Here is a 54,505-nt window from a genome sequence, read left to right as displayed (position 1 = left end):
TCGCTGTTCGGCGGTCGCTTCCGCCTCGTTCTCTCCTTCGTCGGCGCGCTTATCATCCAGGCGATGAATACCGGCATCCTGCTCTCCGGCTTCAAGCCGGAATTCAACCTGATCGTGAAGGCCTTCGTGATCCTGGTTCTGCTGCTGATGCAATCGGGCGCCAGCGGCGCCCTCCTCGATCGGCTGGCGCTGATCCGCAGCCGCCCGCGGCTGGCGCCGGAGGGCAAGGAGGTTTCATGAACCGCCGCCACCTGCCACTGCTCGTCACCATCCTGGTCTTCGTGCTGGTCTATGCGCTCTGCGCCGCGCAATACCCGAAGATGCTCAGCTTCCGCGTCGTCGGCAATCTGCTGACCGACAACGCCTTTCTGGGCATCGCCGCCGTCGGCATGACCTTCGTCATCATCTCCGGCGGGATCGATCTATCGGTCGGCGCCGTCATCGCCTTCACCACCGTCTTCCTCGCCGTGGCCCTAGATTCCTGGGGCCTGGCACCGGGTCTTGCCTTCCCCCTGATCGTCGCCATCGCCCTGCTGTTCGGGGCCGGCATGGGCGCCGTGATTCATTATTTGAAGACGCCACCCTTCATCGTGACACTGGCCGGCATGTTCCTGGCGCGCGGGGCCTGCTTCCTGCTGACCACCGATTCGGTGCCTGTGACGCATCCGCTCTATGGCACACTGACCGGGTTCTATTTCCGGCTGCCGGGCGGCGGGCGCCTCAGCCTCATCGCCCTGGTGATGCTGGGGGTGGTAACCCTAGGCATCCTGCTGCTGCACTACACGCGCTTCGGCGCCAGAGTCTATGCCCTGGGCGGTAATGCCCAGGCGGCGCGAATGATGGGCATTCGCGCAGGCCGCACCACCATCCTGGTCTATGCCCTCTCGGCCGGACTCTCCGCCATCGCCGGTATCGTCTTTTCGCTCTACACCTCGGCCGGTTATTCCCTGGCAGCGGTCGGTGTCGAGCTCGACACCATCGCCGCCGTGGTGATCGGCGGCACGCTGCTTTCGGGCGGGCAGGGATTTGTGCTCGGCACCTTTGCCGGCGTCCTCATCCAGGGCCTCATCCAGACCTACATCACCTTCGACGGCACGCTTTCCAGCTGGTGGACCAAAATTGTGGTCGGCCTGCTCTTGTTCGCCTTCATCCTGCTGCATAGAATTCTGGTCTACCTGTCGGCCCGCCGCGCCGCGGGGATCGCCGCGGGGGGCGCCGCGGGAGTCAGGGAGCAGCCAGCATGATCACCGACCAGAACAGGAACCGCGTCGTCCGGGCGCCGCAATCCGGCGCGGCCGGAGGCGGTTCGCCCGGCAAGGGACTGGCCGGAACCGGCATCTCCGGCAGCCGCCTGGGCCATCCGCGGGGCGGCGCCGCCCGGACCGGCCAGGACCATGTCGTCCGCGCCATGGGCCTGCTGATCCTGTCCGGCGCGTTCGCGGAGGGTGCCCTGCTGCCCGGCGAAGCCGATTTGATGGCACGGTTCGGCATTTCCCGCACCGTGCTGCGCGAGGTACTGAAGACGCTCGCCGCCAAGGGCCTGGTCGTCTCCAGGACCCGGGTCGGCACGCGTGTACGCAACCAGGTCGATTGGAACATGTTCGACCCCGATTTGCTCTCCTGGCGGGTCGAACTCGGCATGGATTTGCGTTTCCTGAACGCGCTCTATGAAATCCGCCTTGCGGTGGAACCGGCCGCTGCCGCGCTCGCCGCCCTGCGCCGCAGCGACGAGCAGCTGGCGCGTCTCAATGCGCTGATCGAGACCCTGGCCCAGCCCGGCCATAGCCGCGCCAGCTTTGCCGAGGCCGACCTTGCCCTCCACCTCGAGATCGCCGCCGCTTCCGGCAACCCCTTCATGCGTGCCGTCGGCGCCATCATCGAGGCGGCCCTGGTGGCGAGCTTCACCGACACCGCCCCCACCGACGAGAACCGGCTGGCCGAATCGGCGCGCGAACATGAAGCCATCGTCGGGGCGATCGCGGCGGGCGATTCCGTCGCCGCCGCCAAGGCCATGACCGACGTCATCGAAACCGGCCGCCGCAGGCGCGCGGCCGCACTGCAACAACAGCTCGACGCGGCGCAAGCCGACGAGTGATCTCATGCTGAAGACAACGAGGAGTAACGCGCGATGAGTTCCAGCAACAGCACCCAGGGCAGCGGCGGCGCGCGCGCCGGCCAGAAGGACGGGGCTGGCCGCCAGCTACGCTCGCGCGCCTGGTTCGACAATCCGGAGAATGCCGACATGACGGCGCTCTATCTCGAGCGCTATCTGAACTATGGCTTCACCCGCGAGGAGCTGCAATCGGGCAAGCCGATCATCGGCATCGCCCAGACCGGCTCAGACCTCTCGCCCTGCAACCGCCACCACATTGTCCTGGCCCAGCGCCTGCGCGACGGTATCCGCGACATGGGCGGCATCGCCATCGAGTTTCCGGTGCATCCCATCCAGGAAACCGGCAAGCGCCCGACGGCGTCGCTCGACCGCAATCTCGCCTATCTCGGTCTCGTCGAAGTGCTGTACGGCTATCCGTTGGACGGCGTCGTGCTGACCATCGGCTGCGACAAGACGACACCGGCCTGCCTGATGGCGGCCGCCACCGTCAACCTGCCCGCCATCGCCCTCTCGGTCGGTCCGATGCTGAACGGCTGGTTCAAGGGCGAGCGCACCGGCTCCGGCACCATCGTCTGGAAGGCGCGGCAATTGCTGGCGGCGGGCGAGATCGACTATCAGGGCTTCATCGAGCTGGTGGCGTCCTCGGCGCCCTCGACCGGCTATTGCAACACCATGGGCACCGCCACCACCATGAACTCGCTAGCCGAGGTGCTGGGCATGCAGCTGCCGGGCTCGGCCTCGATCCCGGCACCTTATCGCGAGCGCCAGCAGATGGCCTACGAGACCGGGCGGCGCATCGTCCAGATGGTGCGCGAGGATCTGAAGCCCTCCGACATCATGACCAAGAAGGCCTTCCGCAACGCGATCCGGGTCAATTCCGCGATCGGCGGCTCGACCAATGCGCCGGTGCATCTGAATGCCATCGCGCGCCATATGGGTGTGCCGCTGGATGTGCAGGAATGGGAGGATCTCGGCCGCGACATTCCCCTCCTCGTCAACCTGCAGCCGGCCGGCGAGTATCTCGGCGAGGATTATCATCATGCCGGCGGGGTGCCCGCCGTGGTGGCCGAACTGATGAAACAGAAGCTGATCGACGAGGACGCGCTCACCGTCAACGGCCGCACCATCGGCGAGAATTGCCGCGGCGCCGAGATCATGGATACGAATGTCATCAAGACCTTCGCCAACCCGATGAAGCAGCGTGCCGGCTTTGTCGTCATGAAGGGCAACATCTTCGACAGCGCCATCATGAAGGTCTCGGTCATCTCCGAGGAATTCCGCGCGCGCTATCTCTCCAACCCCAAGGACCCGGACGCCTTCGAGGGCAAGGCCGTGGTCTTCGACGGGCCGGAGGATTACCACAGCCGCATCGACGATCCCGCCCTCGGCATCGACGCCAATTCGGTCCTCATCATCCGCGGCGTCGGGCCGGTGGGCTATCCGGGGGCGGCCGAGGTGGTCAACATGCGTCCGCCCGCCTATCTCATCAAGCAGGGCATCTCGTCCCTGCCCTGCATCGGCGACGGGCGCCAGTCCGGCACCTCCGGCTCGCCCTCGATCCTGAACGCGTCGCCCGAGGCGGCGGTGAATTCCGGCCTCGCCATCGTGCAGTCCGGCGACCCGATCCGGATCGATCTCAGGCAGGGCCGCGTCGACATGCTGGTGGCGGAGGCCGAGTTGCAGGCCCGCCGCGACGCCCTCAGGAAGGCCGGCGGCTACAAATTCCCCGACCACCAGACACCCTGGCAGGAAATCCAGCGCGGCATCGTCGACCAGCTGGACCAGGGCATGGTGCTGAAGCCGGCGGTGAAATACCAACGCATCGCCCAGGAAAAAGGTCTGCCCCGGGACAATCACTGAGGACGACATCCACCGACCGCAGATTGCCGACAGGTGACCGGACAGGAAGCTGCCCCCGCATCATACCGGTGCGGGGGTTTTCCATTGCGGCGACACAGAACGTTACAATTTTCCCGTTTTGCCCCGCTTCCGCGCCGAAGCGGCCGCCCCTAGACTGGCACCGGTTCGATTGGCGCCGATTCGACTGGCGTCGATATGCCGGACCCTTCCGCGCCGGTGCCCTTTTGGGAGTACAGCCCCCGTGTTCCATTCCTTCTTTCCGCGTCCGAAGCTGTTCTTCGCCAGCTTCGCCCTCTATGCCATTGCCTGCGTGGTGCTGTGGTTCACCCTGGTCGAGGGATGGGGTCCCCGGCTGAGTCTCGGCTCGTTGTTCGGCCTCACCTTTCCCGACGCCCTGCCCGTGGGCGCCGATGAGGCAGCCCAGGCGGCCTTCGCCGCCGCGCAGGAACCGGCGCAAACCTTCTGGTTCTACCAGTACCTGGCCCTCTGCTATGGCCTCTTCACTGGCCTCTGGTATCTACTCTCGCGGCACCGCTGGCGCCGCTGGTCGGTCGCCGGCTCCGCCCTCATCGTCTTCCTCACCTGGTATCAGGTGCAACTGGACGTGATGATCAACGAATGGTTCGGCACCTTCTATGATCTGGTGCAGAAGGCGCTGGGCTCGCCGGGCAGCGTCGCCGCCGATGACTATTACGGGCAGCTCTTTACCTTCGGCCGCATCGCCCTGCTGTTCATCACCATCGCCGTTCTGACCAGCTTCTTTGTCAGCCATTTCGTGTTCCGCTGGCGCACGGCCATGAACGATCATTACATGTCGATGTGGCACAAGGTGCGCCATATTGAAGGCGCCTCGCAGCGCGTGCAGGAAGACACCATGCGCTTCGCCACCATCATGGAGACACTCGGCGTCAATTTGATCGATTCGGTGATGACGCTGATCGCCTTCCTGCCGATCCTCTGGGTGCTCTCCGGCCATATCACCGAATTGCCGCTGATCGGCCAGGTGCCGCAGCCGCTGGTCTTTGTCGCCATCCTGTGGTCGATCTTCGGCACCGCGCTGCTGGCGCTGGTCGGCGTGCGCCTGCCTGGCCTCGAATTCCGCAACCAGCGGGTCGAGGCCGCCTACCGGAAGGAACTGGTACTGGGCGAGGAATATGCCGACCGCGCCCAGCCGCCGACCGTGCGCGACCTCTTCGACAATGTGCGGCGCAACTATTTCCGGCTCTATTTCAACTATCTCTATTTCAACGTCGTGCGCTACGCCTATCTCCAGGTGGGCGTGCTGGTGCCCTATATCGCGCTCGCGCCGACGATCGTCGCCGGCACAGTGACGCTGGGCGTCATGCAGCAGATCATCCGCGCCTTCGGGCGGGTCGAGACTTCGTTCCGCTTCCTGGTCAATTCCTGGACCACGATCGTCGAACTGATGTCGATCTACAAGCGCCTCGCCGCTTTCGAGGCGGCGATCGCCAACCAGCCGCTGCCGCAGATCGATCGCGACTATCTGGAACGTGCAACCTTGCGCCCTGAATAGGCGGCGCAAGAGCCGCCGGTAACGGCCCGTTGTCATCTCTTCGACACCGACCAAGGGCTATCTTGCCGTCGCGTGCCGATGGAATAGGGTGCGACGGCTAGATTGAGCGGCGGCAACGAAAGGGAAAACGCGATGGGCTACCTCACCACCAAGGACGGCTCCCGCATCTTCTACAAGGATGAAGGCAAGCGCGACGGCCAACCGATCGTCTTCTCCCATGGCTGGCCGCTCTCGGCCGATGCCTGGGATGCGCAGATGGTCTTTTTCGGGCGTGAGGGGTTTCGCGTCATCGCCCATGACCGCCGCAGCCATGGCCGCTCGGACCAGACCTGGGACGGCAACCATATGGACCAGTATGCCGACGACCTCGCCGAACTGGTGAATCACCTCGACCTCAGGAAGGCGGTCTTCGTGGGCCATTCCACCGGCGGCGGCGAGGTCACGCATTACCTCGGCCGCCACGGTACCGGCCGCGCCGCCAAGGCCGCCCTCATCGGCGCCGTGCCGCCTCTGATGCTGAAGACGGCGGCCAATCCCGGCGGCCTGCCGATCGAGGTGTTCGACGGGATCCGCAAGGGCACCTATGACAACCGCGCCCAGTTCTTCAAGGATCTGGTCACACCCTTCTACGGCTACAACCGCCCGGGCAAGACCCTGTCGGAGGGCATCCGCGACTCATTCTGGCTGCAAGGCATGATGGGCGGGCTCAAGGGCCAGCTCGACTGCATCCGCGAGTTCTCCGAGGTCGACTACACAGAGGACCTGAAGAAAATCGACATCCCCACTTTGGTTCTCCATGGCGATGACGACCAGATCGTCCCCATCGGCGCCTCGGCCCTTCTCTCCGCGAAGATTTTGAGAAACGCCACTCTCAAGATTTACGAAGGCGCCGATCACGGCCTCGCCCAGACCCACCAGGACCGCTTCAACGCCGATCTGCTGGCCTTCATCCGAGGATAGGCGGGCCCGCCCTCCTGCCGCCTGCATTGCCAGATACCGCCGGGTCGCAATAATATCAGGCCAATGAAGCGATGACCTCGCGCCGGGAGTGCGCCACGAAATGCGGAACTGGCTGCTTTCACTGCTGTTACTGCTTGTTCTCGGCGCGCCCACGGCCAATGCCGATGACACGGCGTTGCCGCCGGCGGAACTGTCCGCCGCCGAGGAAGCCGAGGTCGATGCCATTGCGCTGCCGCTGCCGCCGCCCTGGACCGGCGATTTCGACGGCATGCGCGAGCGGCGCCTGGTGCGCATCCTCGTGGCGCACAGCAAGACGCTTTATTTCCACGACCGCGGCATGGAGCGCGGCATCGATGCGGAATATGCCCGCGCCTTCGAGGCCTGGCTCAACAAGAAGCTCAAGACCAAGGCGTTGAAGTTGCGCGTGGCGCTGGTGCCGGTGCCGCGCGACCGCCTGCTGAGCGGCCTTGTCGACGGTATCGGCGACATCGCTGCCGGCGCCCTTACCATCACGCCGGGTCGCGCCGCCGTGGTCGATTTCACCGATCCGGTTGCCACCAACATTTCCGAGTTGGTGGTGACCGGGCCGAAATCGCCGCCGCTTTCCAGCATCGACGATCTTGCCGGCCAGACCGTGCCGCTGCGCAAGTCCAGCTCCTATTACACCCATGTCCGGGCGCTGAGCGACCGGCTGGTGGCGGCAGGCAAGGCGCCGATCAAGATCCAGATCATGGACGAGGATCTGGAGGATGAGGGCATCATGGAGATGGTCAATGTCGGCCTGCTGCCCTTGGCCGTGGTCGATCGCTACAAGGGCCTGTTCTGGGCCCAGGTATTGACCGATCTCAAGGTGCGCGAAGACCTGGTCGTCAATGCGGGCGGGAACATCGCCTGGGCTGTGCGCAAGGACAGCCCGCTGCTTGCGGCCGAGATCAACACCTTCATGCAGGACCACCGCGTCGGTACCACCTTCGGCAACACGGTCGTGAAGCGCTATCTGAAGAGCACCAAGGCGCTCAACAACGCCTATGACAAAGAGGCGCTGGCACAATTCCGCGCTACTGTCGGGCTGTTTCGCAAGTATGCCGGAGAGTATGGCTTCGACCATCTGATGATGGTGGCCCAGGGCTTCCAGGAATCGAAGCTCAACCAGGCGGCGCGCAGCCCGCGCGGTGCCGTCGGGATCATGCAATTGCTGCCCTCGACCGCCGCCGACCCCGTTGTTGGCATCACCGGCATCGAAGAAGATGCCGAGAAGAACATCCATGCCGGCATCAAGTATATGTCGGTGTTGCGCGCGAAATATCTCGACGACCCGGACCTTGACGAGCGCTCGCGCACGCTGATGACCTTCGCCGCCTACAATGCGGGCCCGGGCAATCTCAGGAAGTTCCGGCGTCTGGCCGATAAGGAAGGGCGCGACCCCAATCGCTGGTTCGACAATGTGGAGGTGGCCGCCGCCAAGATCGTCGGCGCCGAGACAGTGCAATACGTCTCCAACATCTACAAATACTATGTCGCCTATAAACTGATCTCCGACGGCGCCATGCAGCCGTGAGTGCAGCGCCAAGTTCCGGCTAGAATTGCTTGGCGATCAGCTCTATCGCGACAGCTTCCTCGGCAAGATCGAAGCTCGCGGCGGCGGCGATGCTTGCTTCCGTACCAGCGGCGTTCAAACGATGGGCCGTGATACCGACAAATTCCGACGCGGCCCAGGTGACCAAAAGATATACGGTCCCATCGAGTGTCACGGTGTCGTTATTCACCTGGGAGGGTGCCAGATCGGCGCAGCGAATGCCGAACAAATCGCCGGCGGCCGTGAAGACACGGCGTTCAGCATCGGCGCGCGGCAATGCATCCTCCACCCAGCAATTCTTCGTGGAGGCAACGAATGCGGGCTCTTTCATCGCTGCCGAAACCGGCAATCTTTCGGCCAAATCGGCCGCATGTTGTTCCAGCCACCCGACGATAGCTTCGTCGTTCCAGGATGGATCCGGCATTATCATGGCACCCATAACGATATCCCGGCGCCCGGCAACCTGCCTCTTTGTCAGGCTTGTTGTCGTCTTGATGGCAATCGCGTAGTCGCATTTTATAAACTCGTTGGCCAGTTCCGCGCCGGCGAAATGCCAATCGAAAATCTGGAGACCGTCTGCGTCGCGTCTCGGTTCGCTTGATTGGGTGAGGATGAAATTGCCGATTTCGGGAAAGCGCAGCAAATCGACCTGCATGCCGGCGCAGTCACGGGCAGGACCTGCGGCCTCCACCAGATTGCGCGCGCGGTCCAGCGTAAAGGTTTGGATTTGACCGCAGGTGTCGCCGGTTGAATCGGTCCGACTGGCGACGATCATGCGGTCGTACTTCACCCGCAGATCGAACCAGTAAAGGGGTTTCCCCAAATCCGTCAGGGCGGCCATCGCTCGTGGCGACCACTTCATCGGCGCGGCCCAGGCGGTCAATTCCCGATGATCCGCCGCTTCCTTCTTGTCCGGATACCATTCGACCGGCGTCAGCCGCTGTCTCTCGGCATCGGCATGGGTCATGTAGTCGAGGATTTCCTTGGGCGATTGCCCCGTATACCTGTTCCGATCGGCCACCAGTTCCGACATGGCCTTGTCGAGTACTTCGCAATCGGATGCCATCGCCGGGTTCGCAGCAAGGATCGGGGAAAGGCCGGCGCAGACCAGAACGGCAGTTCGCCACATGCTCTGTCCCGGCAATCGCCACCGCCAGCTTGGCTGGGAATAGTGCTGTTTCATCAGGAAGCCCGCGAGAAATCCGACAAGACGATAACTTATAGTTGTCAATCTTGTAGCGGACAATGGGCGGCTTGACTGGGTTGAGCTGACGCTATTCCGCCGCTTGCACCCGTGGCAAAAGCGGGCGGTTGTCGGCGATGAGGTGCCGCGCCTCGGCGGCCGGCACCGGCTTGCCGAGGAGATAGCCCTGGGCCTGGTCGCAGGCCTGGGCCTGCAGCAGGACCAACTGCTTCTCGGTCTCCACACCTTCCGCCGTGACGGCGAGATGGAGCGAGCGGCCAAGCGCGATGACCGCGCGCACGATCGCCATCGACCCCGCATGGCTTTCCATGGCGTGGATGAAGGAGCGATCGATCTTCAGCTTGTCGAAGGGGAAGCGCTGCAGATAGGAAAGCGAGGAATAGCCGGTGCCGAAATCATCGAGCGAGATGCGGACACCAGCGGCCTTGAGCTCATTGAGCGTCGCCAGGGTGCGTTCCGGCTCGACAATGAGGACACCCTCGGTGATCTCGAGTTCGAGGCGCTGCGGGACGAGGCCGGTTTCGGCCAGGATGGCGAGAATCTCGGCGGCAAGGTCCGGCTGGCGGAACTGCACCGGCGAGAGATTGACGGCGACGCTGATATGGGCAGGCCAGGTTGCTGCCTCGCGGCAGGCCGTGCGCAGGACCCAGGCCCCCATGGCGTTGATGAGGCCGCATTCCTCGGCGAGCGGGATGAATTCGGCGGGCGAGACCATGCCGCGCTCGGGATGGCGCCAGCGAAGCAGCGCCTCGAAACCCTGCACGGAGACGCTCCGGCAATCGGCCAGCGGCTGGTAGAAGAGTTCGAGATGGTCGGCGGCCAGGGCCTGGCGCAGATCGGCTTCCAGCTTGCGCCGCTCGACCAAGCGCCGGTCCATCTCCGGCTCGAAGAAGCGATAGGTGCCGCGGCCGGCTTCCTTGGCGCGGGCGCGTGCCTCCTCGGCGGCGCGCATCAGCGAATCGCCGCAGGCGCCGTCCTCGGGGAAGAGGGCGATGCCGACGCTGGCGCCGACGACCAGGGGTTCGGCCAGTTGTTTCAGGGCGAAGGGCTGCGCCATGGCCTTGACCAGGCGGTTGGCCAGAACTGCCGGACCGTCGGGATGCGATACGCCGACCTGGATGATGGCGAATTCGTCGCCGGAGATTCGCGCCACGGTATCGTCGGCGCGGATGCTGTCGCCGAGCCGCAGGGCGACCTCGCGCAGCAGCGCATCGCCGGCCTCGGTGCCGCCGATTTCGTTGACGGTGCGGAACTTGTCGAGATCGAGGCTGATCACGGCGACCGTGGTCCCGCTGCGCTTGGCGCGCGCCACCGCCTGGATCAGGCGGTCGCGGAACAATGCCCGGTTGGGCAGGCCGGTGAGGCCGTCGTGATGGGCGAGGTGGCGGATCCGCTCCTCGGCCGCCTTCCGCTCGCGCGTATCGCGCACGATGATGACGCGCGCATCGCCGCCTTCATAGGGCAGCGGCCGGGCATAGATGTCGGCGGTGATGACGCTGCCATCGGCGTGGCGCAGAAGAGTCTCCGATTCCTTCGGCTGCGCGACCTGCGCGGAATCGCCTTGTTGTTCGCCGGCCTCGAGGGCTTTCAAATGAGCCGTCAGGATGTCGTGCATGGCGGGATCGGTCAGGTCATGGAGCTTGCGCCCAACGAGGTCCTCCGGCCGGTAGCCCAGCATCCGCGCCAGCCGCGCGTTGACGTCGAGGATGACGCCGCGCCGATGGATCACGATGCCCTCGAAGGCGGCATCGGCCAGATGGCGGAAACGCTGTTCGCTGACCCGCAGGCGCGCGGCCTCGCCCAGCGCCAGGCGCTTGGCGGCCCGCGTCATCTGCCATTGCCGCCAGCACAACACCGAGGTGGCGCCGAGGCCGAGTATGGCGAGGGCGGCAATAGTTGGCAGCATTTGGGTCAGGCTGGCGATCATGCGGCTAGGCTGTCGGGCCGCGGCGGTCGGCGGTAATCAAGCCAGCCCCTGTCGGCGCGGCCGGCATATAAAGTGTTCGCGTCATCCTGGCACCCGTCCACCCTTTCCGCCCATTTGCCCTTCTGGTCGCTTCGTGGCCTTGTTGGGCCAGCACCGTCCGGCGCCCCTGAATGACCGGCTGACTGACCGGCGACTTCGCTCCCCGCGGCCACCGACCATCGATACTGGCTTTATTTTTAGCGCTGCGAATCTTATCAAGCGGTTAAAGAGAACATACATAAGTGTTTGTTGGCGCAGGAATTGACAGAATTCCTGTCCGCATCCAATTTTTTGGCCAAAATCAAGCCAGTGCTAGGTCTTGCAGCCCACATTATCAGGCAGGGCCCGAAGCAGAATGGCGTGACTTTATCAGAGTGTGAGGAGGGGCTGGCCGCGGATCGCCTGCGCGAAGGTAAATCCGACCAGACCGAGGCCAAGCAGGGCGCCCGCCAGGACCACAAAACGCGCCCGGCGCTGCCAGTATCGGTCGGCCAGCAGGCCCAGCAGGGGCAGGGCCTGCATCAGATGGGTGGCAAAGAAATGCGGCACCCGGAGGTCGCCGCCGGATTGCGACCAGCCGAAGAGGGGCAAGCCGCCGGAATCGCTGCGGATGCCGCCCACCCAATGGCCTTTGTCGGCCACCAGTTCGCCGGAACCCAGCGCGCCCGCCACGACCAGCGTCGCAGCACCACCGAGGATAAGGCCCAGCACGGCACCGAGGCAGAGCCCCTCGCCTGTTTCCGCCCGGGCACCACGGCGCAGGACCCAGCCGAGTTGCATGGCGTTGAGCACGATCAGCAGCGCGCCCACGCCCATCGCATTGTAGAGCGCCGCCTCGAGCGGTGTTTCCAGGTTGAAATGCGAGGCCCGGCCGCGCGCTGCCTGCAATGTGATGTAGAGGACCTCGCCGAAGGCGGCGACCACCGCCGCGAGGAAACCGCGCCGCAGCCAGGGCCCCGCCGCGGCCGCCGGATCGAGCAGCGCTGCCAGCCAGGTCAGGGTCGCGAAATGCACGAAGAGCGAAAGCTGGAACTTGATCGGCTTCGACCAGACGCTGGCGCCGTTCAATTGGCGCGGGTCGATCCCGGCCAGAGCCAGGGTGACGGGCAGCAGCACCAGCATCAGGCCCCTGGCAAGGAAGCCCAGCGCCACCGGATCAAGCGGCCGGCGCTGCGGCGCAGCCGGCGCCAGTGTGGTGGCGCGGATTTGCGGGGCAGCCAGCATCGAGATCAGCATGTCGGCACCCGGCGCGCCCGCATGGCGAGGCCCGAAGCGGCGCCCCACCACAGCACCAGGCCGATCGGCCCGAACAGGAAGGTGGCAAGGAGAATCGGCGCCTGCACCAGGCGGCTGACCCCCAGCGCATCGGCGCGCGCCGCGATCCAGCCGCCAACGAACAGATCGAAGGCGAGGTAATGCACCCAACCCGCCAGCAGCAGCGGCTCGCTGGCGAAGAGCTGCCGCAATTCGGCCAGCGAGCCGAAGCCGCCGGGGACAGTGAAGAAATAGGCCAGGATAAGTCCGGCATAGAACAGGGAGAGCAGGAGCACGACACCCTGCCGCAGGACGAGCAGCAGAAATGGCCGACGCGGCAGCAGGATGAGTGCCGCCCAGCCGGCCATGGCGAGCGAACCTGATGCCGAAAACAAATCCTCCCAGTCAGGCGACCAATCCAACGCGAATTCTCCCGGCAGCGATATCTTGACAGTGACTAGATTTCTCTAGAGCCGAATCTTGTCACTGTCAAGTTTGAGTTGACGCGGGCCGCCGGATCAGCCTAGGAACGGAAGCGGGCGGGCGGTGAGGACAGATGGGCAAGAAGGCGGGCTATCATCACGGCAATCTGCGGGCAGCACTGGTCGAGGCGGCGCTGGCCATCCTGGAAGCGGATGGCCTGCCCGGCCTGACCCTGCGCCGGGTGGCGGCCCAGGCGGGCGTCTCGCATGCAGCGCCGGCACATCATTTTCCCAATCTGCAGGCGCTGCTGACGGCGCTCGCCACCATCGCCTTCGAGCGCTTCACGCAATCCATGGCCCGCGCCCGGGCCCGGGCGAAACCAGACCCTGAATCCCAGGTACGCGCCGCAGGGCGCGGCTATCTTGCCTTTGCGCGCAGCCATCCCGCCCTCTTCCGCCTGATGTTCTCCGCCGGCGATCTCGACTGGCAGGATCAGGCGCTGCAAGCGGCGGGTGCTGCCGCGTTCCGCCAGTTGCAGGAGATCAGCGCGCCCTTTGCCGATCTGCTGGGCCTCGCGGGCGAGACGGACAGGCGCGAGCTTGAGCGGCTCATCTGGGCCAGCGCCCATGGCTATGCGCATCTTGCCATCGACGGCAAGATGCCGGCCACCGGCAACCCGCCCGACGTGGCGCGCTTCCTCAGCAAGCGCTAGGCGCGCTCGCGGCGCGTCAGTGGCGCGTCAATCCTGGAACCGCGCCGAGGCCAGATCGCTGCGCAGCGTTTCCAGCAGGGTTTCCTTGAGGCGTTCGACGGCGGGCGCGCCGCGCTCCTGTGCTGCATGGAGAAAAAGCTCGACCGGCGGCGCCATGGCGGGCAGGCCGCTGTCGCGGCCCAGCACAACGAGTTGCTGCGGGAGTCCCTCGGCGGTGCGCGGCGTGACGCCCAGCCCCGCTTCGACCGCGGCAAAGAGGCCGGCAAGGCTCGGGCTGTTGAAGGCGATGCGCCAGGCCAGGCCAGCCGCGTCCAGCGCTGCGATCGCGCGCGTGCGGAAGGTGCAGGGCGGCCGAAAGACGATGAGGGGCACCGGCTCGCCCGCCGTCACGCGGAAATCGGCGCGGCCCACCCAGCATAAGGGAATCTCGGCCAGGCGGCGGCGATAGGGACTGGGGTAGTCGCCCCAGGCCAAGGCGAGGTCAAGCTCGCCTTTCGCCACCTGTTCGGCCAGCAGCACGCCACGATCCACCACCACGTCGACCTTGATGCCGGGATGGGCGCGGGCAAATCGGCCGAGCAGCGCCGGCAGCCAGTGCTGGGCGAAATCCTGTACCAGACCGAGGCGCACCCAGCCCTCGAGTGCGATGCCCCGCGTTGCGGCCACGGCCTCGTCATTGAGTTCCAGCAGGCGCCGCGCATAGGAAAACAGGATCTCGCCCGGCGCCGTCAGCGCGAGGCCGCGCCCTTCCTTCCGGAGCAGCGCCTCGCCGACCTGTTCTTCCAGTTTCTTCAATTGCAGGCTGACCGCCGATTGCGAGCGGCCGAGGCGCTGGGCGGCCTTCGCGAAGCTGCCCAGTTCCGTGCCGGTGACGAATGTCCGCAACACGTCCATGTCGAGGTTGGTGATGCGCATGGCGCCCGCGGGCTCCTTTAATACTTTCGATAATCAAAAGCATAATATCAGAACTACCCGTTATTTAAAATTATCGAGGCGGCTTAGATCTGGGGCATCGCAACTGGATAGGAGTGCCCGCCATGCGTGAACTGGCCCCTGAAATCGTCACCCGCCTGATGCGGGCGGAAGTATCGCCTGCCTACCGGGGCGCGGATCAACCGGCGCACCGGCCCGATCCTGCAGATGCCGTCGGCGTTGCCATCGCCCTTGCCGCCCTCATGCTGGCGATCGCCCTCGCCTTGGCTGAGATCGGCGATGACGTGGCCGATGCGGTCGCGCTGCCACCCCTCACCCCTCTGGCCGAGGGGCATGATTGGGCAGGTTTCAGCGCCTAGCGAGTCAGGTTAGGCCAAGGATCGGATGGCAGCCGCGCAACCTCTTTCGAGCAAGGCTGTTGCGAACGCGATCGGCTATCGACCCGCGGTCATCCCTCGACTGTTCTGCCGCCATCATCGCACCAGCGGCCAAGTTCGTCCACGTCCTGAAATTCCGCGTCGTTATGGGACGGAAGCTCCGGGCGAACTTCCCGGCGGACCGCGAGGCAGTCTGGCGTGCGCCTGATGGAGGCTAGAAAGGCCGTCGCCATGCAGCCCCGATATGGTTCGATATCACGGCGCGGCATCGCGATCGGGCCCTCCGCTATCAACCGCTTCAGGTCACCACGTGCGCGCGAAACACGACTCTTGATAGTGCCCACTGCACAGTTCTGAGACGACGCAGCCTCGACGCAGCTGAGTCCGCTGACACTCACTAGTATCAGGGCCTCACTTTGCTCCCGAGACAACTCCTGGAAGGCGCGGCGGAAGTCCGCAAAATGCAGGATGTCGTCCTGTATTGCAGGAGTCGACGGCTCGTGCAGCATTTCATGAATCGGGATATGTCTGTACCGTGCGCGGCGTTGCTCCGAGTAGAAGATATTGCGAGCGATGGTGCATATCCATGCCCGAAAATTTGTTCCTGCTGCGAACTTCTCGGCATTGCCGATAGCGCGAAGTATGGCGTCCTGCACCAGATCGTCGGCCCGGTCGCGGTTCCCGGTGAGGTAGCGAGCAAAGATGCGCAAGCTATTCTCGTGCCTCATAACCAGGTCCCGGATCTGTTCCCCATGCGACGCAGCGTCTGCTGCGCCGGCGACGGCCTGGACTGGTAGCCGTAAGGGTCGAGTATCGATAGGGGGCTCGTCGCACAACGGATTGGGACCGGTTCGGGTCGAAACGATAATGCTCATGATGATTGCCTTTCGCTTTGTCGCATTGGAACCACGGAACAAATGTGCCGCGACAGCAATCAATGCCGGCCGCTTCGACGTCACCGCGGTTCGTGCAAGCGCTGAGAACCGCGCGACAGCGACTTTTCATGGCCAAACAGCACAAAGAAGCAGGTCAAGCCTCGGGCGCGAGCAGGGCATACCTGCCCTGGATCGAACCGTCTCAGGCTTGCCATCAGTGTCTGGACGGATAGGACGTCTGGCTCACCCGGGGGCAAGATCACAAGAACTGTCTTGATCTCTGTACCTTGAGAAAGCCTAGGCCACATATCGCCGGGCAGATGTGCTGTTTTGAACAGCGTCAGCTGCAAGCCGGATTATAATGACAATGCGCTGTAGCTCTGGTCCTTTCCAGCAGCGGCAACAGAGACAACAACAGAGTCTGAGCCAGGGGTTTGCCATCGAATGGCAGGCGCCGGAGGCCGGCGAAACAACGAAAACAGAGGGTCGACGCATCAACGATGCGGGCGATTCCCGGGAGACTAGTGATGGACAGCCCCTCGCAACTGAGACCGGGACTCTATGGTGCCTTGATCGGCTGCATAGTGACCTTGTCGATCGGATTCACCGTCGGCGGCTGGTATCTTGGCAGCACGGCGGAAACTTTGGCCAACGCCCGCTCGAAAGTGGCCGTCATCGAGGCATTGGTGCCAATCTGCGTCAGCTACCAGCAGGTCGATCCAAATTCCAGTGGCAAGCTTGCCGAACTGTCCGCGATGAAAACAGCCTATGAACAACGAGACTTCGTGATGAAGGCCGGTTGGGCGACGATGCCGGCGACGGATGCGCCAAATCGCGAACTGGCCGCAGCCTGCGCAAGTGCCCTCGCCAGGTCTGCCGCGGGCTGAAGTCGGACCAGGGGCGGTTTCAGTCTGTTGCCCTTGTAGAAACCCGGATATCTTCGCATGGAACAAAGCCGGAGAACATGTAGACTGGACTGCCGAAGCCGGTGATACACTGAATAGAGCGGGGTTCCCGCGGACCATCCGTCAGGTGGCGCGCCACTGAACACCTGCTGCCGTGCATTGAGGGAGTTTCGGTCATCCGAGCGAGACAAAAAGCGCAGGGAAAGAAGTCCGGAGTGGCAACCGATGGCCGCAAGAGTGCCGGGCGGGCTCGCGGTGGGAAAGCAGAAAAATCACCAGTCGACTTGCCAAGCGCTAAGCCGCCGATTGCCAAGAAAAAATCTCCCCTCATCCGTGCAGCAAGATTGGCCCCGTCGACGGCCACTGACATCGAAGCCTTTTTCAGCACGCTTGGCGATGGTCGTTCCCCGGCGAATTACCGGCCCAGATCAATAATATATCGGCAAGGTGATCCGGCAGACGCCGTCTACTACATTGAATCCGGAAAGGTGCAGCTGATGGTCGTCTCGGCGCACGGCAAGGAGGGCGTGATCGCGATGCTATCGGCCGGGGATTTTTTTGGCGAGGGTTGCCTCGCTGGCCAGCCCGTTTACATGGCGTCAGCCTCCGCCATGGCAAAGTCGGCAATCCGCCGGATCGACAAGCGCGCCATGATCAATGCGCTGCATCGGAATTCCGCCATGTCGGAAATGTTCCTTGGATTCCTGCTCTCTCGCAACATACAGATCGAAGCAGATCTCATCGACCAGCTATTCAATTCCAGCGAACGTCGACTGGCGCGCCTGCTCCTGCTGCTGGCCAATTTCGGCAAGGAAGGAAAGATGGAGGCCGTCATTCCACGGATAAATCAGGATATCCTTGCGGCGAAGGTCGGTACCACGCGCTCGCGCATTAACTTTTTCATGAACAAGTTCCGGAAGCTCGGCTTCATCGAATACAATGGCGGCTTGAAGGTTCACACCTCCCTCCTGAATATCATCGTTCACGACTGATTGTTCGTGCCTGGTCATTCCGATACGGAATGCGCCTGTTCAAATGTGAACAGACGCGCCTGCCACAACATGCATCCTGTTGAGATGCGCCATCTGGCACGGTTACCTCATCTGACACGGCTCCTTCTTGCGCGCCGGACTGCTGGAGCGAGCGGAGAACTGGCATGACTGAACGTCGAGGTCGACTTTTCAATGTTCCCTTTGTCAGCAACTATCTGCTGCTTCCCTTGCGCTCGCTGGCCGATGCACAGAAAGCTATTCTGGATAGTCGCGGTAAGGGTACAGGCGCGACGGAAACGTCGCATAGCAAGGCTGCGGACCACCCGATTTCATCGACCGAGGGCAACAGCAGAACCCCATCCAAGGCCTAGCGTGCGCTGCGATGCAGTCATGCGGCGCCCGCGCTGTTATGGTTCGGAAACGCTAGAATTTCGCCACGCGACGGCACGGCGTCATTGATTGGGACCAGGGTTATCTCGGCACTCCCCTGGCTTGCCGGCATGGCCGATATGGGGGAGGGCGATCAAGCCGGTCTGGTGCCGGTCGGATCCCGCCGCGGCATGATGAGGCGCAGCCTTATCGGCGCCAGGGCGATCCGCATGGGCAGGCGGCCGATGATGTCGCCATCGCCCTGCACCGGGTCGTCGATTGGCCCGGTGATCTCCACCCGGCTGCCGCTGGCGATGGCATAGCCGGCCGTCCGCGGCAGGCATCCGAGAGCGAGAGCCAGTCCATAGCGCAGCACCTGGAAAATGCCGCGGCGCTCGAACAGGCAGATCTCGAAACCCGCCTTGCCGAGGTCGGCCGCCGGTGCCACCACATGGCGGCCACCGTAATACCGGCCCTTGGCCACGATCACCGACGCCGCCTCGATCGGGTCGCCGCCATCGATGCTGACGCGATAGGTGGGGTAGGGAAAGCGGCGTGCCTCGCGCAGCGCCTGCCACATATAGGCAAGCTTTCCGAGGCGCTTCTTCATTGCGGGATCAACGCCGGCCACGACATGGGCGTCGAATCCCGCCCCGACCATCAGCGAGAAGGCGCGGCCATTCGCCAGACCGACATGGACCCGGCGCGCCTGGCGCGCGTCAAGAGTGGCGGCGATCGCCGCCGCATCGACCGCGAGACCGATTTCCGCCGCCAGCACATTGGCCGTCCCCATGGGGATGATGCCGAAGGGCATCGCATCTGCATCCACGGCGGTCACGAGTCCGTTGATCGCCTCGCCGATCGTGCCGTCACCACCGGCGACGGCCAGCAGATCGGGGCGGTCCTGCTTCGGCATCCGCACGATGGCGCGGGCCAGGCGCTCGGCATCGCCGCGCCGCGCCGTCGCCTGTAATTCGATCGCCCAGCCGCGCGCCGTCAGCCGGTCGGTGACATCCTCGAGGAAGCCCCGGCGACGGCGCCCGGCAATGGGGTTGAAGATGATGGTGAGACGGGGGGCGGCGGGCACGGGCGTGAGTGTTCGGGTCTGGTAGAACATCTGCCGGGAATGGCCGGGCGAACCTAGATCAATCCCCGGTCAAGGACCATGCCGATGCAGCGTTTTATGTTTTACCTCGAAAGATACATTATTGTGTTAATACATTTTCGATCTTCGGGACTGTACGGCAGCGCGATAATCCCCTATAAACCGCGCCTTCCGCCGGTTGCCGGCGGGCAATTATTTGACTCTGGAGCAGGCTTTCTTTATATAGCCGCGCCAAAGCGCAACCGACTGAATTCCGTGGAGAATACCCGTGAAACGCACCTATCAGCCGAGCAAGCTCGTGCGCAAGCGCCGTCATGGCTTCCGCTCGCGCATGGCGACCAACGGTGGCCAGAAGGTCATCTCGTCGCGCCGCGCCAAGGGCCGCAAGCGTCTCAGCGCCTGATCCGGGCGCGGGTCGCTTGAGCTCCGGCGCCGCCTCCACCGCTTCGATTTCCGCGCGATGACCCGCATCGGCCGCCTGAAACGGCGCGCCGAATTCCTGGCCGCCGCCGCCGCCAACCGCAAATGGGTCGCCCCAGGCCTGGTGCTGCAGGCACACGCCCGTGACGTTGCCCGGGAGGTTACGGGCGGGGCCGCAGCCGCGACGACCGCCCATTCCACCATGACACAGCCGGATCTGCGCCTGGGTTTTACGGCCAGCCGCAAGGTCGGCAATGCGGTCCTGCGCAACCGGGCCAAACGACGCCTGCGCGCGGCTGCCACCGAGACCCTGCGCGAAATCCTGGACGGCCAGGCGGTGACGGCAGCGGCCGACCTCGTCCTCATTGCCCGGCCTGCGACAATCAACCGCGACTATCGCAGCCTGAAGCAGGATTTCCGCCGCGGGCTGAGTAAGCTTGGCGTCATCGCCGCCGCCGCGGGAACGCCGCGATGAGGCGGCTGATCCGGCGCCTTGCAGGGTTGCCCGCCGTCTGCGGCATTCTGCTGATCCGCACTTACCGCCTGTTGCTTTCGCCCTGGCTCGGCTATCACTGCCGCTTCCAGCCGACCTGCTCGGCCTATGGCATCGAGGCGATCTCGCGCCACGGGCTGGTCAAGGGCGGCTGGTTGACCTTGCGCCGGCTGGCGCGCTGTCACCCCTGGGGAGGTTCCGGCTTCGAACCGGTGCCGCCCGTCGAACCGACCAGATCGCACGCCCAGTGCCGCGATCACGCCCACCAGCACCGCTGAAACCGCCTGACAAGATCTCAAATCCGGGACCGCCGAACTCATGAATCCGCAGATCGACAAGAAGAACATGGTCATCGCCATCGCCCTATCGATGGCGATCATCTTCGTCTGGCAGTTCTTCTTCGAAATGCCGCGCATGGAACGCCAGCGCGCCGAGCAGGCCCTGCTGGCCGAGCAGCAGGCCGCCCAGCAGACCGAGGCCGGGCAGCTCGCGACACCGCAGCAGCCGGCAGCCGCAGACGCCGCAGGGAATGCGACGGGTGGCGCCCCCCTTGACCTCGCCGCCGCCACCGCCAAGCTGCCGCGCGACGAGGCGCTGGCCCTCAGTCCGCGCGTCAGGATCGACGCGCCGAAGATCCGCGGCTCGGTCGCGCTCAAGGGCGGGCGCATCGACGATCTGGTCCTCAAGAACTACCGCGAGACGATCGAACTCGACTCGCCCAACGTCGTGCTGCTTTCACCGGCCCGCGCCGATCTCGGCTATTTCGCCGAAACCGGCTGGGTTGCTGTCGGCAACGTAAAGACGCCGGATGCGGAAGCGATCTGGACCGCAGATCGCGACACGCTGTCGCCTGACAGCCCGGTGACGCTCACCTGGGACAATGGCGAAGGGCTGGTCTTTACTCGCCGCATCACGGTCGACCAGGACTACATGTTCGACATCGTCGATTCCGTCACCAACAACGGCAGTGCTGCGGTCAGCCTCGCCCCCTATTCGCGCGTCAAGCGCATCGGCCTGCCGCCGCTCGACGGCATCTACATCCTGCATGAAGGGCCGATGGGTGTGCTGGAAGGCTCGCTCAACGAGCACACCTATGGCGATATCCGCGACCAGGCGCTGGAGGCGCCGGTGGGCGATCTCGCCGCCGCCGCCGTCACCGCCAGCACCACCGGCGGCTGGCTGGGCCTTTCCGACAAGTACTGGCTGGCGGCCCAGGTGATCCCGGCAGACGCGCCGGTGAAGGCGCGCATGTTCTACGGCACGATCGACGATTCATACCAGGTCGATTACACCGCCGGCACGCGCGAGGTAGCGCCGGGTGCGGCCGTCGATTTCGACCACAAGATCTTTGCCGGCGCCAAGGAGGTTTCACTTCTGGAGCACTACCGCGACACCTTCAACATCCCGCTGTTCGAGCGGGCGGTCGATTTCGGCTATTTCTTCTTCCTGACCCAGCCGCTGCATGCCTTCCTCGACTGGATCTTCCGCTTCGTCGGCAATATGGGCATCGCCATCCTGCTGCTGACCGTCGTGGTGAAGGCGGTGATGTTCCCGCTCGCCAACAAATCCTATGTCTCGATGAGCAAGATGAAGACCCTGCAGCCCAAGATGCAGGAGCTCAAGGAGACCTATGGCGACGACAAGCAGCGCTTCCAGCAGGAGATGATGGCCCTCTACAAGAAGGAGAAGGTCAACCCGGCCGCCGGCTGCCTGCCGATCCTGATCCAGATCCCGGTCTTCTATGCGCTCTACAAGGTGCTCTACGTCACCATCGACATGCGCCATGCGCCGTTCTTCGGCTGGATCGATGATCTTTCGGTCAAGGATCCGACCACCGTCCTCAACCTTTTCGGCCTCATTCCCTGGGATCCCAGCGCCTATTTCTCGATCCCGATCCTCGGCCTCATTCTTTCCTTCCTCTCGATCGGCGTCTGGCCGCTGGTGATGGGCTTCACCATGTGGGCGCAGATGCGCCTCAACCCGACCCCGCCCGACCCGATCCAGGCGCGCCTCTTCGCCATCATGCCGTTCATGTTCACCTTCATGCTGGCGCCCTTCGCCGCCGGCCTCGTGATCTACTGGGCGTGGAACAACACCCTCTCCATCGCGCAGCAGAAATTCATCATGTGGAAGCTGGAGAAGGCGAAGGAGAAGCAGGCGCAGAAGGCTGGCGCCTGAACATGAGCGCCGGAACGGGCGATACCAGGTCAGCGGGCGAAAGGCTGTTCCAGCGCGAATGCAAATTCGTGGCCGGTGCTGCCGCCATCGACCAATTGCCGCCGATGGGGCCGATCGAGGTGGCTTTCGCCGGCCGCTCCAATGTCGGCAAATCCAGCCTCCTGAACGCTCTCACCGGCCGCAAGGCGCTGGCGCGCGTCTCGCAGAATCCGGGCCGTACGCAGCAGCTCAACTTCTTCGACCTGCATGGCGAACTGGTCCTGGTCGACATGCCGGGCCATGGCTATGCCAAGGTTTCCAAGAAGACCATCCATCACTGGCAGCATCTGATCGAGGCCTATCTCAAGGGCCGCGCCAATCTGCGCCGCCTGCTGCTGCTCATCGACAGCCGCCACGGCTTCAAGGAGAGCGACCAGGAGCTGATGGACCTGCTCGACCAATCGGCCATGTCCTATCAGGTCGTGATGACCAAGGCCGATACGCTGAAACCCGCCGAGCTTGCCGCCAACCAGGCGACGTTCCAGGCGATGATCAGGCGCCGCCCGGCGGCACATCCCGAGATTCTCGTCACCTCGGCGGAGACCGGCATGGGTATCGCGGAACTGCGCGATGCCCTGGCTGACCTCGCGGCGCAGGGCTAGGCGCTAGATCCGCGCCTTTTCGACGAAATCACGCGCCGCTTCGTCGAATATCTGCCAGTAGACGAGCAGATCCTGCGGGAACAGCACGCGATAGCCGATCTCGTCATCGAGTTTCCGCCGCAGCGAGCAATGGTCGGGCCCGTCATAACCCAGAGGCAGCGGCTCGCAGACGATCAGCGTGGTGACCTCCTTGTCATCTAGGCCGAAGACGAAGATCGGCGCCCCCGGCAGCGTTTGAAAGGGAGCCAGGGAATGCAGGTCGAGCGCCTTCTGCCATTGCCGCACATAGGCCACCCTGGTGCCGGTGGCAGCACGCTGCGAGGTGATGGTGAATTTGTAGGTACTGCCCGCCGGCTCTGCCTCGCGCCCCGTCCAATCGGCGAAGGCCCCGGCCAGAGTCGGGGTCAGGTCAGGCACGGATGCGGCCTGCAGGACATCGACCTGAATGATATCGGCAAGCCCCGCGAGTTCCGCCGGCGCCAGCTGCTCGGCCGGCATCTGCACCGCCAGGCGGGCAAAATCGCCACGCGGGCCGAACATCACGGGCCAGGTCTGCAGCAGCGCGCCTTCGGCAAAGGCGAATTCCTCGCCGGCAACCCGGAAGGTGAACGGCGGGGGATTCGAGGCCGCAGCCGTCGGTTCGTCCGCCGGCATGGGCTCTGCCCCCTCCTCGACGCTGCCGGCCGCACAGGCGGTCAGCAGCAGCAATGCTGCCAATCCGGTCAACTTGCGCAATACCTCGGCTGTTCGCATCGTCATTCCAACTCTCCGTCATCCTGGCGGCATCTTGAACCGACCGTCGACTCAGGATCTGCCGCAGGCCTTGGCATCCGCGATGATGGTCCGCGCGCGGTCATCGATCAGCCGCCAGAGCTTGAGGTCGGCAGCAAGGAATTCAACCTGATAGCCGAGATCGGCGCGGTCGTCATTGCCATGCAATGTACACCAGTGCATCGGTGCAATAGCAGTGGGGTTGACCGGGCAGTGAATCAATGTCGCGACCTCGACGCCGGAAATATCCGCAAAGAAAAGATCGTGCGGTGCACCCGTGGGTGTACCGGGAGATACTAAACTGAGACCAGTCTCATGAACCCGATCGGGCCGCCGGTTATAGAACACGTTCGGTGCCTGCCCCTTGCCATCGAACCGGTATTCCTTCAGCGCCGGAATATGGAATCTGACCATGTCCGCATCATCGTTGCCCATATGCGGCGCCAGAAGGGTAAATTTCTCGGGGCCATCATCGGAAACGAAGGACATTGTTACCCCGCCGCCGGTACGTGCCGGTTGCATGCTTGCCGGGAATCGGAATCCCGCCGCGCCAAGCGAATACTTCCGCCCGTCGACGCCCGCGCAATCCGGCGCAGGGGATTCAGTGGCAAATCTGGCGGCGCGCTTCTCGGCCAGCAATGCCGCCCGCTCGGCCTGAGTGGTGCAGGCCGCCAGCAGAAAGAGTGCCGCACTCGCGGCAAGGCGGCGAACCAAGCGCATCGACCTCGTTCCCTTCAGCCGTCGCCGAAATGCTCGAGCTTGCCGGCACCGGCATTGCGGATATCGGCGCCGGCCCTGGCAAGGTAGTCGGCCACCTTTTCCAGGCGGTCGGCCAGCGCCGCGCGGTCCTCGGTATAGATTCCCTGGTCGATGAAGGCCTGCAGCCTTTCACGTCCCGTCCAGGCGACGTGGCGGGCATATTCGGACGCCGCCACATGGGCGGGATCAGCATGATAGATCTGGTCGAAGCGGTTGTAATCAGGGAACTCGGCATCGCGCGGTACATAGCCATTGACCATGGTGATGCGTTCGCCGGCGGATTTGAGGGCGGCGGCGCGATGCACCACCATGTTCCCCTGCTGCAGGACGGCATAGCCCGGCCCCGGAATCCGCGGCGTCACCACGCGCTCGGGCGGCGGCGCCTTGCCATCGCGGTGCAGTTCCGCAATCTCGTGCTTGGTACCCTTGAAGAACTGGAACTCGCCACCCCGGATCGTGGCCGGATCGGTGACGAAAAGGACGTAGTCGACGCGCAGTGTGTCGACATGCCATTTGTCGACATTCTGCCCCACCTCGAGCGGATTGAGGTTGATATGGCCGAGGTGGTGCGGGATGGAATGGGGCAGCAGCTTCAGCCCCGCCACCTCGCCGAGGAAATCGGTCACCTCTCGCGAGAGACAGAGATCGCGCAGGAATTTCGACTGGAACACCGCACCGCGGACCTTCCTGGGGATGCGACCGCTGCTGGTGGCATAGGGGGCCAGCGCGCGACAGACCTCAAGCAGCGCCGCCGCGCCCTCGTCACTCAGGATGCGGAAGCAGCTGGTGATGCCGAAATCGCTCGGGCAGGCGGCGATTTCATTGGCACCATAACCTAGCTCGGCCAGTGTCGTGATCCTGTCCGGCCTTTCGAGTTGCAGATGTCGCGCCGGGTCGAATGCCGGCTCCCTTTCCAGCGGCGGGTAACCCTGGGGTGGAACGGCAGGCAATTCCAGCAAAGCGGCCTCGGCCATGGCGCAACCTCGAGCGACGGGGTAAGCAGGATCGGTGCCGATGGTGCCGCGCCGGCGGCCGCCCGGCAATGCGGATTTTCATGGTCCCAGACATGCCCAAACGGCATCCCCCGATCAGTCGGTGACGGCTGCCAGGATCGCCCCGGGACCCTTCCGCTGGACCAGGATGGCGCGCTTCAGCGTCGGATCGCCGGGCGGAATGGGAAGAGTGATGGCCGCGCCGGTCCAGGTGCCGAGAGGGGCAAGCTCGCGCACCGCATGGGTGATGGCAAGGGTGCGGCCGCCATTCTCGCCGCGCGCCACCGGTATGTCGACACGGCCGGCCGTGTAGCGGACCAGCCAGACCTCCGCGCCGCCTTCGGGCAAGCCGGCACCGTCGCCCAACGTCACGCTGTCGGCGCCGAGTACCAGACGTGACGGCCGGACTGCCGCGGCTTTTTCCACGACGGCCCGGTCCAGCGCCGCCTCAATGGCCCCCATGCGGTTGCCGACCAGTTCGATGCGGCCGTCGACCAGCATCTGCGGCGTATAGACATGGGAATTGCCGAGGGCGACCGCGTAGTCGCGCTGGCGCTGGGTGAAGGCGGGCTGCGCGAAGGTATCGGCCCAGCCGAGGCTGTCCCAGTAGGTAACGCCAAAGCTGAGGGCGAGGACGCCGTCCTGCCCGGCAAGGATACCGAGATTGGCATCGGCCGGCGGGCAGGAGGAACAGCCCTGGCTGGTGAAGAGCTCGACGACGGTGAGGTCGGCAGCCACCGCCGGCCGGGTGAAAGCGGCAGCAACCAGCGCAACGGCGGCGATGGCGCCAAGACATGATCCGGCCATGACATTGCTCCCAGCTCGACTGACCAGTGCTCGAATGACCTGTGCTCGACTGATCTCTAGCGCTTTCGCTGGCCACCGGCCGGACGTTACAGGCGTCATGCCCTTGATGTCGGCAGGCTGGACATGAACCGGCCCCGGTGCGACGATCCGGCGCCCATCCGGAGCATTTCCCTTGCGCGATTCGCTGCAGCACCCGACCCGCCTGGTTCCGCTTGCCTTCCTTGTCGCCATTGCCATCGGCACAGCGCTGCTGATGCTGCCCATGGCCCGAGCCGGGGATGGCTCGGCGCCTTTCCTGGTCGCCCTCTTCACCGCCACCTCGGCGGCCTGCGTCAACGGTCTCATTGTTGTCGACACGCCGACCTATTGGTCGGGCTTCGGCCAGGTCGTGATCCTGCTCCTGTTCCAGGTCGGCGGCTTCGGCATCATGGCTGGCGCCACCTTGCTCGGCATCCTGGTAACGCGGCGCCTGCGACTTGCCACGCGCCTGCTGGCACAGACCGAGAACCGGGGCCTGGTCATGGGCGATGTCTTCGGCATCCTGCGCATGGTTCTCGCCGTCACTCTCTCGGTCGAGGCGATCGTCGCCGTTATCCTCACCCTCCGGCTTCACTACGGCTATGGCGAGGACTGGGGCACGGCGCTGTGGCACGGCATATTCCAGGCCGCATCGGCCTTCAACAATTCCGGCTTCTCCAGCTATTCCGACAGCCTGATCCGATTCGCCCTAGACCCCATGATCCTGGTGCCGATGATGTTCGCCATCCTGGTCGGAGGGGTCGGCTTTCCCGTGTTGCACGACCTGCGTCGCGAAACCTGGCGCCCTGGGCGCTGGATGCTGCACACGAAGCTCACCTTGCTGGGAACGGCGATCCTACTGCCGGCCGGGTTCGTGGCCATTCTTCTCTATGAATGGAACAATGTGGCGACCCTCGGCCAGTTCGGGATCGGCGGAAAGTTCCTCAATGCCCTGTTCCATTCCGTCACCTTGCGCACCACCGGTTTCAACACGGTCGACGTCGCCGCCATGACGCCCTCCTCCTTCGTCGTATCCTATGTGCTGATGATGATCGGCGGCGGCAGCGCCGGCACGGCCGGCGGCATCAAGGTGGGCACGTTCCTGATCCTCGGCCTCGCCGTCTGGGCGGAGATTCGCGGCGATGCAGATGTCAACGCCTTCGGCCGCCGGGTCTCGGGCGATGTCCTGCGCCAGGCCGTGACCGTCGTGCTTCTGGCCATCGGCCTGGTCAGCCTCGCCATCCTCGCCTTGCTAGGCCTCAGCGATTTCAGCCTAACCTTCCTGATGTTCGAGGCGATCTCGGCCTTCTCGACCACCGGCATCTCGACCGGCATCACCGGCCAGCTGCCGGCGGCGGCGCAGGTGATCATCATCGGCTTGATGTTCGTCGGCCGCATCGGCACCATCACCATCGCAACCGGCCTGGCGCTGCGCGCGCGTGCCCGGCCCTATCGTTATCCAGAGGAGCGCCCGATCGTTGGCTAAGTCATTCACGCCCACCAGCAACAGCGTGGTGGTGATCGGCCTCGGCCGCTTCGGCGGCGCGGTCGCCGACTCGCTCGTCCGCCTCGGCCATGATGTGCTCGGCATCGACGAAAACGCGGAACTGGTTCAGCGCTGGGCCGACCAACTTACCCATGTGGTGCAGGCCGATGCGACCAACACGGATACGCTGCGCCGGCTCGGCGTCGCCGATTTCGAGAGCGCCGTCGTCGGCATCGGCAACGACCTCGAGGCCAGTGTGCTGACAGTTCTCAGCCTGGTGGAACTCGGCATCCGGGATATCTGGGTGAAGGCGCTGAGCCTGCGCCACGGTCGCATTCTGGAGCGCACCGGGGCCCATCACGTGGTCTATCCCGAGATGGCGATGGGTGAGCGGGTGGCGCATCTGGTGACCGGCCGCATGATCGACTTCATCGAATTCGATGACGGCTTTGCCATTGCCAAGACCCGCGCCCCGCGCGATGCGGCGGGCAAGACGCTGGCGGAATCGGCCCTGCGCAGCAGGTACGGCATCACCATCGTCGGCGTGAAACGACCGAGGACCGATTTCACCTATGCCAAGCCCGACACCATGATCGAGGCCGGGGATCTCCTCATCGTCTCCGGTCCCACCCAGCTGGTCGAGGCCTTCGCCGCGCTGACCTGATGATCGGGGTGACGACCGTCAGGGGAGGCGACCGTCAGGACCGCCACCAGCCGCTGCGCCGATCGGCCAGCTGGCGGGCGCGACTGTCGATCTCCCATCTCTCGATGCCGATATCCTTCAGCATGCGCGCATCCAGGTGTTCAAGCGCGCGGCGCGTCAGGCGCGCATCGCGCCATTGCCGCCAGCGGCGCCAGAGCAGGCGCCAGAGGTATGGCTGCGCCGCGGCGGCGGCGGCGGCGAGGCGGGACTTCCCCTGGACAAGCTCGGTCATGGTTGATCTCCCAATCGAATCGGGCGCCAGAGCGGCGCGTCGGAAGGGATATGCCGCTTTCGGTTCAAACCGGCTGTGAAGGGGTTCACACGGGTCGGTCCCGGAAACGTGCCGATGCTGCCCGACGCAATGTCTTGCGACAATCGGGCCAGGAAATCTGCGGCTCGGCTGCCCGCCTGCATGACCCCCATGCTTCCCCTGCGATGGTCGCGGCGGGCGCTTTGCGGCATTCTCTCGGGCATCCGAGCCGGGGAAACGCCGTCATGACCTTTGCCGCCTTGCTTGTCTTTGCCGGGATCTATGCCGTCGCGGTCTTCTCGCCGGGGCCCGGTGTCGCCGCCGTGGTGGCGCGGGCCATGGCAACCGGCACCCGCCGCACCCTGCCCTTCATCCTCGGCATCGTGCTGGGTGACCTCGTCTGGTTCGGCTTCGTGGTAGGCGGCCTTGCCGCAGTGGCGCAGAATTTCCAGATCGTTTTCCGCGTCATCCAGTATGCCGGCGCCGCCTATCTTGCCTTCCTCGCCTGGAAGCTGTGGACAGCACCGGCCGCCATGCCCGAGAACCAGACCTATGTGAAGGGCGAGGGGCTGCGCCTGGTCTTCGCCGGCCTCTCCATGACGCTGGGCAACCCGAAGACGATGATCTTCTTCGTAGCCATCCTGCCGCAGGTAGTGAGCGTCGAGCGCATGAGCGGGCTCACCATTGCCGAGCTTTGCGTGCTGATGGCGACAATCCTGGCCGCGATCATGTTCTGCTATGCCATCCTCGCTGACCGGGCGCGGCGCATCATCGCCTCACCCCGGCAGATGCGGATCGTGAACCGTGCCACCGGCGGATTGCTGGCCGGCGTCGCCGCCGCGATCGCCGCGCGCTGACCTCTGATGGCGAAATCGACCCTGCCGGTGGCGAGCATCGTCTCCTATCACGCCCATGTCTATTTCGACGGGACGGCGCAGCGCGCGGCGGCACTGCGGCTGCGCGAGGAGATCGCGGCGCGCTTTCCGGTGGCCATGGGGCGGGTCCATGACCGGCTGGTCGGCCCGCATGCCAGGCCGATGTACCAGGTGAGCTTTGCCGTGCCGGTCTTCGCCACCCTCATTCCCTGGCTGATGCTCAATCGGGATGGTCTTTCGATCCTGATCCATCCCAACACGGCGGCGGAACGGGACGATCACCTGGAAAGGGCATTCTGGCTGGGCGCCCCCCTGCCGATCCTCCATGCCGACGACCTTGCCGAAGAGAACGAGCCGCAGGGCGCCAATCCGGTCAACACCACACCCTACCTCGAGCCCTGAACCGAAATGACGAGCGCACACGCCCTGCTGGATTCACCGCGCGCCTGGACGCGCCTCTGGGCGGCACTCGGCATCGCCGTGATGGGCGGGATCGGGCTGTGGTCGCCGGTCGTGGTGCTGCCGGTGATCGAGGCGGAATTCGGCACCGGACGGGGCGGCGCCTCGCTGCCCTATACGGCGACCATGATCGGTTTCGCCCTGGGCGGCGTCCTGATGGGCCGCTTCAGTGACCGCTTCGGTATCTTCCGCCCGGTCGTCTTCGGTACATTGCTGCTCGGCGCCGGCTTCGTGCTCGCCTCCTTCTCGACGAGCTACTGGCAATTCGTCGCCATCCAGGCCGGGCTCATCGGCTTCCTCGGCTGCTCGCCAACCTTCGGCCCGCTGGTCGCCGACATCTCGCACTGGTTCAAGCGGCGGCGCGGCATCGCCATCGCCATCGTCGCCTCGGGCAACTATCTGGCCGGCACGATCTGGCCGCCGGTCATCACGCATCTGGTCACGACGATCGGCTGGCGCGAGACCTATCTGTCGATCGGCCTGCTCTGCCTCATCACCATGCTGCCGCTGGCACTCGTGCTGCGGCAACGCCTGCCGGAGGAGCCGGTATCGGCCGATGGAAGCCGGACGGCCGCGGCCCTGCTGCCGCTGCCGTCGCCGCATCTGCAATCCATGCTGCTGCTGGCGGGGCTGGCCTGCTGCGTCGCCATGGCGATGCCGCAGGTCCATATGATCGCCTATTGCGGCGATCTCGGCTACGGCCCGGCACGGGGCGCCGAGATGCTGTCGCTGATGCTGGGATTCGGCGTGGTCAGCCGCCTCGTCTCGGGATTGATCGCCGACCGGATCGGCGGCGTCGGCACCCTTATTCTCGGCTCCGGGCTGCAATGTCTCGCCCTGTTCTTCTATCTGCCCTTCGACGGGCTCATGTCGCTCTATATCGTTTCGGCCCTGTTCGGCCTGTCGCAAGGCGGCATCGTGCCTTCCTATGCCCTTATCGTGCGCGACTATTTCCCGGCCAGGGAGGCCGGCACCCGCATCTCGCTCTGCCTCACCGCAACGGTGGTCGGCATGGCGCTGGGCGGCTGGCTGTCGGGGCTCATTTTCGACTGGACCGGCTCCTACCAGGCAGCCTTCGCCCACGGGATCGCTTGGAATTTCCTGAATATGGGGATCGCCGCCTGGCTGCTGATGAGCCGTCGGGCCCTGCGCATGGCAGGGGCCTGAATTTTTTTCGCACGTGGCGTCACACGGGCGCCTGCCGCCTCGTCATCCCGGCACAACCCACCAGACGACGGAGATGAAGCCATGCAAGCCCGCCTCAACCATTTCAAGGTCAATGCCAATGCCATGCAGGCGATGCTGAAGCTGCAGCAGCGCGTGGACGAAGGCGGCCTCGAACACAGCCTGCAGGAACTGGTGAAGATCCGCGCCTCGCAGATCAATGGCTGTGCCTATTGCCTCGACATGCACACAAAGGATGCCCGCAAGGCCGGCGAGACCGAGGCGCGGATCCACCTCCTTCCCGCCTGGCGCGAATCGCCGCTCTACAGCCCGCGCGAGCGCGCCGCACTGGCCTGGACCGAGGCGATGACGCGGCTGGCCGAGACGGGGGCGCCGGATGCCGATTACGCGGCGATGGCCGAGCATTTCAGTCCCCAGGAACAGGTGGAACTGATGCTTCTCATTGTCACCATCAATGGCTGGAACCGCTTCGCCGTCGGTTTCCGCGCCCAGCACCCGGTCAGGAAGGACGACCAGCGGCAACATGGCTGAGGAAGAGCAGGGGCGGGCGGCGACCGAAGCTGCGGCCATTTTCGATCCGCATCGACAACGCCTGCAGCGCATCGCCTATCGCATGCTGGGATCGATGGCCGAGGCCGAGGACATCGTTCAGGACGCCTTCCTCCGCTGGCTGGGCGCGGATCGCACGGCCGTGCGCGAGCCCGCAGCCTTCCTCACCCGGATCGTGACGCGGCTCTGCCTCGACCAGCTGAAATCGGCCCGCGCCCGGCGCGAGACCTATATCGGCCCCTGGCTGCCGGAGCCGATCGTGCTGCCGGAGTCAGCAATGGAGGCGGAGGACGACCTTACCGTGACGCTGATGCTGGCGCTGGAGCGGCTTACCCCGCTGGAACGCGCTGCCTTCCTGCTCCACGACGTATTCGGCCTCTCCTTCGCGGAGGTCGCCGAGGCGCTGGAGCGCGACGCCGCCGCCGCCCGCCAGCTGGCTTCCCGCGCCCGCAGCCATGTGCGTACCGAGAAGCCGCGATATACGCTGCCCGCCGGCGAGGGCGAGACTATCGCCGGCGCCTTCTTCGCCGCCTCACGCAGCGGCGACGTCGCCGCTCTCAAGGCCCTGCTGGCGGAAAGCGCCATTCTCTATACCGATGGTGGCGGCAAGCGCAACGCGGCCCTGAACCCGATCGCAACTGCGGAGAAGATCGCCCGCTTCTTCGCCGGCATCGCCGTGCCGGAGAAGGGCGGGCCATCGACCTTCCTGCGCTACGTCATGATCGATGGCCTGCCCGGCTTTGTCAGCCTGGAGAAGGACGGCCTCATCCAGACCACCGCCTTCGAAATCGAGGATGGCCGCATCACCCGCCTCTATATCGTGCGCAATCCCGACAAGCTGGCGAGATTGCAAAGGGAATTCGGATAGCGGTTCACGCTTGAGGCAAGAACGGAGCCACGTCTGCCACGATCCAGTTGCGCAAGGCGGCGATGGCAGGGCGGTCCTGCTGGCCGGCCACATGCACGAAATCGAAACGGAGGCCGTCGAGCACCGGGCCGAAGGGCTGGGCAAGCAGGCCCGCCTTCAGTTCGGCAGCGACCAAAGCCGTACTGAGGAGGGCTACACCCTGGCCGGCGATGGCTGCCTGGATGGCGCTGTTCTCGTCATTGAAGGTGATGCCGCCTTGCGGGTCGAGACCGGCGACATCGAATCCGGCGGCCGCCGCATGCTCGATCCAGGCGCGCCAGGTGGGGACGCTGATCTTCGTCGCCTGGGCGCCCCATTCGAAATGGATCAGCGGCAGTCGCCGCAGATCCGCGATTGCTAGCGGGCCGAGTTGCGGGCTCGCCATCGGCGCGAAGTGATCGGCGAGGAGCGGTTGCGTGGTCAAGCCCGGATAGCGGCCGAGGCCGTAGCGGATCGCGGCGTCCGCCTCGCCGCCGGCGAGATCGACCGGATCGTCGGAGGCATGGAGGCGTAAATCCCAGCCGGGATTGCGCAAGGGGAAGGCGCCGGCGCGCGGCACCAGCAGCTTCGCGGTAAAGGCAAGGGTGGCGGAAAGGGTGGCCACCTGGCGGCGGGACCCGCCTTGCACTTTTGCGACCGCGTCGCCCATCAGGTCGAAGGCCCGGACGAGGTCGGGATGGAGGGCGCGGCCGGCTTCGGTCAGCACCACTTGGCGGGTACGGCGCTGGAACAGGGCGACGCCCAGGCCGTCCTCGAGCTGGCGGATCTGGTGACTGATCGCGGTCGGGGTGACGGCAAGCTCGGCCGCCGCGCGCTTGAAGCTCATGAGGCGTGCCGCCGCCTCGAAGGCGCGCAGGGCGGCCAGCGGCGGCAGGCGCCGGCTCATCCGACAGAATATCCCATGAATGAATCTGACTCAGTCATCGGCTGAGAAGTTCGCGTTTGTCTGCGCATTGGTCAAGGCCATATCGGAATCATACATCAATGTAGTTCATTCATCAGAAAGGAACCTTCCATGGCCTGGGTCTATCTGGGTGCCGCCGCGATCTTCGAGGTGATCTTCGCGTTGTCGATGAAATATGCCGAGGGCTTCACGCGGCTGGGTCCGACATTCGTTACCGTGGTCGCGGTTGTGGGCGGGGTGGGCTTCCTGACGCTGGCCCTGAAATCCCTGCCGGTCAGCATCGCCTATCCCGTCTGGACCGCCATCGGCACGCTGGGCACGGTGGCGTTCGGCTGGCTGATGCTGGGTGAGGCGCTCACGGCGGTGAAGCTGGTCTCGGCCGTCGCCATCGTCGCCGGTGTGGCGGGGCTGAAGCTGAGTGCCGCCTGACGCGCTTTGCCCGGAATCCCAACCGTCGGGAGGATCAGGCAAGCATTGCCGAGATCCCGGTATTCCGCGAATGCCACCCCTGCCCCATCTCCATCCTCAACAGAGGAGATCGGAGCATGAGCAGACGAAGCATCCCGGAAATCCGCGCCGCCGAAGCCAGACAGGCCGAAATGGTGCGCGAACTGGCGAATAACCTAAAGGCAGAGCGGCAGCACCGCCGGCAGCAGCCGGGCGGCCTGCTCGACTTCCTCTCGGCCCTGACCCCGCAGCGCGTGGCGGCGGAAATCGGCGGCGACGCGTCAGGGTTTCGACGCCCGTAGGGTGAAGCGGCGAAAGACCAGCGTGCGCAGCCGGTTGCGAAGGTCCGCTTCGCGCCGCTGCGCACGCGCAATGGCGTCGCGGCTCCCGGTCAGGATGTCGACAAAACCCGCTGCCTACAGCAGCGGTACGACCTTTTCCACCGTCAGGCTGATTGACGCAGATGCTCGGAGACAGGCTGGACCGCAGCCGCGACGGGCGCCAGGTAAAGATGCGGGCGCCCGTCGATCGGCGAGCGGCCGATCGCAGCGGCAACGCCGAACACGGTGCGAATCAGACTGGGGGTCAGCACCTTGAGGGGCGCGCCCGCCGCCATCACGCGGCCGGCCATCAGCACCACCACTTCGTCGCAATAGAGGGCGGCGAGGTTGAGATCGTGCAGGGCGACGATGCTGGTGAGCGGCAGATGCGACACCAGTTCCAGGATTTCCAGCTGGTGCTGCACGTCGAGATGGTTGGTGGGCTCGTCCAGCAGCAATTCGGTGGGCGCCTGGGCCAGTGCGCGGGCGATCTGGGCGCGCTGCTTCTCGCCGCCCGAGAGCGTGTGCCAGCTTTGCCGGCGCTTCGCCGCGAGGCCGGTCTGCATCAGCGCCTGGTCGACCGCCTGCTGGTCGCGGCCGGTCCAGCCGGCGAGCGGACCGCGATGGGGCGTGCGGCCGAGGCGCACTACATCCTCGACCGTCACATCCTCCTCGGTCGCTGCCTGCTGTGCCACGAAGGCGATGCGGCGGGCGATGGCCGGGCGCGGCAGCGTGCGCATGTCGCAATCACCCAATGTCACCAGGCCGGCGCTGGCCCGACGCAGGCCGCCGATGAGACGCAGCAGGCTGGACTTGCCCGAGCCATTGGGGCCAACCAGGCCCAGCATACGGCCCGGCACGGCGTTGAGGGTGACGCCGTCGACGATCAGGCGGCCGCCCGCTTCCCAGCGCAGGTTATGGGTGGCGATGCTCATGGTCGTCACACTCCTTTTTTTCGAGCCCGGTAGAGCAGCAGGGCGAAGGCCGGCGCGCCGATAAGGGCAGTCACCACGCCGATCGGCAGCACCTGCTGCGGCACCATCATGCGGCTGGCAATGTCGGCCAGCACCATGAAGACGGCACCCACCAACATGGCGGCCGGCAGCAGACGCGCGTGATGCGGGCCGACGATAAAGCGCGCCGCATGGGGAATCACCAGACCAACGAAACCGATGGCGCCCACCAGGCTGACCATGGTCGCGGTCATCGCCGCCGTGGCGGCGAAGAGGACCAGGCGGACGCGCGTCACAGGCACGCCGAGGCTGGCCGCCGCATCCGTACCGAAGGCGAAGGCATCGAGGGCGCGGGCATGGAACTGGCAGACGAGGAATCCCAGCAGCGCCACCGGGGCGGCGAGGCCGACATCGCCCCAGCGCACCCCACCCAGACTGCCCAGCAGCCAGAACATGATGCCGCGCGACTGTTCGGCATTGGCCGAGGCGGTCACGATATAGGCGGTCAGCGCATGGAAGAGCTGAGAGCCGGCAATGCCGGCCAGGATAATGCGCTCGGTGCCGCCGCCGGTGCCGGCGGCCAGCAATGCCACCAGCAGGAAGGCAAGCACGGCACCGCAGAAAGCCCCGCCGGACAGCGTGAGCGCGCCGGCGCCCAGCCCCAGGATCGCGACCGCGACGGCGCCGGTCGAGGCGCCGGCCGAAATGCCCAGCACATAGGGATCGGCGAGCGGATTCCTGAGCAGTGCCTGCAGAATGACGCCGGAGAGGGCAAGGCCGGCGCCGCAGCAAGCAGCGACCAGCGCGCGGGCGAGGCGGTAATCCCAGATGACACCTTCCTGGATCGGCGGCACGGGGTAACCCGCCGCGAACAGGCGGTTGGCAATGGCGCGGAAGACATCGGCGAACGAGACCGCCAGTTCGCCGATGCCGACTGCGAGTGCCACGGCGAGGATGAGCGCCGCGAGCGATGCCGCGACGACGAGGGCCAGCGGCATGCGCTGCCGCCACCGGCCCCTCGCCTCCATGCCTGCGACAAGGCCGGTCAATTCACCAGCCCGAATCCGGCGATCGCATTGGCGAGTTTTTCCAGCCCGTCGATGGTACGCATGCCGGCATCCATCTCCTGGGTCGAGAGGATCACCCAATGGCGCTTCTCGACAGCCGTGAGGTGGATGGCCACGGGATCGGTCTGCAGGAAGTCGATCTTCACATTGACATCGTCGGCGCCGTAGCGGCGGCGTGTCATGTCGGCCAACACCAGAACCTGCGGATCGGCGGCGGTGATGGTCTCCCAGCCGACGAGCGGCCATTCCTCATTGGTCTCAATCACGTTCTTCGCCCCCAGGGCATGGATCAGCCAGGCGGGCGGGCCGTTGCGGCCGGCGATATAGGCATCGCCCTTGACCTCGGGGCTGGAGAACCAGAAGGCCAGGGTGAGGCCCTCACCCGCCCCCTTCACCTTTTCCTTCGCGGCCGCCTCGCGCGCCCGCAGGTCGGCGACCAGTTCGTCGCCGCGATCCTTGACGTCGAAGATGGCAGCCAACTCCGCGATCTCGCGATAGACGAGGTCCATGGTGAAAAGCTCGAGCCGCACGCCGTCGCCGCTCACCGAATTGTCCTTGGCGACGCAATCGGCCGGCGAGACATAAGTGGGAATGCCAAGATCGTGGAACTGCGTGCGCTTTGCGACACTGCCATTGGGGCCGATATGCCATTCGAACTGGGCGGTCACCAATTCGGGTTCCTTGGCGACGACACTCTCGAAACTGGGGTCGTTGTCGGCCAGGCGTTCGATCTTCACATTCGCCGCCTGATACGCGGGCGGCACGTCGGAGAACCAGACGGCGGTACCGGCAATTTTATCAGCAAGACCCAGCGCCAGCAGGATCTCGGTGCTGTTCTGCCCGACCGAGACGACGCGCGCGGGCGCCCTTTCGAAGGTAAGGGTCTCGCCGCAATTCTCAATCTGCAGCGGATATTGGGTGGCGTCGGCTGCGGCATCGGCCACGGACAGCGCAAAGAGCGCGGCGAGCGCGCCGGCGCCAAGAAGACGTTTTGTCATCGGTAGTCCCCTTTTGCAGAATGCAATGTTATAACATTACATATAAGATTAAACAATTTCAACCGGCTGCATGGCCGTGACACGCGGCTGTCGTGCCGGATCACGGGCGGCAGCCCGGCCGCGCGCGTCGTTCTGATGGAATACCGGTGAGACGGCCGGTCGTCCGGCCCCAGATGAAACTGGCCATCCTGCATGCTCCTTCCGGGCACCCCGCCCGGTTTGCATCATCACGTCGCGATGGCAGGTCTCCTGACTTGCGGGTCGCTGCATGCCGTCGGCCTTCCCGGGAGCCTTCGCCTCCAGTGGCCTTCAATGACGGGTCGCTCGCCGCTCACAGTTGCGGGGGCAGTCACGGCTTTGGCCCCTTCTGGGTCGTCCGTACCGTGTTCCCTATTAATCCCCTGGACTTCATCCGTCGGGGAACCATCGGGCAAAGGAATAGGGCGCGGAATCCTGCCAAGTCAAGTTAACCGGATTGCGGCCATGGGTCTTTCGAACGTCATGGTTGCTTGTTAGAGTCGGTATCTGACCAAACAGCCAAATCGTCGCACCACCCCAAATTATGTAGGGATAAACCTAATAGAGTCATGTAGCATGCCTATTTAAGGGATGTGGGCAATCTTCACTACGCCAGCCTGACAAAGCCAACCTGACGAATCAGGAGAGCCGGATGCAGCAGACGCGATCAGACAGCGACACCGCGATGCCGAGCGGACGTCCGCGCCAGCGCAGTGAATGGCTGACCTTCCTGTTCCTGACCGTGATCCTGGCGCCGATGATCGCGGTGGCGGTCGTGGGCAGTTACGGGTTCCTCATCTGGATCTATCAGATGATCGCCGGGCCGCCGGGCCCGCCGGCAGCGTGAGGTGCGGCAGCTTGGCTGGTCAGGCCTCCCATTCGTCGCGGCGCGCCTTTCTGTTGGGCGCGGGCCGGACGCGTCCGGAAACGCAATCCCCGGCACCGCAGCGCCCGCCCTGGTCGCTGGCGGAAAAAACATTCCTCGAAACCTGCAGCGGCTGCGGCGATTGCGTTGACGCCTGCCCCGAGGGAATCCTTGTCGCCGATGCGCGCGCCATGCCCGTGGTCGATTTCGCCCACGGCCAGATGGAACCTGGCGGCGGTGCCTGTACATTCTGCGGCCGCTGCGCCGATGCCTGCAGCACCGGCGCCCTGTTGGCTTCCGAGGCCCGCGCGACGTCGGCGCCCTGGAGTTTCGCCGCGACCATCAGCGATGCCTGCCTGGCGCGGCAGGGCATCATGTGCCAGAGCTGCAAGGATGCCTGCGGCGATGGCGCCATTCGCTTCGCCTATCAAAGCGGCCGTGTCGCGGTGCCGGTCATCGACCTGACCGGATGCACCGGCTGCGGCGCCTGCCAGGCACCCTGTCCCGCGGGGGCCGTCTCGTTCCAGCGCATGGAGGCGCCGCAAGGGGAGATGGCCGATGCCGGATGAGGTGCACATCTCCAGCTTGATCGTGCATGTCCGGCCGGAATGCCATCAGGCGGCGCGCGCCGATATCGCCGCGCGCGACGGCGTCGAGATCCATGGCGACGACGCCGAAGGAAAGATGGTGCTGGTGCTGGAGACGCCGTCGGAAGCCGAGATCCTCGGCCATATCGCAGCGATCAACGACATCCCCGGTATCATCGCCACATCGCTCATCTATCACGAAATCGATCGCCCCGACGCGGGGCACGGGATTGAAAGCCCGGATCAAGAGGAGGTAACCGATGCCTGAATCCGGTTCGCTGAAGCTCACCCGCCGCCAGGTCATCAAGGCGAAGGCCGCCGCCATCGCTGCGGGCGTCGCCGGCATCCCGGTGGCCGAGGCTGCCAACGGCATCATCCCCGGCGATGAGGCGCGGCTGGACTGGTCGAAGGCGCCCTGCCGCTTCTGCGGCACCGGCTGCGGCGTCATGGTGGCGGTGCGCGACAACCGCGTCGTGGCGACCCATGGCGACATCCATGCCGAGGTCAATCGCGGCCTCAATTGCGTGAAGGGCTACTTCCTTTCCAAAATCATGTATGGCGCCGACCGCCTGACCCAGCCGCTGCTGCGCATGAAGGATGGCAAATACGCCAAGGACGGCGAGTTCACGCCGGTTACCTGGGAACAGGCCTTCGACGAGATGGCGGTCCAGTGGAAGCGTGTGCTCAAGGAAAAGGGGCCGACGGCCGTCGGCATGTTCGGTTCCGGCCAGTGGACCGTGTGGGAAGGCTATGCCGCCCTGAAGCTGATGAAAGCCGGCTTCCGCTCCAACAACATCGATCCCAATGCGCGCCATTGCATGGCCTCGGCCGTGGGTGGCTTCATGCGTACCTTCGGCATGGACGAGCCGATGGGTTGCTATGACGATATCGAGGTGGCGGATGCCTTCGTGCTCTGGGGCTCCAACATGGCCGAGATGCATCCGATCCTGTGGACCCGCGTCGCCGATCGCCGTCTGTCGGCGGCGCATGTCAAGGTCTGCGTCATGTCGACCTTCGAACATCGGAGCTTCGACCTGGCCGACATCCCCATGGTATTCGCGCCGCAGACCGATCTTGCGATCCTCAATTTCATCGCCCATCACATCATTTCGACCAACCGCGTCAACCGCGCCTTCGTCGATGCGCATACCAGTTTCCGGCGGGGCGCCACCGATATCGGCTATGGCCTCCGGCCCGAGCACCCGCGCGAGGCGGCGGCGGCCAATGCCGACAAGGCGAATGATTCCGAGCCGATGACCTTTGAGGAATTCGCCGCCTTTGTCGCCGAATACGACGTCGACAAGGTGGCCGAACTTTCCGGCGTACCGAAGGAACGCCTCATCGAATTGGCAGAGCTCTATGCCGATCCCGGCATCAAGGTGGTGTCGTTCTGGACCATGGGCTTCAACCAGCATACGCGCGGCGTATGGGCCAACAACATGATCTACAATATCCACCTGCTGACCGGAAAAATTGCCGAGCCGGGCAATTCGCCCTTCTCGCTGACCGGCCAGCCCTCGGCCTGCGGAACGGCACGCGAAGTCGGCACCTTCAGCCATCGCCTGCCGGCCGACATGGTGGTGACCAATCCCGAGCACCGCAAGCATGCGGAGGAGATCTGGCAGGTACCCGCAGGTACCATTCCCGAAAAGCCCGGCTACCACGCGGTGCTGCAGAACCGCATGCTGAAGGACGGCAAGCTCAACGCCTATTGGGTGCAGGTCAACAACAACATGCAGGCCGGCCCCAACATGAACGAGGAGGGCTGGCCGGGCTATCGCAACCCGGACAACTTCATCGTCGTCTCGGATGCCTATCCGACCGTCACGGCGCTGGCGGCCGACCTCATCCTGCCCACCGCCATGTGGGTCGAGAAGGAAGGCGCCTACGGCAATGCCGAGCGGCGCACCCATTTCTGGCACCAATTGGTGACGGCGCCGGGCGAGTCGCGCTCGGACCTCTGGCAGATCATGGAATTCTCCACCCGCTTCACCATGGAGGATGTCTGGCCGGCGGATTTCCTCGACGCCAATCCGGCCTTCAAGGGGAAATCGCTGTTCGACGTCTTGTTCGGCAATGGCTCGGTCAACAAATACCCGGTCAGCGATATCGAGGAAGGATACGCCAACCACGAATCCGAATATTTCGGGTTCTATGTGCAGAAGGGCCTGTTCGAGGAATATGCCGGCTTCGGCCGCGGCCACGCCCATGACCTTGCGCCCTTCGATACCTATCACCAGGTGCGCGGCCTGCGCTGGCCGGTGGTGGACGGGAAGGAAACACGCTGGCGCTATCGCGAGGGCTACGACCCCTATGTCGAGGCCGGCAGGTCCGTGCAGTTCTACGGCTACAAGGACAAGCGCGCCCTCATCTTCGCCCTGCCCTATGAACCGGCAGCGGAATCCCCCGATGCCGAATATGACATGTGGCTGTCGACCGGGCGCGTGCTGGAGCATTGGCATTCCGGCTCGATGACGCGGCGCGTGCCGGAACTCAATCGCGCCGTGCCGAACGCACTTTGCTATATGCATCCGGATGACGCCAAGGCGCGCAATGTGCGCCGCGGGGAAGAAGTCCGCGTGATCTCGCGCCGGGGTGAAATTCGCGTGCGCGTCGAGACCCGGGGACGCAACAAGCCCCCGCGGGGCCTAGTCTTCGTCCCCTGGTTCGATGAAGGGCGCCTCATCAACAAGGTGACGCTGGACGCGACCGATCCCATTTCGAAACAGACGGATTTCAAGAAATGCGCCGTGCGCATCGAAAAGGTGACGTCATGAGCCGGCTTCGCGGGTTTTCGCCGATCCTCGCCGCCGGGCTCCTGGCGGCTGCCATCCCGCTCATCGGCGGCATCGCCCTTATCGGCATCGCGGCGGCGCAGGAGGTCGCGGTCAGTGACCTGCGCGACGGCGTGCCGCCGACCGAGGAGGCGGCACCGCCGCCCATCTTCAACGAGATCAACGACGACAAGCGGCGCGCGCGCAACTATCCCGAACAGCCGCCGGTGATCCCGCACAATATCCGCGACTATCCGATCACCCTCAACGCCAACAAATGCCTCACCTGCCACACCCGCGAGTTCACCGCGCAATCGCAGGCGCCGATGATCAGCATCACCCACTTCATGGACCGCGACAGCCAGATCCTGGCCACCGTGACGCCGCGGCGCTATTTTTGCACGCAATGCCATGTCACTCAGGCGGATGCCCCGGACCTGGTCGAGAACCAGTTCATGCCGATCGAGGAGATCCTGCGCGCCTTCCGTGAACAGGATGGCGAGGAGCCCAATCCATGATCGGCCGCCTGTGGCACTGGGGCTGGGGCCTCGTCCGCGACATCTGGTTCGTGCTGCGGCGGCCCAGCGTGCATTTCAGCCTGGGATTCCTCACCATCGGCGGTTTCCTGGCCGGCATCGTCTTCTGGGGTGGCTTCAACACCGCGCTCGAGGTCACCAATACCGAGCGTTTCTGCATCTCGTGCCACGAGATGCGGGACAACGTCTATGAGGAGCTGAAGACCACCATCCACTTCACCAACCGCTCCGGCGTGCGCGCCACCTGTCCCGACTGCCATGTACCGCACAACTGGACCGACAAGATCGCGCGCAAGATGCAGGCCTCGAAGGAGGTCTGGGGCAAGATCTTCGGCACCATCTCGACCCGCGACAAGTTCCTCGACAAGCGCCGCGAGCTGGCCGAGCACGAATGGGCGCGCCTCAAGGCCAATGATTCGCTGGAATGCCGCAACTGCCACGATTTCGAATACATGGACTTCACGCGCCAGAACGCGCGCGCCGCCGAGGCGCATTCCACTTATCTCGCCGCCGGCGAGAAGACCTGCATCGATTGCCACAAGGGCATCGCCCATCAATTGCCGGACATGCAGGGTGTCCCCGGCTGGGATGCCGTGCACAGCTTCTATATGGAGGTGCCCAACAACTCGGCCGGCGACCGGCTACAGCGTCTGGCGCGGGCGCTCAGGGAGACACCGCCGGCGAACGCCTCGACCATGTCGGATTGAGCGCGCCGGATCAGGCGCGTCGGCGCATCGCGACCAGCGGCGACCGGCGCTCGTCCTTCAGCCACAGGACGTGGCTGTAGAGCATGATCATGTCGACGGCATGGCCGTCCCTTGACAGCGGCAGGAACAGCACCTCGCCGGTTTCGGTGCGGGTCGGCAAGGGGTGATAGGTGCCGCGATAGAGTAGCGGCCGCCCGGTCGCCAGGACCCGATCGAGATAGTCGGTGGTGTCGCCGGCGCGCTCGGCATAATAGGCCTCGGCCACCGCCTTGCCGGTTGGATCGCGGCCGCGCATTTCGGCTTCCCTTGTGCCGACCAGGCGATAGACATAGCGCCGCGCATCCGGCACCACGTCGATGAGGCAAAGCAGCGGCAGATGTGCCTTCAGATCGGCGGGATCGATATCGGGGCGCCCCGGCATGGCGCGGGTGCCCCGTTTCTCGTTCCAATAGGTATAGATCGAGATCAGCCGCTCATCACATTCGCCGATCTGCGCCGCTTCGGCTCCTTCATGGGCCGGCACCCGCTCCAGTATCCGCGTCGTTTCCGGAATCTGCTCCATGGGCGGAGATGATCTGCGCCCATCTCTTAACAAGATGCTAACGCGTCGCAAAAGCAGGATCGCTTGTCGGCAAATGGGTATGCGCAGCAAGGGCATCGGTCGAAGGCCGTTTCGGCCGTCCTTGCCGCGCTGCAGCAAAATTCGCCGTCAATCCCTTCTTTGGTTGCGCTGTCATTCTTTCGTTCCTATTGTCATACTTAACATTCAGCCGTCGAACCTGAAACGGGGTTTCCACCCGCGTCGGGGGTGGTGAGAATCAGGGGCGGCAAGAATACGAGCCGGCGACGCAAGAAGCGCCGGACGAGGGAGGACAGGGAACGGATGGCGTCAGTCGAAATCCGCGACGTGCGCAAGGCCTTCGGCCCGGCGCAAATTCTTCACGGTGTGTCGGTCGATATTGCGGATGGCGAATTCGTCATTCTGGTAGGTCCCTCGGGCTGCGGGAAGTCGACGCTGCTGCGCATGATCGCCGGGCTCGAGAGCATCACCGGCGGCGAGATCCGGATCAACGACCGGGTCGTCAACGACGTGCCGCCGAAGGAACGGGACATCGCCATGGTGTTCCAGAACTATGCGCTCTATCCCCACATGACGGTAGCTGACAATATGGGCTTCTCGCTGAAGCTCAAGAAGGCGCCCAAGGCCGAGACCGAAGGCCGGGTCAAGCAGGCAGCCGACATCCTGGGCCTTGCCAATCTGCTGGACCGTTATCCAAGGCAATTATCGGGCGGCCAGCGCCAGCGCGTCGCCATGGGCCGCGCCATCGTGCGCAATCCGCAGGTGTTCCTGTTCGACGAACCGCTGTCCAACCTCGATGCCAAACTGCGCGTCGCCATGCGCGCCGAGGTGAAGGAACTGCACCAGCGTCTGAAGACCACCACGGTCTATGTCACCCATGACCAGATCGAGGCCATGACCATGGCCGACAAGATCGTGGTGATGCATGACGGCCGCGTCGAGCAGATCGGCGCCCCCCTCGATCTCTATGACCGGCCCGGCAATCGTTTTGTCGCCGGCTTCATCGGCTCGCCAGCGATGAATTTCATCGAGGGGCGGATCGAACCGGGCGCGCGCTTCAGCGGCAGCGGCGGCATCGACCTTGCTCTCGACGGCGCCGCATCCGCGCTGCAGGGCCGCGCCGTTACCCTCGGCATCCGGCCGGAACATCTGGAACTGGGCGCGGGCGGCCTGGACGCCGAGGTCGTCGTGGTGGAACCCACCGGCTCCGAGGTCCAGGTCAATGCCCGCCTCGCCTCGGGCGAGGAGATCGTGGCGGTCTTCCGCGAGCGGCATCTTTTCAGCCCCGGCGAGAAGATCGGCCTCAGGCCCCGGCCCGGCCTTGTGCACCTCTTCGACGCGGCTTCGGGGGAGCGACTCTGACCACGGCCCGGCGCCGCAGGGAACCAGCCGCGGGGGAGCGGACCGGGCGATCACAACAAGATCAACAGGCGGGAAACGCGACAGACGGAGGAAACGACAGATGAGCTTTACCAGACGCGACCTTTTGAAGACCAGCGCCGGCATCGGTGCTGCCAGCATGCTGCCCCTGGGCGCCAACAAGGCGTTCGGCCAGGAACTGTCCTACAAGCCCGAGGAAGGCGCCAGCCTGCGCCTGCTGCGCTGGTCGCCCTTCGTCAAGGGCGACGAGGATGCCTGGCTCGCCAATACCAAGAAGTTCACCGAGGCGACCGGCGTCGAGGTGCGGGTCGACAAGGAAAGCTGGGAGGACATCCGGCCGAAGGCGGCGGTGGCCGCCAATGTCGGCTCCGGTCCCGATCTGATGATGGTCTGGTTCGACGACCCGCATCAATATCCGGACAAGCTGCTCGACGTGACCGAGCTTGCCGATTATCTCGGCAACAAATACGGCGGCTGGTATGAGGGGCCGAAGAACTATGCCTCGAAGGACGGCCAGTTCATCGGCCTGCCCACCGCCACCATCGGCAATGCCATCGTCTATCGCGACAGCTGGGTGCGCGAGGCGGGCTGGTCGGAATTCCCGACCAAGACCGACGATTTCCTGGAACTGTGCAAGGCGATGCAGAAGAGCGGCCATCCGGTCGGCTTCACCCATGGCCATGGCGTCGGCGACGGCAACAACTATGCCCACTGGCTGCTGTGGAGCCATGGCGGGCAGATGGTGGACGAGAACGGGGTGTGCACCATCAACAGCCCGGAGACGATGAAGGCGATCGAATACGCCCAGGCGCTCTACAAGACCTTCATCCCGGGCACCGAGGGCTGGCTTGACGTCAACAACAACCGCGCCTTCCTGGCCGGGGAACTCTCGGTCATCGCCAATGGCGTCTCGGCCTATTACACGCCGAAGAACGACCCGGCGCAGGCGGAACTGGCAGCCGATATCAGGACCTGCCCGCTACCCGTCGGCCCGGTCGGCAAGCAGATCGAGTTGTTCCAGGTGACCTCGACGGTGATCTTCAAGTACACCAAGTACCCCAACGCGGCGCGCGAATACCTGCGCTTCATGTTCGAGGCGGCGCAGATGGACAACTGGATCTCCGGCTCCTCGGCCTATTGCTGCCAGACGCTGAAGGCCTACGAATCGAATCCGATCTGGACCTCGGATCCGAACTACGCGCCATATGCCCAGGCCTCGGCCACCCTGCGTCCGAACGGCTATGCCGGGCCGCTGGGCTATGCCTCGGCTGCAGTGATGGCCGATTACGTCCTCGTCGACATGTTCGCCGAGGCGGTGACCGGCGCCGCCACGCCGCAGGAGGCGATCGATAAGGCCGAGAAGCGCATCAACCGCTACTACCGCGTCTGACCTGTCGCTTGACTGGCGGATCCCCCTCACCCTGCCTCAAGGGGTGAGGGGGCCTTTCGGCAGGATCTGGATCAATCGAGGCATTCCTTCGCGATGACGGCAAACCGGACCACCAGCAGCAGCATTGGCGGCAGCCGCCCCCTTCTCGCCCGCATTGAAGAGAGCCGGGGGGCACTGGCCTTTCTGTTCATGCTGCCGGCTGCGGTGCTGCTGCTGCTCTTCCTGACCTATCCGTTGGGGCTCGGCGTCTGGCTCGGCTTCACCGACGAGCGCATCGGCCGCGACGGCATCTTCATCGGCCTCGAGAACTACGCCTACCTCTGGGACGACGACGTCTTCTGGCTGTCGGTCTTCAACACCATCCTCTATACGAGTGTCGCCTCGATTCTCAAATTCGGCCTAGGCCTGTGGCTGGCGCTGCTGCTCAACGAGCATCTGCCGTTCAAGGCCTTCTTCCGCGCCATCGTGCTGCTGCCCTGGGTGGTGCCGACCGTGCTGTCCGCCATCGCCTTCTGGTGGATCTATGACGCGCAATTCTCGATCCTCTCCTGGGTCCTCATCGAATGGGGCTGGATCGAGCAGCCGATCAACTTCCTCGGCGATCCAACCAATGCCCGCGCTTCCGTCATCGCCGCCAATGTCTGGCGCGGCATTCCCTTCGTCGCCATCACGCTGCTGGCCGGGCTGCAGACCATCCCGCCCTCGCTCTACGAGGCGGCGACGCTGGACGGCGCCACCTCCTGGCAGCGCTTCCGCTTCGTCACCTTCCCGTTGCTCACCCCCATTATCGCCATCGTGATGACCTTCTCGGTCCTCTTCACCTTCACCGATTTCCAGCTGATCTATGTGCTGACGCGGGGCGGGCCGGTGAATGCCACCCATCTGATGGCGACCCTTTCCTTCCAGCGCGGCATCTCGGGCGGCAATCTGGGCGAGGGGGCGGCGATCGCCGTCGCCATGATCCCCTTCCTGCTGGCGGCCATCCTGTTCAGCTATTTCGGCCTGCAGCGGCGGCGCTGGCAGCAGGGGGGAGACAACTGAGATGGCGGTCGAACATGTCGACGCGAAGGCCGGCGACGAAGGCGGGATGAAATATCTCAATCGCCTGCCGCGGCGGGTGGTGACGATCTACCTGCCGCTGCTGGTCTTCGTCTTCGTGCTGCTGTTCCCGTTCTACTGGATGGCGGTCACGGCGGTGAAGCCCAATAACGAGCTCACCAATTACAAGGATTTCAGCCCCTTCTGGGTGGTGGAGCCGACCCTCGACCATATCAAATACCTGATCTTCGAGACCTCCTATCCCGGCTGGCTGTGGAACACGATCCTCATTTCCGTTGCGGCCACCTTCCTCTCGCTGGCGGCCTCGGTCTTTGCCGCCTATGCGATCGAGCGCCTGCGCTTCAAGGGTGCCCGCCAGGTGGGCCTTGCCATCTTCCTTGCCTATCTGGTGCCGCCCTCGATCCTGTTCATTCCGCTGGCCGTCATGGTGTTCCAGCTTGGCCTCTATGATACGCGCTTTGCCCTCATCCTCACCTATCCCACCTTCCTGGTGCCGTTCTGCACCTGGCTGCTGATGGGCTATTTCCGCTCGATCCCGTTCGAGCTCGAGGAATGCGCGCTCATTGACGGGGCGACGCGCTGGCAGATCCTGACCCGGATCGTGCTGCCGCTGGCGGTGCCTGGATTGATCTCCGCCGGCATCTTCGCCTTCACCCTCTCCTGGAACGAGTTCATCTATGCCCTCACCTTCATCCAGTCTTCGGAGGTGAAGACGGTGCCGGTCGGCGTGCTCACCGAACTGGTCCGCTCCGACGTCTACGAATGGGGCTCGCTCATGGCAGGCGCCCTCATCGGCTCGCTGCCCGTGGTCATCCTCTATTCCTTCTTCGTCGAGCATTACGTTTCCTCCATGACGGGCGCCGTCAAGGAATAGGCGGTGTCAAGGCACAAGGGGCCGTCAAGGCACAGGCAGCGTCACCCGATTGCGGGGGCGCCGGAATCCCCCTTCCCCGGCGCCGGCAAAAGGTGCAGCATTCCCGGATAAGCACAAGAAACCGGGAGGAACGCCATGTCCAATGCCGCCGAAGCCCGCACCGCCCGCGACCCCGGCCCCGAACACCCGATCTCGATCGAGCACCCGCGCGAGCGCATCGTCGTGACGGCGGAGGGCCATGTCGTCGCCCACACGACGCATCCCATCCTGCTGCACGAGGCGCAATACCCGGCGGTCTGGTATGTGCCAAGGAAGGATGTCGATCTCGGCGCCCTCGAACGCTCCGACCACACCACCTGGTGTCCCTACAAGGGCGTCTGCCACTACTACAGCATCAAGGGCAGCGAGAAGGGCCGGAACGCGGTCTGGACCTATGAAGAGCCGCCGGCGGCCATGGCCGAGATCAAGGATTTCATGGCTTTCTATGCGGACCGGGTGGATTCCATCGAGGTGAGGTGAGTTGCTCCACCATCTCTCGCTCGCCGTCCGCGACATCGCTCGGGCGACGGATTTCTACGATGCGATCCTGGAACCGCTGGGCTATGCCCGGGTCTGGTCCGACATCCGGCCGGGCGAGGCGGGTCAGGCAGTTGGCTACGGCCCGCCGGGCGGTCACGACAAGCTGGCCCTCAAGCAGTGCGACGATGCACTGGCACCGGGCGATGGCCAGCACGTCGCCTTCGCGGCACCGAACCGGGCTGCCGTCGACGCCTTCCATGCGGCAGCGCTGGCCCATGGCGGACGTTCGAACGGCAGGCCCGACATGAGGCCGGATTATGGCCCCCATTACTACGCCGCCTTTGTGATCGATCCCGATGGCCACCGGCTGGAAGCGGTGATCAACAACCCCCGATCATAACGAATTGCGTTATATAACGAATTTCGTTATAAAGATCGTGAATGACGGATGTGGTGCCGCCCGGATGATTGTCAGCTTCGCCTGTCGCGAGACGGCGCGCATATGGGAAGGTGTCCGCTCGCGGCGATTTCCGCCCACGATGCAGGATATCGCCCTGCGCAAGCTGCGCCTGCTTAATGCGGCATTGCGACTGGAGGATCTGCGGGTGCCGCCGGGCAACCGGCTGGAAGCGCTCAAGGGCGATCGGCGCGGGCGCTACAGCATCCGCATCAACGACCAGTGGCGCATCTGCTTCCAGTGGAATGCCGAACAAGGAGGGCCGGGCGATGTCGAAATCGTCGATTACCACTAGCAAATCCGGCGTAGGGCTGCGCAACCCGCATCCCGGCGAAATCCTGCTGGAAGAGTTTCTGCGCCCCCTCGATCTGTCGCAGAATGCGCTGGGCCGTGCCATCGGCGTACCGCCTCGGCGCATCAACGAAATCGTGCTGGGCAAGCGCGGCATCACCGCCGACACCGATCTGCGCCTGGCACGCGCCTTTGGGGTATCGGAGGGCTTTTTCCTGAACCTGCAGCGCGATTTCGACCTGATGGAACGGCGGCGCGAAATTGCCGCCGATCTGAAGTCGATCAAGCCGGTTGCCGCCTGAACAGCGACCGGGCATCCTTCGGTTTTCCCTTCCAGGCCAACGCCATGCCAGCCGTCAGTCAACCGCAGGATGTCCACTCCATCATCGCCAACGGATTGTGCACCGGTTGCGGGCTGTGCGAGAGCTTGGGCGGACGGGACCGGATCGCGATGCATTACACCGCCATCGGGCAGTTGCGCCCGCAGGTGACGGCAGCACCCGATGCCGACACGCTGGCGAAGATCATGGCGGTCTGCCCCGGCGCCGTTCTGGGCGGGCCGCTGGCGATGCTGCCCGACGAGACGGCGAAACCCCATGACCCGATCTGGGGACCGGTCGCGGCCATCCATCGGTCCTGGTCGGGCGATTCCGCCATCCGTCAGTGGGCGGCGGCGGGCGGGACGCTGACCGCGCTGGGCTGTCATCTGCTGCGGTCGGGCGAAGTCGAGGCGATCTTGCATGTGAAGGCAAGCGCCGCCGATCCGCTGCACACGGAAGCACAGGTCAGCCGCTCGCCGGAGGAGGTGATCGCCGCCGCGCAATCGCGCTATGGCCCGGGTGCTGCCCTCACCCGGGTTGCCGAGTTGCTGGATACCGGCACGGTCTTCGCGGTCATTGCCAAGCCCTGCGACATCGCCGCCATCCGGCACCTGCAGCAGGTGGATGCGCGGGCCAGGGCGCAGATCAGATATTGCCTCACCATCTTCTGCGGCGGCGTGCCCTCGACGATCTTTCCGGAAGTGGTCGCCCGCCATGTGGGCTTCAGGCGCGAGGAGCTCAGCCTGTTCCGCTGGCGCGGCAATGGCTGGCCCGGCCCCACGCATCTGGAGACGACGGACGGCCGCGTGGCCGACCTCACCTATGACCAGCTCTATTATACGCCGGATGTGCCCTGGACCTATGACATGCAGTTCCGCTGCAAGATCTGCGCGGATGCCATCGGCTCGGTGGCCGATATCGCCGCCCCCGATGGCTGGGTGATGCGGGACGGCCAGCCGGTCCATGACGAGGCGCCGGGGGTCAATATTGCGATCGCGCGCACGGAAAAAGGGGCAGCGCTGCTGCGATCGGCGGCCGGTTCCGGCGCCCTGGTACTGGAGGATTTCAGCGTCGAGGAACTCTACGCGATGCATGGCGACCATCTCGACCGGCGCCTGGGCGCGCCGGCGCGCCTTCTCGGCCTGCGCGCGGCCGGGCAGCCGGTGATGCGTTTGGTTGGCTTCGAGATTGGCCCCATGCTGCGCATGGCGGCACGTCGCTTCGGCTGGCGCGCGGTGCTGCGCGATCTGTGGGCCGCCTTCATCGGCGCCAGACGGCGCGCGAAGGCCGGGGCGCACCGGGAACCGTTGACGTAGATTGCCCGGCGCGGTGGGCACCACTAGACTGCGCCGCCGCTCCCTTCAGATCGCACGAACAGATTCCCCTTGTCCGCATCCGCCCCGCAAATCTCCCACCCAATTCCCGGCCGCGCGCAGCAGCATGCGACCCGCGTCATGTTCTTCTTTCTGGGATTCGCCCTTTCCTCCTGGGCGCCGCTCATTCCCTTTGCCAAGGAGCGCACCGGGCTTGACGATGCGGGTCTCGGCCTGCTGCTGCTGGCCTTCGGCCTCGGCTCGCTGACCTCGATGCCGATCGCCGGCGCCGTCACCGCGCGCCTCGGCTGCCGCTTTGCCATTGTGCTTTCCGCCCTGGCGACGGCCCTGGTCTTTCCGTTCCTGAGCTTCGTCGCCAGCCCCTTCCTGCTGGGTGCTGCGCTCTTTCTTTTCGGCTTTGTCATCGGTCTGGCCGAAGTCGGCGTCAACGTGCAGGGCATCATCGTCGCGAAGGCGGCACCCAAACCGCTGCTCTCCGGCTTTCACGGCCTCTTCAGCGTCGGCGGGATCGCGGGCGCCGGCGGGGTCAGCCTGCTCATCCAGCTGGGCCTCGATCCGGTCGGCGCCGCCGCCATCGTGGTGGCGCTGATCCTGTTGCAGGTCGCACTCGCCGCGCCGCATCTGCTGCCCTATGGCAGCGACCATCCGGGCGAGGCGGGCGGGCGCGTGCGGCTCTTCCACCTGCCCCGGGGCTTCGTGCTTTTCATCGGCGGCCTCTGCTTCATCGCGTTCCTGGTGGAGGGTGCGCTGCTGGACTGGAGCGCCCTCTTCCTTATCGACGCACGCGGGCTGGAGAAGGGCCTCGCCGGTCTCGGCTATGCCGCCTTCGCGCTTGCCATGACGGTGGGACGCCTCACTGGCGACCGCGTCGTCGCCTCACTCGGCGGCCGGCGCATCCTGGTTTTTGGCGGGATTGTGGTGATGGCGGGCTTTGCCCTGGCCGTGCTGGTGGAATCGCCCTGGGCGGCGCTGGCCGGCTTCATGGCGATCGGTCTGGGTGCTGCCAATATCGTGCCGGTCTTCTATACCGCCATCGGCCGGCAGCAGGCGATGCATCCGGGCCACGCCATCGCGGCGGTGACGGCGCTCGGCTATGCCGGCATCCTGATCGGCCCCGCCTTCATCGGCTTCATCGCCCATGCCACCAGCCTTTCCATCGCCTTCGCGCTGGTCGGTGCCGCCATGATCGTCGTGCCGCTGACGGCGCGGATCGTCACCCGGGATTGAACTATTCGGCCGCGGCCGGCAATGGCGCGGCGCGGTCGCTGCGTTCGGCGAGCAGTGCCGTCACGAAGGCCAGCAGGGCAATGCCGGCACCGACCCAGGGCACGGTGGTGTAGTCCGCACCGAGGCTGAGCGGGATGCCGCCCAGGAAGGCACCCGAGGCGCAGCCGATATTGAAGCCGGCATGGTTGATGGTGGAAGCAAGGTTGGGCGCACCATGGGCCTTGTCGATGACGCGCATCTGCAAAGGCGCCACCACGGCGAAGGAGGCGATGCCCCAGAGGATCATGGTGGCGATCGCGGTGACCATATGGCCGGAGCTCACCGTGAAGAGGACAAGCAATAGCGCCACGACGACGAAGCCGCCCTGCATGGCGCGCATCTGGTGCCAGTCGGCGAGCCGCCCGCCGATGAGGCCGCCCAGGGTGAAACCGACGCCGAACAGCACCAGCGCCGCGGTGATGGCGGCGGCCGCCATGCCGGCATTGCTGGCAAGCAGGGGCGTTATATAGGTGTAGACGGAAAAGAGGCTGGCCGCCGACATGGCGCTCATCGCCATGCCGAGCAGCACCTGGGGCCGCTTCAGCACCGCGAATTCGCGCGCCATCGACTGCACCTTCAAGGCCGGCATCTTCGGCACCAGCAGCAGCACGGCAAGGCCGGCCACCGCACCGATGCCGGCCACGCCGACAAAGGTCATGCGCCAGCCGGCCCAGTGGCCGAAGGCGGTGCCGCCGGGAACCCCCAGCACATTGGCGATGGTGAGGCCGGTCAGGGTAAGCGCCATGGCCTGGGCGCGCTTGTTGGGTGGGGCGAGATCGGCCGCCACCACGGCGCCGATTCCCATGAAGGCCGCATGCGCGAAGGCGGTGAAGATTCGCGCCGCCATCATCAGCCCGTAGGTGGGTGCGGCCGCACAGGCAAGATTGCCGAGGATGAAGACCCCCATCAGGCCAAGGAGAGCGCCCTTGCGCGGCAGGCGCGCCGTCGCCATCGCCATCAGCGGCGCGCCGATCACGACCCCCACCGCATAGGCTGTGACCAGCAGGCCGGCCTGCGGGATGGTGACACCGAGATCGCCGGCGACATCGGGCAAGAGGCCCATCACCACGAATTCGGTGGTGCCGATGCCGAAACAGCCAGCGGCAAGCGCCAGGATCGCGACGGGCATTCTGGTGGGGGGCATTTGGGTAGAGGGCTGGTTCATGTCAGGCAATCTCGCACATGCAGCAAAATCGCAAAAGTTAATAAGTCAGACCAGAAACGCCGGGGCACATGAAACCCGTGCATAGCGCTGTTCGATGACGCTTGTCCGGTCAGCCGGCGGAATCCGCCTTGCCACCCGCGCGAATGCGGTGTTCAATTTAGCTAATCGATTAGCTAAACGATTAGTCGGCCCTTGAAGGCCGTTTTCTGGAGGAAATGCCATGTACACCAAGCGGGCTCTGTTCGAATTGGGTGTCACCGGCGCCGATTTCACCCAATCCGAACGGGAAAGGCTCGATCGGGATGGGTTTTTCGTGCGGCCGGGCTATTTTTCGACCGCCGATTGCGCCGAGATGGCAGCGGAGTTCGACCGTCTCTCCGCACTGGAGGGTGACCGGGGTGGCCATGAGGTCCATGTCGAGCCCGGCGCCCCGCGCGTCTCCAATATCTTCAACAAATCATCGGCCTTCGATCGCTGCCTGGAAGCCAGGCCGGTGCTGGCCGCCGCGCATTACCTCTTGGGCGAGATCAAGGTGCATGGCGCCAATCTGCGCGAGCCGGCCAGGGGCCAGGGGCACCAGGACCTCCATGTCGACGTGCCGAAGCATTTCCCGGAGGACTGGTGGGTCCTCAACGTCATCATCACCTTCGACGACATGCGCCGCGACAACGGCCCGACGCGCGTCGTGCCCGGCTCGCATCACTGGCCGCCGCTCAATGTCGCCGCCGTAAACCGCTTCGACTGGTCGCCGGATTCGCTCAGCGAGGCCGAGAAGGCGATGCTGCCCGACGACCTCGCCACCTCCTTTCCCGGCGAGGTGCTGGTGGAGGCGCCGAAGGGCTCGCTCATCATCTGCAATTCCGCCATCTGGCACGGCGGCACGCGCAACCTTTCCGGCGACCGCCGCCGCGTGCTGCACCTCACCTATACCAGGCGCGACCTGCCGCAGCAGCTGGTGCAGCGGCAATATCTGACGGAAGCGACCTATAACCGCCTCGGCCCCGTCCACCGCTATCTCCTCGACATCGAGCCATTGCCCGATG

Annotated in this window: 61 protein-coding genes and 1 riboswitch (2 of these 62 cut by a window edge); of the genes, 43 read left to right on the top strand and 18 right to left on the bottom strand. The window is 64.9% G+C overall.

All coding sequences use genetic code 11. From position 1 onward, the window contains the following. From A8950_RS10580 to A8950_RS10550, 7 genes are all read left to right on the top strand, one after another. Positions 1 to 240, top strand: partial view of an ABC transporter permease gene (locus tag A8950_RS10580; protein WP_133613609.1) — the final stretch only. 780 nt of this gene lie to the left of the window's left edge; the window shows 240 of its 1,020 coding nt (coding positions 781–1,020); its start codon lies off the left edge, out of view; the stop codon is at positions 238 to 240. Continuing rightward, positions 237 to 1,244, top strand: coding sequence for a galactofuranose ABC transporter, permease protein YjfF (gene yjfF / locus A8950_RS10575; RefSeq protein ID WP_133613608.1), 1,008 nt, complete (start codon positions 237 to 239; stop codon positions 1,242 to 1,244). The genes A8950_RS10580 and yjfF overlap by 4 nt, the downstream gene beginning before the upstream one ends. Beyond that, the gene (locus A8950_RS10570; RefSeq protein ID WP_133613607.1) at positions 1,241 to 2,095 is read left to right on the top strand and encodes a FadR/GntR family transcriptional regulator; all 855 of its coding nucleotides are present in this window, start codon (positions 1,241 to 1,243) and stop codon (positions 2,093 to 2,095) included. Before yjfF ends, A8950_RS10570 begins: the two co-directional genes overlap by 4 nt. Before the next feature lie 147 nt (positions 2,096 to 2,242). Beyond that, complete coding sequence (locus A8950_RS10565; protein ID WP_243735615.1) at positions 2,243 to 3,973, top strand: IlvD/Edd family dehydratase; 1,731 nt, start codon at positions 2,243 to 2,245, stop codon at positions 3,971 to 3,973. 241 nt (positions 3,974 to 4,214) lie between these two features. Further along, positions 4,215 to 5,507: a peptide antibiotic transporter SbmA gene (sbmA, locus tag A8950_RS10560; protein ID WP_133613605.1), complete on the top strand. Its 1,293-nt coding sequence runs from the start codon at positions 4,215 to 4,217 to the stop codon at positions 5,505 to 5,507. Between the two features lie 132 nt (positions 5,508 to 5,639). Continuing rightward, positions 5,640 to 6,467, top strand: a complete 828-nt coding sequence (locus A8950_RS10555; RefSeq protein WP_133613604.1) for an alpha/beta fold hydrolase — start codon at positions 5,640 to 5,642, stop codon at positions 6,465 to 6,467. A gap of 100 nt (positions 6,468 to 6,567) precedes the next feature. Further along, positions 6,568 to 8,025: an MltF family protein gene (locus A8950_RS10550; RefSeq protein ID WP_133613603.1), complete on the top strand. Its 1,458-nt coding sequence runs from the start codon at positions 6,568 to 6,570 to the stop codon at positions 8,023 to 8,025. Positions 8,026 to 8,044: 19 nt separating this feature from the next. Here A8950_RS10550 and A8950_RS10545 read toward each other — a convergent pair whose 3' ends face one another. The 4 genes from A8950_RS10545 to A8950_RS10530 form a co-directional block, all read right to left on the bottom strand. Then, complete coding sequence (locus A8950_RS10545; protein ID WP_133613602.1) at positions 8,045 to 9,226, bottom strand: hypothetical protein; 1,182 nt, start codon at positions 9,224 to 9,226, stop codon at positions 8,045 to 8,047. Between the two features lie 91 nt (positions 9,227 to 9,317). Further along, a complete protein-coding gene (locus A8950_RS10540) occupies positions 9,318 to 11,174 on the bottom strand; it encodes a putative bifunctional diguanylate cyclase/phosphodiesterase (protein ID WP_133613601.1) in 1,857 nt (618 codons plus the stop codon). A 408-nt stretch (positions 11,175 to 11,582) separates the two neighbouring features. Continuing rightward, positions 11,583 to 12,449, bottom strand: a complete 867-nt coding sequence (locus A8950_RS10535; protein WP_133613600.1) for a hypothetical protein — start codon at positions 12,447 to 12,449, stop codon at positions 11,583 to 11,585. Then, complete coding sequence (locus A8950_RS10530; RefSeq protein ID WP_208109826.1) at positions 12,443 to 12,889, bottom strand: ABA4-like family protein; 447 nt, start codon at positions 12,887 to 12,889, stop codon at positions 12,443 to 12,445. Before A8950_RS10530 ends, A8950_RS10535 begins: the two co-directional genes overlap by 7 nt. Before the next feature lie 134 nt (positions 12,890 to 13,023). On the opposite strand from A8950_RS10530, the gene A8950_RS10525 reads away from it, so the two are divergent. Then, positions 13,024 to 13,602 carry a TetR/AcrR family transcriptional regulator gene (locus A8950_RS10525; protein WP_133613599.1) on the top strand — a complete coding sequence of 193 codons (579 nt, stop codon included), beginning with the start codon at positions 13,024 to 13,026 and terminating at the stop codon, positions 13,600 to 13,602. A 27-nt stretch (positions 13,603 to 13,629) separates the two neighbouring features. On the opposite strand, the gene A8950_RS10520 is transcribed toward A8950_RS10525, so the two are convergent. Next, positions 13,630 to 14,517 carry a LysR substrate-binding domain-containing protein gene (locus A8950_RS10520; RefSeq protein ID WP_133613598.1) on the bottom strand — a complete coding sequence of 296 codons (888 nt, stop codon included), beginning with the start codon at positions 14,515 to 14,517 and terminating at the stop codon, positions 13,630 to 13,632. A gap of 122 nt (positions 14,518 to 14,639) precedes the next feature. Here A8950_RS10520 and A8950_RS10515 point away from each other — a divergent pair, with 122 nt between their 5' ends. Further along, positions 14,640 to 14,894 carry a hypothetical protein gene (locus A8950_RS10515; protein WP_133613597.1) on the top strand — a complete coding sequence of 85 codons (255 nt, stop codon included), beginning with the start codon at positions 14,640 to 14,642 and terminating at the stop codon, positions 14,892 to 14,894. 89 nt (positions 14,895 to 14,983) lie between these two features. On the opposite strand, the gene A8950_RS10510 is transcribed toward A8950_RS10515, so the two are convergent. Continuing rightward, the gene (locus A8950_RS10510; protein ID WP_133613596.1) at positions 14,984 to 15,787 is read right to left on the bottom strand and encodes a sigma-70 family RNA polymerase sigma factor; all 804 of its coding nucleotides are present in this window, start codon (positions 15,785 to 15,787) and stop codon (positions 14,984 to 14,986) included. Between the two features lie 527 nt (positions 15,788 to 16,314). Between A8950_RS10510 and A8950_RS10505 the strand changes: the two genes are divergently transcribed. From A8950_RS10505 to A8950_RS10495, 3 genes are all read left to right on the top strand, one after another. Continuing rightward, positions 16,315 to 16,674: a hypothetical protein gene (locus A8950_RS10505; RefSeq protein WP_133613595.1), complete on the top strand. Its 360-nt coding sequence runs from the start codon at positions 16,315 to 16,317 to the stop codon at positions 16,672 to 16,674. A 233-nt stretch (positions 16,675 to 16,907) separates the two neighbouring features. Beyond that, positions 16,908 to 17,684 (top strand): Crp/Fnr family transcriptional regulator, encoded by a 777-nt coding sequence (locus A8950_RS10500; protein WP_208109825.1) that lies wholly within the window; start codon positions 16,908 to 16,910, stop codon positions 17,682 to 17,684. Between the two features lie 164 nt (positions 17,685 to 17,848). Next, on the top strand, positions 17,849 to 18,055 hold the full coding sequence (locus A8950_RS10495) for a hypothetical protein (protein ID WP_133613594.1): 207 nt from the start codon (positions 17,849 to 17,851) through the stop codon (positions 18,053 to 18,055). Positions 18,056 to 18,207: 152 nt separating this feature from the next. On the opposite strand, the gene A8950_RS10490 is transcribed toward A8950_RS10495, so the two are convergent. Continuing rightward, a complete protein-coding gene (locus tag A8950_RS10490; protein ID WP_133613593.1) occupies positions 18,208 to 19,170 on the bottom strand; it encodes a diacylglycerol/lipid kinase family protein in 963 nt (320 codons plus the stop codon). A gap of 256 nt (positions 19,171 to 19,426) precedes the next feature. On the opposite strand from A8950_RS10490, the gene rpmH reads away from it, so the two are divergent. Genes rpmH through yihA form a run of 5 tightly spaced genes read left to right on the top strand, consistent with a single transcriptional unit; the run spans position 19,427 to position 22,890 of the window. Beyond that, a complete protein-coding gene (rpmH, locus tag A8950_RS10485; RefSeq protein ID WP_133613592.1) occupies positions 19,427 to 19,561 on the top strand; it encodes a 50S ribosomal protein L34 in 135 nt (44 codons plus the stop codon). A 57-nt stretch (positions 19,562 to 19,618) separates the two neighbouring features. Further along, entirely contained in the window at positions 19,619 to 20,053 is a 435-nt protein-coding gene (rnpA, locus tag A8950_RS10480; protein ID WP_133613591.1) for a ribonuclease P protein component, read from the top strand. Next, the gene (yidD, locus tag A8950_RS10475; protein WP_133613590.1) at positions 20,050 to 20,349 is read left to right on the top strand and encodes a membrane protein insertion efficiency factor YidD; all 300 of its coding nucleotides are present in this window, start codon (positions 20,050 to 20,052) and stop codon (positions 20,347 to 20,349) included. Before rnpA ends, yidD begins: the two co-directional genes overlap by 4 nt. A 40-nt stretch (positions 20,350 to 20,389) precedes the next feature. Further along, positions 20,390 to 22,249, top strand: a complete 1,860-nt coding sequence (yidC, locus tag A8950_RS10470) for a membrane protein insertase YidC (RefSeq protein WP_133613589.1) — start codon at positions 20,390 to 20,392, stop codon at positions 22,247 to 22,249. A gap of 2 nt (positions 22,250 to 22,251) precedes the next feature. Continuing rightward, positions 22,252 to 22,890, top strand: coding sequence for a ribosome biogenesis GTP-binding protein YihA/YsxC (gene yihA / locus A8950_RS10465; RefSeq protein WP_133613588.1), 639 nt, complete (start codon positions 22,252 to 22,254; stop codon positions 22,888 to 22,890). A 3-nt stretch (positions 22,891 to 22,893) separates the two neighbouring features. On the opposite strand, the gene A8950_RS10460 is transcribed toward yihA, so the two are convergent. From A8950_RS10460 to A8950_RS10445, 4 genes are all read right to left on the bottom strand, one after another. Continuing rightward, entirely contained in the window at positions 22,894 to 23,649 is a 756-nt protein-coding gene (locus A8950_RS10460) for a hypothetical protein (protein ID WP_133613587.1), read from the bottom strand. 45 nt (positions 23,650 to 23,694) lie between these two features. Next, the gene (locus A8950_RS10455; protein ID WP_133613586.1) at positions 23,695 to 24,300 is read right to left on the bottom strand and encodes a hypothetical protein; all 606 of its coding nucleotides are present in this window, start codon (positions 24,298 to 24,300) and stop codon (positions 23,695 to 23,697) included. A gap of 95 nt (positions 24,301 to 24,395) precedes the next feature. Beyond that, complete coding sequence (locus A8950_RS10450) at positions 24,396 to 25,394, bottom strand: hypothetical protein (protein ID WP_133613585.1); 999 nt, start codon at positions 25,392 to 25,394, stop codon at positions 24,396 to 24,398. Between the two features lie 114 nt (positions 25,395 to 25,508). Continuing rightward, positions 25,509 to 26,219 carry a DUF1223 domain-containing protein gene (locus A8950_RS10445; RefSeq protein ID WP_133613584.1) on the bottom strand — a complete coding sequence of 237 codons (711 nt, stop codon included), beginning with the start codon at positions 26,217 to 26,219 and terminating at the stop codon, positions 25,509 to 25,511. 172 nt (positions 26,220 to 26,391) lie between these two features. On the opposite strand from A8950_RS10445, the gene A8950_RS10440 reads away from it, so the two are divergent. Both A8950_RS10440 and A8950_RS10435 read left to right on the top strand, forming a co-directional pair. Beyond that, positions 26,392 to 27,723, top strand: coding sequence for a TrkH family potassium uptake protein (locus A8950_RS10440; RefSeq protein WP_243735601.1), 1,332 nt, complete (start codon positions 26,392 to 26,394; stop codon positions 27,721 to 27,723). After that, positions 27,716 to 28,387, top strand: coding sequence for a potassium channel family protein (locus tag A8950_RS10435; protein WP_133613583.1), 672 nt, complete (start codon positions 27,716 to 27,718; stop codon positions 28,385 to 28,387). The genes A8950_RS10440 and A8950_RS10435 overlap by 8 nt, the downstream gene beginning before the upstream one ends. Positions 28,388 to 28,421: 34 nt before the next feature. Here A8950_RS10435 and A8950_RS10430 read toward each other — a convergent pair whose 3' ends face one another. Continuing rightward, positions 28,422 to 28,658 carry a DUF1127 domain-containing protein gene (locus A8950_RS10430; RefSeq protein WP_133613582.1) on the bottom strand — a complete coding sequence of 79 codons (237 nt, stop codon included), beginning with the start codon at positions 28,656 to 28,658 and terminating at the stop codon, positions 28,422 to 28,424. A 263-nt stretch (positions 28,659 to 28,921) separates the two neighbouring features. On the opposite strand from A8950_RS10430, the gene A8950_RS10425 reads away from it, so the two are divergent. The 5 genes from A8950_RS10425 to A8950_RS10405 all read left to right on the top strand — a co-directional run bounded on the left by A8950_RS10425 (position 28,922) and on the right by A8950_RS10405 (position 32,612). Further along, complete coding sequence (locus A8950_RS10425; RefSeq protein WP_166645108.1) at positions 28,922 to 29,533, top strand: LysE family translocator; 612 nt, start codon at positions 28,922 to 28,924, stop codon at positions 29,531 to 29,533. 6 nt (positions 29,534 to 29,539) lie between these two features. After that, positions 29,540 to 29,953, top strand: a complete 414-nt coding sequence (locus A8950_RS10420) for a DOPA 4,5-dioxygenase family protein (protein WP_133613580.1) — start codon at positions 29,540 to 29,542, stop codon at positions 29,951 to 29,953. A 6-nt stretch (positions 29,954 to 29,959) separates the two neighbouring features. Next, on the top strand, positions 29,960 to 31,177 hold the full coding sequence (locus A8950_RS10415; protein ID WP_133613579.1) for an MFS transporter: 1,218 nt from the start codon (positions 29,960 to 29,962) through the stop codon (positions 31,175 to 31,177). 81 nt (positions 31,178 to 31,258) lie between these two features. Next, positions 31,259 to 31,726 (top strand): carboxymuconolactone decarboxylase family protein, encoded by a 468-nt coding sequence (locus tag A8950_RS10410; RefSeq protein ID WP_133613578.1) that lies wholly within the window; start codon positions 31,259 to 31,261, stop codon positions 31,724 to 31,726. Next, positions 31,719 to 32,612, top strand: coding sequence for a sigma-70 family RNA polymerase sigma factor (locus A8950_RS10405; protein ID WP_133613577.1), 894 nt, complete (start codon positions 31,719 to 31,721; stop codon positions 32,610 to 32,612). Before A8950_RS10410 ends, A8950_RS10405 begins: the two co-directional genes overlap by 8 nt. 4 nt (positions 32,613 to 32,616) lie before the next feature. On the opposite strand, the gene A8950_RS10400 is transcribed toward A8950_RS10405, so the two are convergent. Continuing rightward, positions 32,617 to 33,537, bottom strand: a complete 921-nt coding sequence (locus tag A8950_RS10400) for a LysR substrate-binding domain-containing protein (protein WP_133613576.1) — start codon at positions 33,535 to 33,537, stop codon at positions 32,617 to 32,619. 129 nt (positions 33,538 to 33,666) lie between these two features. Here A8950_RS10400 and A8950_RS10395 point away from each other — a divergent pair, with 129 nt between their 5' ends. After that, on the top strand, positions 33,667 to 33,984 hold the full coding sequence (locus A8950_RS10395) for a DMT family transporter (RefSeq protein ID WP_133613575.1): 318 nt from the start codon (positions 33,667 to 33,669) through the stop codon (positions 33,982 to 33,984). Between the two features lie 116 nt (positions 33,985 to 34,100). Next, entirely contained in the window at positions 34,101 to 34,304 is a 204-nt protein-coding gene (locus A8950_RS10390; RefSeq protein ID WP_133613574.1) for a hypothetical protein, read from the top strand. A 143-nt stretch (positions 34,305 to 34,447) separates the two neighbouring features. Here A8950_RS10390 and A8950_RS10385 read toward each other — a convergent pair whose 3' ends face one another. The 3 genes from A8950_RS10385 to A8950_RS19650 are packed head-to-tail and all read right to left on the bottom strand — an operon-like array spanning position 34,448 to position 37,340. Further along, entirely contained in the window at positions 34,448 to 35,257 is an 810-nt protein-coding gene (locus A8950_RS10385; RefSeq protein WP_133613573.1) for an ABC transporter ATP-binding protein, read from the bottom strand. 5 nt (positions 35,258 to 35,262) lie between these two features. After that, positions 35,263 to 36,273 (bottom strand): FecCD family ABC transporter permease, encoded by a 1,011-nt coding sequence (locus A8950_RS10380; protein WP_208109824.1) that lies wholly within the window; start codon positions 36,271 to 36,273, stop codon positions 35,263 to 35,265. Between the two features lie 47 nt (positions 36,274 to 36,320). Next, positions 36,321 to 37,340, bottom strand: coding sequence for an ABC transporter substrate-binding protein (locus tag A8950_RS19650; protein ID WP_133613571.1), 1,020 nt, complete (start codon positions 37,338 to 37,340; stop codon positions 36,321 to 36,323). A 222-nt stretch (positions 37,341 to 37,562) separates the two neighbouring features. Continuing rightward, positions 37,563 to 37,783: riboswitch (cobalamin riboswitch) on the bottom strand. 227 nt (positions 37,784 to 38,010) lie between these two features. On the opposite strand from A8950_RS19650, the gene napE reads away from it, so the two are divergent. The 6 genes from napE to A8950_RS10345 are packed head-to-tail and all read left to right on the top strand — an operon-like array spanning position 38,011 to position 42,827. Continuing rightward, entirely contained in the window at positions 38,011 to 38,205 is a 195-nt protein-coding gene (napE, locus tag A8950_RS10370) for a periplasmic nitrate reductase, NapE protein (protein ID WP_208109823.1), read from the top strand. Positions 38,206 to 38,216: 11 nt separating this feature from the next. Next, entirely contained in the window at positions 38,217 to 38,792 is a 576-nt protein-coding gene (napF, locus tag A8950_RS10365) for a ferredoxin-type protein NapF (RefSeq protein WP_208109822.1), read from the top strand. Next, on the top strand, positions 38,782 to 39,078 hold the full coding sequence (locus A8950_RS10360) for a chaperone NapD (protein ID WP_133613570.1): 297 nt from the start codon (positions 38,782 to 38,784) through the stop codon (positions 39,076 to 39,078). Before napF ends, A8950_RS10360 begins: the two co-directional genes overlap by 11 nt. Further along, positions 39,071 to 41,587 carry a nitrate reductase catalytic subunit NapA gene (gene napA / locus A8950_RS10355; protein ID WP_133613569.1) on the top strand — a complete coding sequence of 839 codons (2,517 nt, stop codon included), beginning with the start codon at positions 39,071 to 39,073 and terminating at the stop codon, positions 41,585 to 41,587. Before A8950_RS10360 ends, napA begins: the two co-directional genes overlap by 8 nt. Further along, on the top strand, positions 41,584 to 42,102 hold the full coding sequence (locus A8950_RS10350; RefSeq protein ID WP_133613568.1) for a nitrate reductase cytochrome c-type subunit: 519 nt from the start codon (positions 41,584 to 41,586) through the stop codon (positions 42,100 to 42,102). The genes napA and A8950_RS10350 overlap by 4 nt, the downstream gene beginning before the upstream one ends. Further along, a complete protein-coding gene (locus tag A8950_RS10345) occupies positions 42,099 to 42,827 on the top strand; it encodes a cytochrome c3 family protein (RefSeq protein WP_133613567.1) in 729 nt (242 codons plus the stop codon). The genes A8950_RS10350 and A8950_RS10345 overlap by 4 nt, the downstream gene beginning before the upstream one ends. Positions 42,828 to 42,837: 10 nt before the next feature. Here A8950_RS10345 and A8950_RS10340 read toward each other — a convergent pair whose 3' ends face one another. Further along, a complete protein-coding gene (locus tag A8950_RS10340) occupies positions 42,838 to 43,389 on the bottom strand; it encodes a PAS domain-containing protein (RefSeq protein ID WP_166645107.1) in 552 nt (183 codons plus the stop codon). Positions 43,390 to 43,710: 321 nt separating this feature from the next. On the opposite strand from A8950_RS10340, the gene A8950_RS10335 reads away from it, so the two are divergent. From A8950_RS10335 to A8950_RS10290, 10 genes are all read left to right on the top strand, one after another. Then, the gene (locus A8950_RS10335) at positions 43,711 to 44,769 is read left to right on the top strand and encodes an ABC transporter ATP-binding protein (protein ID WP_133613565.1); all 1,059 of its coding nucleotides are present in this window, start codon (positions 43,711 to 43,713) and stop codon (positions 44,767 to 44,769) included. Positions 44,770 to 44,869: 100 nt separating this feature from the next. Beyond that, entirely contained in the window at positions 44,870 to 46,177 is a 1,308-nt protein-coding gene (locus A8950_RS10330) for an ABC transporter substrate-binding protein (protein ID WP_133613564.1), read from the top strand. Between the two features lie 93 nt (positions 46,178 to 46,270). Continuing rightward, positions 46,271 to 47,218: a carbohydrate ABC transporter permease gene (locus A8950_RS10325; RefSeq protein WP_133613563.1), complete on the top strand. Its 948-nt coding sequence runs from the start codon at positions 46,271 to 46,273 to the stop codon at positions 47,216 to 47,218. Position 47,219: 1 nt separating this feature from the next. Continuing rightward, complete coding sequence (locus tag A8950_RS10320) at positions 47,220 to 48,110, top strand: carbohydrate ABC transporter permease (RefSeq protein WP_133613562.1); 891 nt, start codon at positions 47,220 to 47,222, stop codon at positions 48,108 to 48,110. A 135-nt stretch (positions 48,111 to 48,245) separates the two neighbouring features. Continuing rightward, the gene (locus A8950_RS10315) at positions 48,246 to 48,629 is read left to right on the top strand and encodes a DUF427 domain-containing protein (RefSeq protein ID WP_133613561.1); all 384 of its coding nucleotides are present in this window, start codon (positions 48,246 to 48,248) and stop codon (positions 48,627 to 48,629) included. Between the two features lies 1 nt (position 48,630). Further along, entirely contained in the window at positions 48,631 to 49,029 is a 399-nt protein-coding gene (locus A8950_RS10310) for a VOC family protein (RefSeq protein ID WP_133613560.1), read from the top strand. A gap of 64 nt (positions 49,030 to 49,093) precedes the next feature. Then, complete coding sequence (locus A8950_RS10305; RefSeq protein WP_133613559.1) at positions 49,094 to 49,381, top strand: type II toxin-antitoxin system RelE/ParE family toxin; 288 nt, start codon at positions 49,094 to 49,096, stop codon at positions 49,379 to 49,381. Next, on the top strand, positions 49,356 to 49,679 hold the full coding sequence (locus A8950_RS10300; RefSeq protein WP_133613558.1) for a HigA family addiction module antitoxin: 324 nt from the start codon (positions 49,356 to 49,358) through the stop codon (positions 49,677 to 49,679). The genes A8950_RS10305 and A8950_RS10300 overlap by 26 nt, the downstream gene beginning before the upstream one ends. Positions 49,680 to 49,828: 149 nt before the next feature. After that, positions 49,829 to 51,013, top strand: coding sequence for a Coenzyme F420 hydrogenase/dehydrogenase, beta subunit C-terminal domain (locus A8950_RS10295; protein WP_166645106.1), 1,185 nt, complete (start codon positions 49,829 to 49,831; stop codon positions 51,011 to 51,013). Positions 51,014 to 51,151: 138 nt separating this feature from the next. Next, a complete protein-coding gene (locus A8950_RS10290; protein WP_208109821.1) occupies positions 51,152 to 52,258 on the top strand; it encodes an MFS transporter in 1,107 nt (368 codons plus the stop codon). 1 nt (position 52,259) lies between these two features. Here the strand turns inward: A8950_RS10290 and A8950_RS10285 are convergent, their stop codons facing one another. Next, positions 52,260 to 53,426 (bottom strand): MFS transporter, encoded by a 1,167-nt coding sequence (locus A8950_RS10285; RefSeq protein WP_133613555.1) that lies wholly within the window; start codon positions 53,424 to 53,426, stop codon positions 52,260 to 52,262. A gap of 256 nt (positions 53,427 to 53,682) precedes the next feature. Here A8950_RS10285 and A8950_RS10280 point away from each other — a divergent pair, with 256 nt between their 5' ends. Continuing rightward, a protein-coding gene (locus tag A8950_RS10280; RefSeq protein WP_133613554.1) for a phytanoyl-CoA dioxygenase family protein crosses the window boundary here: on the top strand, positions 53,683 to 54,505 show its 5' portion. 59 nt of this gene lie beyond the right edge of the window; the window shows 823 of its 882 coding nt (coding positions 1–823); its start codon is at positions 53,683 to 53,685; its stop codon lies beyond the right edge, outside the window.

The organism is Dongia mobilis, assembly GCF_004363235.1.
GTDB lineage: Bacteria > Pseudomonadota > Alphaproteobacteria > Dongiales > Dongiaceae > Dongia > Dongia mobilis.
The sequence above is the reverse complement of the archived record's forward strand: the minus strand, read 5'-3'. Positions and strand labels throughout refer to the sequence as shown.

Excerpts from the sequence above, each read along its gene's own strand:
- A8950_RS10540 (WP_133613601.1), bottom strand. The coding sequence starts at position 11,174 with ATGATCGCCAGCCTGACCCAAATGCTGCCAACTATTGCCGCCCTCGCC.
- A8950_RS10460 (WP_133613587.1), bottom strand. The coding sequence starts at position 23,649 with ATGACGATGCGAACAGCCGAGGTATTGCGCAAGTTGACCGGATTGGCA.
- yihA (WP_133613588.1), top strand. The coding sequence starts at position 22,252 with ATGAGCGCCGGAACGGGCGATACCAGGTCAGCGGGCGAAAGGCTGTTC.
- A8950_RS10335 (WP_133613565.1), top strand. The coding sequence starts at position 43,711 with ATGGCGTCAGTCGAAATCCGCGACGTGCGCAAGGCCTTCGGCCCGGCG.
- yidC (WP_133613589.1), top strand. The coding sequence starts at position 20,390 with ATGAATCCGCAGATCGACAAGAAGAACATGGTCATCGCCATCGCCCTA.
- A8950_RS10285 (WP_133613555.1), bottom strand. The coding sequence starts at position 53,426 with ATGCCCGTCGCGATCCTGGCGCTTGCCGCTGGCTGTTTCGGCATCGGC.
- A8950_RS10360 (WP_133613570.1), top strand. The coding sequence starts at position 38,782 with ATGCCGGATGAGGTGCACATCTCCAGCTTGATCGTGCATGTCCGGCCG.
- A8950_RS10525 (WP_133613599.1), top strand. The coding sequence starts at position 13,024 with ATGGGCAAGAAGGCGGGCTATCATCACGGCAATCTGCGGGCAGCACTG.
- yidD (WP_133613590.1), top strand. The coding sequence starts at position 20,050 with ATGAGGCGGCTGATCCGGCGCCTTGCAGGGTTGCCCGCCGTCTGCGGC.
- A8950_RS10395 (WP_133613575.1), top strand. The coding sequence starts at position 33,667 with ATGGCCTGGGTCTATCTGGGTGCCGCCGCGATCTTCGAGGTGATCTTC.
- A8950_RS10385 (WP_133613573.1), bottom strand. The coding sequence starts at position 35,257 with ATGAGCATCGCCACCCATAACCTGCGCTGGGAAGCGGGCGGCCGCCTG.
- A8950_RS10415 (WP_133613579.1), top strand. The coding sequence starts at position 29,960 with ATGACGAGCGCACACGCCCTGCTGGATTCACCGCGCGCCTGGACGCGC.
- A8950_RS10425 (WP_166645108.1), top strand. The coding sequence starts at position 28,922 with ATGACCTTTGCCGCCTTGCTTGTCTTTGCCGGGATCTATGCCGTCGCG.
- A8950_RS10520 (WP_133613598.1), bottom strand. The coding sequence starts at position 14,517 with ATGCGCATCACCAACCTCGACATGGACGTGTTGCGGACATTCGTCACC.
- yjfF (WP_133613608.1), top strand. The coding sequence starts at position 237 with ATGAACCGCCGCCACCTGCCACTGCTCGTCACCATCCTGGTCTTCGTG.
- A8950_RS10430 (WP_133613582.1), bottom strand. The coding sequence starts at position 28,658 with ATGACCGAGCTTGTCCAGGGGAAGTCCCGCCTCGCCGCCGCCGCCGCC.
- A8950_RS10510 (WP_133613596.1), bottom strand. The coding sequence starts at position 15,787 with ATGAGCATTATCGTTTCGACCCGAACCGGTCCCAATCCGTTGTGCGAC.
- A8950_RS10570 (WP_133613607.1), top strand. The coding sequence starts at position 1,241 with ATGATCACCGACCAGAACAGGAACCGCGTCGTCCGGGCGCCGCAATCC.
- A8950_RS10340 (WP_166645107.1), bottom strand. The coding sequence starts at position 43,389 with ATGGAGCAGATTCCGGAAACGACGCGGATACTGGAGCGGGTGCCGGCC.
- A8950_RS10295 (WP_166645106.1), top strand. The coding sequence starts at position 49,829 with ATGCATTACACCGCCATCGGGCAGTTGCGCCCGCAGGTGACGGCAGCA.
- A8950_RS10320 (WP_133613562.1), top strand. The coding sequence starts at position 47,220 with ATGGCGGTCGAACATGTCGACGCGAAGGCCGGCGACGAAGGCGGGATG.
- A8950_RS10325 (WP_133613563.1), top strand. The coding sequence starts at position 46,271 with ATGACGGCAAACCGGACCACCAGCAGCAGCATTGGCGGCAGCCGCCCC.
- A8950_RS19650 (WP_133613571.1), bottom strand. The coding sequence starts at position 37,340 with ATGACAAAACGTCTTCTTGGCGCCGGCGCGCTCGCCGCGCTCTTTGCG.
- A8950_RS10420 (WP_133613580.1), top strand. The coding sequence starts at position 29,540 with ATGGCGAAATCGACCCTGCCGGTGGCGAGCATCGTCTCCTATCACGCC.
- A8950_RS10555 (WP_133613604.1), top strand. The coding sequence starts at position 5,640 with ATGGGCTACCTCACCACCAAGGACGGCTCCCGCATCTTCTACAAGGAT.
- A8950_RS10380 (WP_208109824.1), bottom strand. The coding sequence starts at position 36,273 with ATGCCGCTGGCCCTCGTCGTCGCGGCATCGCTCGCGGCGCTCATCCTC.
- A8950_RS10410 (WP_133613578.1), top strand. The coding sequence starts at position 31,259 with ATGCAAGCCCGCCTCAACCATTTCAAGGTCAATGCCAATGCCATGCAG.
- napA (WP_133613569.1), top strand. The coding sequence starts at position 39,071 with ATGCCTGAATCCGGTTCGCTGAAGCTCACCCGCCGCCAGGTCATCAAG.
- A8950_RS10490 (WP_133613593.1), bottom strand. The coding sequence starts at position 19,170 with ATGTTCTACCAGACCCGAACACTCACGCCCGTGCCCGCCGCCCCCCGT.
- A8950_RS10450 (WP_133613585.1), bottom strand. The coding sequence starts at position 25,394 with ATGGCCGAGGCCGCTTTGCTGGAATTGCCTGCCGTTCCACCCCAGGGT.
- A8950_RS10515 (WP_133613597.1), top strand. The coding sequence starts at position 14,640 with ATGCGTGAACTGGCCCCTGAAATCGTCACCCGCCTGATGCGGGCGGAA.
- A8950_RS10315 (WP_133613561.1), top strand. The coding sequence starts at position 48,246 with ATGTCCAATGCCGCCGAAGCCCGCACCGCCCGCGACCCCGGCCCCGAA.
- A8950_RS10290 (WP_208109821.1), top strand. The coding sequence starts at position 51,152 with ATGTTCTTCTTTCTGGGATTCGCCCTTTCCTCCTGGGCGCCGCTCATT.
- napE (WP_208109823.1), top strand. The coding sequence starts at position 38,011 with ATGCAGCAGACGCGATCAGACAGCGACACCGCGATGCCGAGCGGACGT.
- A8950_RS10445 (WP_133613584.1), bottom strand. The coding sequence starts at position 26,219 with ATGGCCGGATCATGTCTTGGCGCCATCGCCGCCGTTGCGCTGGTTGCT.
- A8950_RS10535 (WP_133613600.1), bottom strand. The coding sequence starts at position 12,449 with ATGCTGATCTCGATGCTGGCTGCCCCGCAAATCCGCGCCACCACACTG.
- A8950_RS10405 (WP_133613577.1), top strand. The coding sequence starts at position 31,719 with ATGGCTGAGGAAGAGCAGGGGCGGGCGGCGACCGAAGCTGCGGCCATT.
- A8950_RS10400 (WP_133613576.1), bottom strand. The coding sequence starts at position 33,537 with ATGAGCCGGCGCCTGCCGCCGCTGGCCGCCCTGCGCGCCTTCGAGGCG.
- A8950_RS10350 (WP_133613568.1), top strand. The coding sequence starts at position 41,584 with ATGAGCCGGCTTCGCGGGTTTTCGCCGATCCTCGCCGCCGGGCTCCTG.
- rnpA (WP_133613591.1), top strand. The coding sequence starts at position 19,619 with ATGACCCGCATCGGCCGCCTGAAACGGCGCGCCGAATTCCTGGCCGCC.
- A8950_RS10390 (WP_133613574.1), top strand. The coding sequence starts at position 34,101 with ATGAGCAGACGAAGCATCCCGGAAATCCGCGCCGCCGAAGCCAGACAG.
- A8950_RS10330 (WP_133613564.1), top strand. The coding sequence starts at position 44,870 with ATGAGCTTTACCAGACGCGACCTTTTGAAGACCAGCGCCGGCATCGGT.
- A8950_RS10495 (WP_133613594.1), top strand. The coding sequence starts at position 17,849 with ATGACTGAACGTCGAGGTCGACTTTTCAATGTTCCCTTTGTCAGCAAC.
- A8950_RS10505 (WP_133613595.1), top strand. The coding sequence starts at position 16,315 with ATGGACAGCCCCTCGCAACTGAGACCGGGACTCTATGGTGCCTTGATC.
- A8950_RS10545 (WP_133613602.1), bottom strand. The coding sequence starts at position 9,226 with ATGAAACAGCACTATTCCCAGCCAAGCTGGCGGTGGCGATTGCCGGGA.
- A8950_RS10300 (WP_133613558.1), top strand. The coding sequence starts at position 49,356 with ATGTCGAAATCGTCGATTACCACTAGCAAATCCGGCGTAGGGCTGCGC.
- A8950_RS10550 (WP_133613603.1), top strand. The coding sequence starts at position 6,568 with ATGCGGAACTGGCTGCTTTCACTGCTGTTACTGCTTGTTCTCGGCGCG.
- A8950_RS10305 (WP_133613559.1), top strand. The coding sequence starts at position 49,094 with ATGATTGTCAGCTTCGCCTGTCGCGAGACGGCGCGCATATGGGAAGGT.
- A8950_RS10345 (WP_133613567.1), top strand. The coding sequence starts at position 42,099 with ATGATCGGCCGCCTGTGGCACTGGGGCTGGGGCCTCGTCCGCGACATC.
- A8950_RS10565 (WP_243735615.1), top strand. The coding sequence starts at position 2,243 with ATGACGGCGCTCTATCTCGAGCGCTATCTGAACTATGGCTTCACCCGC.